Raw genomic sequence first — 57671 nt, 5'->3', positions numbered from 1 at the left:
TGGGCAACAGCGTCACCTGGGCAGTGCCAAAAGGCTCGCCCAGCGTGCGCAGAACGCCGCCCGCATTCTGTCCCTGGCTGGCGGCCGCGTTGCCTTGCAGGTTGGGCAGGCCGAACGTGGCGCGGCCATCGCCGCCAAAGTTCGTGCCCAACAGGGAGAACAGCGCGGTGTTCTGCTGGATGGGAAGAATCTGTCCGGTGCACATTGCCCAGCGGTAGGGCGCGAACTGGAAGCCGAACATCTGGATTTCGCCTAGAAACGGGTCAGTCATGGGTCAAATCCCTGTGGCAGTGCTGTGGTCCATGGTGGATAGGGCGAGTGTTCAACTCTGGCTCGGGTAGATGCCGTACATGCTGATGCAGTACCGCACTGTCAGGCTCGGCATGGTGTTGTCATGCGGCTGCGCACCGCCTGCAGGGCTGAGCATGCTTGCCGCCAGGGATCGGCTTTCAATCCCGGTGATGTCGGCGGTGTACATGGTGTCGCCACTGACCGCGCCCAGCACGGAGGCCGCCGTTGGATTCGGCGAGTTGGCCGCTGCAGTGGTGGCCAGCATGGCATGGCTGTGCGCGGGCAGTTGCGGCAGGGTCAAGGTGACGGTGTCGCTGCCGCCCAATTGGCCCAGAACCCGCGTGCTGCCGCCAGGCATCGTGCCTTGGTGGACCGGAACGCGTCCGCTCAGGTTGGGCAATGCGAAGGTGTTTACGCCGTCACCGCCGTAGGTGGTGCCGATCAGGGTGAACAGCGTGTCGTATTCGCTAATCGGTACCAGTGTGCCATCGCAGTCCAGCCAGCCAGCCGGGGCGAAGTTGTAAGGCAACAACCGGATCTCACCAATAAATGTTTCGCTCATTGCAGATCTCCGATCAGTTGCGCGAAGGGTAGATGCCCCGCAGCAGAATGCAGAAGTTAAGCACGCTGTAGGGCTGCATATTGTCGTGGGGCAGGGTCTGCCCGCTGCTGGAAAGTGTCGACGGATGCAGTGCCACCGTCTGTGCGTTGGACGGTCCGTACAGGTTGCGGCCCGCTTTTGCGTAAAGGTTGTTCACCGGCGTACGGGCAGTGCCGTCGTCGCTGGTGGCGATGGCGATGTGGGTGTGCTGCGGAATCTGGGTCGAGAGCAGCGTGACCTGTTCCGCACCTCCCGCGCTGCCGATCGGCAGATTCTGCGATTGCCCCACCGCTGCGCGCCCGCGCATGTCCGGCAGTTTGAAGGTGGTAACACCGTTGCCGCCATAGTAGGTTCCCAGCAGCGAAAACAGCGCCTGGTTCTGCGCGATCGGCAGCTCGCCTCCGTTGCATAAGGCGGTGTCTTTCCGCGCAAAACCGAATGAGCTGATGATTATCTGCCCCATAAATGCATCCGACACGGTGGCTATCCCCTTTCCCTGATTACCGCTCCCGCTCCTGACCCCAAGCGTGGCTGTACTGTTCATCAAACAGCACATACTTGACAAGTGCTCCCGCTACCCACCTACTACGCCCGCCGGGGGGCGTTTTCGTGGGGAAGTGCGGCCCTGGTTTCAGGGGATAAACTCATGGCACAGGGAACGTGGGTCCAGCGCGCAGCGCTGGCCGTGGTGAATCAGCTGTCGGCATTCAAACTGCGTCGCGTCATTATATTGACGCCACTGTGGATGGCGTTGCTGTGGTCGGCCAGCGTGCAGGCGGCCAATTGCCCGGATATGGTGGTCCCCGATGCGCGTACCACGCCGTCCACCTCGCCCATGGCCTCCGGCGGCACCATCGTCATCGATGCCAGCCACTGCGACTCCTTCGGCGGCATCGGTGGCAGCGGCCCGGGTGGCAATCCCAACAACTACAGCACCGCCCAAGGCCAGGTAAGCGTCAACCCGCTGACCAACCGGGTCACCTACACCAATAACGGCAGCGGCGTGTCGGTGGACACGTTCACCTTCAAGGATGACAACGGCGACAGCGTCAATGTCACCGTGAACATCGGCGCCGCATCATCCCCCATCACCGTGACGCCGGCCAGCGCGCCCAAGCCGATCATTGGTGGAAGCTACACGCTGCTCATGGGCAGCAGCGGCGGTACTGCTCCCTACACCTACACCCTGGGTGCGGCAACGCTGCCGCCGGGCATCACCTTCAGCAATGGCACCTTCTCGGGCTCCGCCAGTGGCGGCGGCACCTATTCGGCAACGGTGAATGTCACCGATGCTGCCAGCCTGACCACCAGCAAGGCCTACACGTTCGTGGTGGACACGCCGACCATCACCTTGCTGCCCCCGCCGACGATGACCGTGAACGTGCCTTACAGCCATCAACTGGTCGGGCAGGGCGGTACGGCGCCGTACACCAGCTTCGCCCGGGACACCGGCAACTTGCCGCCGGGCATCATCTTGAGTCCAACCGGCGTTCTGTCGGGCACCCCCACCGCAGTGGGCAGCTACGCGTCCTCCATCAGCGCCTTTGACAGCAGCACCGGCACCGGCCCTTACCGCGACGCAACGGCCTTCACGATGGTGGTCTCGGCGGCTCCCCCGATTATCATCGCGCCCACGACCTTGCCAAACGCTGGCGTGGCCACTGCCTACAACACCACGCTGACCGCCACCGGCGGTAACGGCGGGCCCTACAGCTATACGGTGGTCACCGGCGCACTGCCCGCAGGTATCACGCTGGCCACGAACGGCACCCTGAGCGGCACGCCGACGGCAGGCGGTACCTTCAACTTCACCCTGCGCGCTGCCGACACTGCCGGCAACACGGGGGCGAGCGGGTACACGCTGGTCGTGTCCGCACCGACAATTTCGATTGCGCCCACCACCTTGCCCACGCTCACCCGCAACGCGGCCTACAGTCAGACCATTATCGCTGCCGGTGGTACTGCGCCGTATAGCTATGCTGTGACCAGTGGCGCAGTGCCCGCTGGCGTCACACTCTCCCCGACCGGGGTACTGTCCGGCACGCCCACCACCGCCGGGGCCTACGCGTTCACCGTCACGGCCACGGACAGCAGTTCCGGCAGCGGCCCCTACACCGGTGCGCGTGGCTATAGCGGCACGGTGCAGCAGGACACCCCGGCGATCGGGCCGGCAACGCTGCCCGATGGCACCGCCGGGGCCGTCTACGCCCAATCGCTCACGGTCACGGGCGGAGCAGGGGCGCCGTACACATTTGCGATTGCCGGCGGCGCCTTGCCGGGCGGCCTGGCCTTGAATACCAGCACCGGGCAGATTTCCGGTACGCCCACTGCCGTAGGATCGTTCCCGGTGACTGTGCAGGTAACCGATGCCGGGGCCTTCACCGGGCAGCGGGTGTACACGATCACCATCGCCCCGCCCGTTCTTGCCATCACGCCGTCGGGCGCGACGCTGAACAGCCCTTACGGGTCCGTCTTCAGCCAGAGCTTCAGCGCCAGTGGCGGCACAGGGCCCTATGCCTATTCGCTGAGTGGTGCGTTGCCCAGTGGCCTTGCCTTCACTGCCGCTACCGGCGTGCTGTCGGGCACGCCCACCCAGACGGGTACGTTCCCCATCACGGTCAGCGTGACAGATGCGACCACGGGCGCAGGCGCGCCGTACGCGGCCAGCCGCAACTACACCCTTACGGTGTCCCCGCCCACCATCGCCATTGCACCGCTGACCCTGCCGTTCGGTGCTGCGGGCGCGCCGTATTCGCAGACCCTGACCGCCAGCGGTGGCGTGGCGCCGTACACCTTCCAGGTCGTTGCGGGCAGTCTTCCGGCCGGCGTGTCACTGTCGGCGTCCGGGGTGCTGTCGGGCACGCCAACGGCGGCCGGCACGTTCAGCGTGACCTTCCAGGCCAGCGATGCCAACCTGCAGACTGGCCAGCGTGCCTACTCCTCCAACATCGCTGCGCCCACGCTTGCGCTGTCGCCGGCAAGCGGCACCCTGTTGGCTGCATACGGAATGGCGTACAGCCAGAGCTTTACCGCCCTGGGGGGCAATGCGCCCTACACGTATTCCCTCAGTGGCACAGTGCCTTCCGGACTCAGCTTCAACAGCAGTACCGGCACGTTGTCCGGCACGCCGGTGCAGACCGGCAGTTTCCCGCTGACTGTCACTGCGACCGACAGCAGCACCGGCACGGGTGCGCCGTTCAGTGTCTCGGCCAATTACACGCTCAGCGTTGCGTCGCCTACCATCGTCATTGCGCCGGCGAGCCTGCCGGTGGGGGGCGTGGGCAGTGCGTACTCGCAGGCAGTGAGCGCCAGCGGCGGCATAGCGCCGTATACCTTCGCGGTCACCGCCGGTGCACTGCCGGCCGGTGTGACGTTGTCGTCCGCGGGCGTTCTCAGCGGCACGCCCACGGCGGGCGGCTCGTTCAACTGGACCGTCACGGCCACCGATGCCGGGAGCATGACGGGCGCGCGTCCCTACACCATGACGATCAGTGCGCCCACCATCGACCTCACGCCAACAACGCTCCCCGATCCCACCCAGGGCGCGGCCTACAGCGCGCCGCTGAGTGCCAGTGGCGGCACGGCGCCGTACACCTTCAGCATCGTCGGAGGTGTCTTGCCCGCCGGCATGACCCTCAACAGTGGCGGCACGTTGTCCGGCACGCCGACCAATGCAGGCCCGTATGCGTTCACTGTGCAGGCCAGTGACAGCAGCACCGGCGTCGGCCCCTTCAACGGCACCCGGTCTTACAGCGGCACGGTGCAGCCCGGCATTCCGGTGCTCAACCCGGCGACCCTGCCCAACGGGGCGATCGGTGCGGCGTACACGGCGGCCTTGTCGGTAACCCAGGGCGCGGGTGCACCGTACAGCTTCACTATCGTGTCGGGCGCGCTGCCCACGGGCCTCACCCTGAGCAGCGGTGGCGTGATTTCCGGTACACCCAACACGGCCGGTTCGTTCACCGCCGTGGTGCAGGTGACCGATGCGGCTGCGCAGAACGGGCAACGCAGCTACACCATCACCATCGGCGCGCCCACCCTGACCCTGTCGCCGGCGGCCGGTACGCTCAACGCCACCTACGCAGCGGCCTACAGCCAGGCGTTCAGCGCAGGCGGTGGCGTCGCGCCTTACACGTATGCCGTAACGGCCGGTACGTTGCCCACCGGGATGTCGCTGGCGGCGGCCACCGGGACGTTGTCGGGCACGCCCACCCAACCTGGTTCGTTTGCGATCACGGTGACCGCGACCGATTCCAGCGGTGGCGCAGGCGCACCCTTCAGCATCAGTCAGAACTACAACGTGGTCGTCGCGTTGCCCACCATCGCTGTTGCGCCGACGACTGTCCCCGGCGGCACCGTGGCCATTCCGTACTCGCAGACCTTGTCCGCCACTGGCGGCATCGCCCCGTATACGTTCGTGGTCAGTGCCGGCGCACTGCCGCCCGGCATGAGTCTGTCCGGCGCTGGCGTGCTGTCGGGCGCGCCGACGGCCAGTGGCACGTTCAACACCACCGTGACGGCCACCGATGCCAACGGCCAGACCGGCGCACGGGCGTATGCCGTGCAGGTTGCTGCGCCCACCATCGTCGTGACCCCGGCAACGCTGCCATCGCCGGCGCAGGGCCTGGCCTACAGCGCCACCTTCAGTGCGAGTGGCGGCGTGGCGCCGTACAGCTTCTCGGCCATCGGTACGCTGCCGCCAGGCCTGTCGCTGACCACCGGCGGCGTGCTGTCCGGAACGCCGAGCGCACCGGGCACCAGTACGTTCACCGTGCTGGCCACCGACAGTTCGGGCGGCGCAGGGCCGCACTCCGGCTCGCAGAGCTACACGCTGAGCACCTCGGCCGGTCCGTCCATCGACCAGACCAGCGTGCCTGCCGCCACCGTAGGTAGCGCGTACAGCACCACGCTCTCCGCTACGGGCGGCACCGCGCCGTACAGCTTCGCCCTGGTCTCCGGTGCGCTGCCTGCCGGCATCGTGTTCAGCGGCGGCGGTGCGTTCAGTGGTACGCCAACCGATGCGGGCAGCTTCGCCCTCACCGTGCGCGTCACCGACAGCAATGGCGTCACCAGCCAGCAGAGCTTTGTGCTCTCGGCAAGCGCGCCCACGCTGGTACTGACACCGGCCGCGGGCAGCCTGCAGGCCGACTACGCGGTGGCCTATTCGACCACCTTTGCCGGCAGTGGCGGCACCGCGCCGTACACCTACACCGCCACCGGTGCGTTGCCTGCCGGTATCAGCCTCAATGCAGCGACCGGCGTGTTGTCCGGCACGGCCACGCAGAGTGGCAACTTCCCGATTGCAGTGACCGTGACCGATTCCTCCACCGGTGCCGGCGCACCGTTCCAGCGGATGCAGAACTACACGCTGGAGGTGGCCGCGCCCAACCTGGTGGTGACCCCGGGCAGCCTGCCCAACGCGGTGGTGGGCGTGGCCTACACGCAGACGCTTACCGCCAGCGGTGCGGTGGCGCCTTACACCTACACGCTGCAGGGCGGCAGCTTGCCCGCCGGGTTGCAGCTGGATGCGGCCAGCGGCGTGATGTCCGGTACGCCGGTCATTGCCGGCAGCAGCACGCTGACGGTGCGCGCCACCGATGCCAACGGGCAATCGGTGGACCAGGCCTACACGTTGACCGTGGATCCGGCGCAGATCGTGGTCGATCCGGCGGTGCTGGCCGCGCCGCAGGTAGGCCAGGCCTACCGGCATGCCTTCAGCGCCACCCGTGGCAATGGCAGCTACACCTGGAGTGTGGCCAGCGGCAGCCTGCCGGCCGGGTTGGCGTTGGCGGCCGACGGTGTGCTCAGCGGTACGCCCACCAGCATCGGCACCAGCACCTTCGTGGTCAGCGCGAGTGATGGGCAGAACTACGCCGGCACCCGCAGCATCACCCTGACCGTCAGTCAGGCGCAGGCCGTGGCGGCAGCGCAGACGGTGACGGTGCTGGCCGGCCAGACCATCACCTTCGATGCCACCACCGGTGCCAGCGGCGGGCCGTTCGACACCGCCGCCATTGCGGCTGCACCGGCTACCGGTAGTGCCAGCGTCGCCGGCCTGCAGATCAGCTACACGGCGCCGTTGGAGGCCAGTGGCACGGTTGGGTTCACCTACACGCTGGCCAACAGCAGCGGTGTGTCGGCCCCGGCGCAGGTGACGGTCACCATCAACCCGCAGCCGATCGCTGCCGCGCTCACGGCCAGTGGCCTGGCGGGCACCACCATCAGCGTGGAGCTCACCGAAGGCGCGCGCGGTGGCCCGTTCACTGCGGCCAACGTGGTGTCGGTGATGCCGGCCAACGCGGGTACGGCCACGGTGAAGGCAAGCGACGCCGGCTACCGGCTGGAGTTTGCCGCGGCGGGTGGTTATGCGGGCGTGGCGCAGCTGGTGTACACGCTGAGCAACGCCTATGCGACCTCCGCACCGGCCACGCTGGCGGTGACCATCACCGCTCGCCCCGACCCGACCAAGGACGTTGAAGTGATGGGCATCCTGGATGCGCAGGCCGATGCAACCCGTCGTATGGCCACCGGCCAGATCAACAACTTCCAGCGTCGTCTGGAGAGCCTGCATCGCGGCGGTGGCGACGGTTTCAGCAACGGCATCAGCCTGTCGTCGGCTTCGTCGGGACGGGCAGGGCAGCGCGGTAACCTCTCGGCCGTGGACCAGAGCCTGGCCGATTCCCTGCGCATGAACCTGATCGAGCCTGCGGCAGATCCTGCCGATGCCACGGCAGGCGATGCGACCCGCGGCACCGGTGGCCTGCCGGGCGGCATTGCGGTGTGGACCGGCGGCGCGCTCAGCTTCGGCAATGGCAACAACCGCAACGGCCGCAGCTCGGCGGACTTCACCACGTCCGGCCTGAGCATGGGCGCCGACACGCGGATCAGTGACGGCGTGGCGCTCGGCGCGGGCGTGGGTTACGGCCACGACAGTTCCGATGTCGGCAACAAGGGCAGCCACAGCAGCGTGGACAGCTACAGCGTGGCGACGTATGCCAGCTGGCGGCCGAGCCGCAACACCTACCTCGATGGCCTGGTGGGGTACCAGTGGTTGTCGCTGGACGCGCGGCGCTTCGTCACCGGCAATGGCAACACCGTGAACGGCAGCCGCGATGGCCGCCAGCTGTTTGCCTCGCTGGCACTGGGCTACGAGCATCGCAGCGAGACCCTGCTGCTGTCGCCATATGCACGACTGGACGTGGCCGACGCCACGCTGGACGGCTACACCGAGCAGGGCCGGGTGGGCGACACGCTGACCTATGACGAGCAGAAGCTGCGCACCAGCACCGGCAACCTCGGCCTGCGCAGCGAATACCTGGTACGCACCGACAGCGGTACCTGGCTGCCTGGCGCACGCATCGAGTTCCAGCGTGACTTCCAGGGCAGCAATGCCGCCACCCTGCGCTACAGCGACCTGTTGTCCGGCCCGGCCTATTCGGCGTCGCTGCGCGACCAGTCGCGCAGCCGCACGCTGCTCGGCATCGGGGCGCCGTTCCAGTCCACCTCCGGCTGGTTGTTCCGGTTCGAGTACCAGTTCCTGTTCGACAGCCAGGCGGGTGACGTGCAGTCGATCCTGATTGGCGCAGAGAAGAAGTTCATGCCGTAACCCAACGCGCGCTGCCGTCCTGACGGCAGCGCGCAGCGGTGTGGTTCGTGATCGGTTGCGCTGTGTGTTCCCTATGTTTCTGACATAGTGATGGCGTGTTCATGCAACACGGCGGGTTGATGCTGCATCCTCAGGAATTGTCCACGTCCCAGATTGGCCTGGCGTTGTCGCAGGCATGGGGCGTGCAGGCCAACATGGTGGTACAACGGCCGACCGGTGCCGATGCGGGCGCCACTGTGTACCAGGTGATCGCACGCGATGGCGCGCGGTGGTGGCTGAAGTGCCGGCGCTACGCGGTCGATGAGACCGTGTGGAAGGTGCTGCAGTACCTGCGCAGCCAGCGCGGCCTGGACGAGATCGCCGCGCCACAGCCCACCCTGGAGGGCGCCCCGGCACTGCGCATGGACGGCCTGCAGTGGACGCTGTTTGCCTATGTCGAGGGTCAATCCGGGTTCGAGTCGGCGCTGTCGCAGGCGCAGTGGCGGCGGCTGGGAGCAGTGCTGCGGCAGGTGCACGACACGCCCTTGCCGGATGACCTCCGCGCCGGGCTGGCGCAGCCCCATTTCGATGACGACACCGCGGTGGAGCGGGTGGGTGCGTGGCTGCATCGCACCGACGCGCGCTGGCCTGTGCGTGATGATCTCGCCGCGCAGTTCCTGCGCGCGTGGCAGCAGCATCGGCCGCGTATTGGCGAGGTCTGGCAGCGCTGCGCGCAGCTGCGTGAACGGCTTCAGAGCCGGGCATGGGCGCGGGTGCTGTGTCATGGCGATCTGCACGCCGGCAACCTGCTGCTGCGTGCCGACCAGGGGCTGTGCCTGATCGACTGGGACGACATGCTGCTGGCCCCGCGCGAGCGCGACCTGATGTTCGTCGGTGCGGGTGTGGGCGGGCGTTGGGGGCGCGATGACCCGCCGGGCTTCGGTGAGGGCTACGGCGAGGTGAGCATCGACCTCGAGCGCCTGGCCTATTACCGGCACTGGCGCATCCTGCATGACGTACAGGAGTTCCATGACCTGCTGTTGGAGCCGGGTGCCGCATCGCGCCCGCCGGCGCAACGGCGCCAGGCGGTTCGCTACATGGAAGAGCAGTTCGCGCCGGGCAACGTGGTCGACAGCGCGGCGCGCAGCTGGATGGCGGCCACCGGGCAAACGGGGTAACGCCATCCCATGGGTGGCTGCCGTGCGACCGGCATCGGGGTGGCTCTACTCGCCTGGTTTGGCGCCGGCTGATGCGGCCTGCGAGGCCGCGCGCCGCACCAGTACCGCTTCACGATGGGCGATGTAGGCATTGGCGCCCAGAATGATGCCGGCACCGATCACGGTCCAGCGGTCCAGGGTTTCGCCGAACAGCAGCCAGCCCAGCACGGCAACCAGCGGCAACTGCATGAAGCTGATCGGGGTCAGTGCGGAGACCTCGCCCAGGCGCAGCGCCCGCGTCCACAGCAGCTGGCCCACCGTGCCAAACAGGCCGGTGGCGGCCAGCCACACCCAGGCCATGCCGGTCGGCCACACCCAGACGAACAGCGCGGGAACCAGCGACAGCGGCACCCAGAACACGTAGGTGTAGAGCACCACGGCATCGGCGCTGTCCACCCGGGTCAGCTGCTTGATCTGGATCGCCACCAGCGAACTGAGTACCGCGGCCAGCACCGCCACCAGGGTGCCGGGGGTAAAGCTGGTCGAGCCCGGCCGCACGATGATCAGCACGCCGATGAACCCGATGATCACGGCCGCCCAGCGTCGCGCGCGCACGGTCTCGCCGAGCCACAGCACCGCGGCGATGGTGACGAACAGCGGCGTGGAGTAGGACAGCGAGATGGCCTGCGACATCGGCAGGTGGCCGATCGCCCAGAACGCGCACAGCATCGACGCCAGGCCGATCGTGCTGCGCAGCAGGTAGCGCGGCAGCTGCTGGGTCTTCAGCGACGCGCGACCGGGGCGCAGCAGCATCGGCACCAGGGCCATCAGGCCGAAGGCGTTGCGGAAGAACGCCACTTCCTGGGTGGGCACCGAGCGGGTGGCATAGCGGATGGCCACCGCCATCAGCCCGAAGGCCAGCGTGCTGCCCAGCATCAGCAGTGCCGCACGCATTGGAGTAGGGGCGGGCAGGGCGAGTGGCGGGGTCACCACTGCGCGCCGATCAGGCGCGGCTCCGGTTCGATCGGTACGCCGAACTTCTCCAGTACCGAGGCCGAGATCTGCCGCGCCAGCGCCAGCAGCTGCTCGCCGGTGGCGGTGCCATGGTTGACCAGCACCAGCGCGTGGTGCGGCGACACGCCGGCGTCGCCGTCACGGTAGCCCTTCCAGCCACAGGCCTCGATCATCCAGGCCGCCGACAGCTTGCGCCGGGTGTCCTGGTCGGCCGGGTACACCGGCAGGTCGGGGAAATGCTGCAGCAACACCTCCACCTGTTCCAGCGGCAGCACCGGGTTCTTGAAGAAGCTGCCGGCATTGCCCAGTACGTCCGGGTCGGGCAGCTTGCGGCGGCGGATGTTGATCACCGCGTTGGCCACATCGGCGGCCACCGGCAATTCCACACCCATGGCCTGCATCTCTTCCGTGATGCCGGCATAGCCCAGGCGCAGCGCGTGCAGCAAGGGCAGGCGCAGTTCAATCGCGGTGATCAGGTAGCGCTCCGGCATCTGCTTGAACACGCTGTCGCGGTAGCCGAACTGGCAGGCCTCGGGATCCAGCCGGACCCACGCAGCGGTCTCGCGGTCCCAGGCTTCCACGGTCTGGATGAACTCGTCCACCTGCACGCCGTACGCGCCGATGTTCTGGATGGGGGACGCGCCGGCCGTACCGGGAATCAACGCCAGGTTCTCCAGCCCGGACAGCCCGTTCTGCAGCGACCACATCACCAGCCCATGCCAGCTGACCCCGGCGCCGGCACGGACCACGGTGTGGTCGGCGCGGTGTTCGAGGATCTCGATGCTGCGGTTGGCAAACACCAGGACCGTGCCCTCCACGTTGCCGGCCAGCAGCACGTTGCTGCCACTGCCCAGCACCAGCAGCGGCGCGTCGGCGACCTGCGGCAGCGCCAGTACATCCGGCAGCAGCGACGGGTCGTGCAGCTCCAGCAGCTGTGCCGCGCTTGCCTCCACGTGGAAGGTGTTGAGCGCCTTCAGCGACGCGTTCTCAGTCAGGGTCCAGGCAGGCATTGCGTTACTCATAGGGGGGCAACCGCACCGCGGCTGGGGGCCTCGCGGCGTCGGCGGATGGCTTCAACGCAGTCCTGCACCAGGGCCGGGCCGCGGAAGATCAGGCCGCTGTAGCACTGCACCAGGGCCGCGCCGGCGGACATCTTCGCCACCGCGTCGGCACCGGACTGGATGCCGCCGACGCCGATCAGCGGCATCGACTCGGGCAGGCGTGCGCGCAACCGGCGCAGGACCAGCGTGGACTGGCCCAGCAGCGGCGCTCCGGACAGGCCACCAGCCTCCTGCGCGCGCGGGTCACCGGCCACCGCACTGCGGTCGATCGTGGTGTTGGTGGCGATCACGCCGTCCACCTTCAATTCGCTGAGCACGCGGGCGGCCGCATCGATGTCGCGATCGCTCAGGTCCGGCGCCACCTTGACCAGCATCGGCACGCGCCGGCCATGCTTGGCGGCGAGGTTTTCCTGGCTGTCGCGCAGCTGCGAGATCAGCTGGCGCAGCGCCGTTTCTTCCTGCAGCTCGCGCAGCCCGGCCGTGTTCGGCGAGGAGATGTTGACGGTGATGTAGTCGGCCAGTGGATACACCTTCTGCAGGCAGTGCTGGTAGTCGTCGAACGCCTGCTCGTTCGGCGTGTCCTTGTTCTTGCCGATGTTGATGCCGAGCAGCCCGTGGCGGCGCTTGGCCCGTTCAACATTGCGCACCAGTGCATCCACGCCGAGGTTGTTGAAGCCCATGCGGTTGATGATGGCCTGGTGGGCCGGCAGCCGGAACAGCCGCGGTCTCGGATTGCCTTCCTGCGGACGCGGGGTGATGGTGCCGATTTCGACGAAGCCGAACCCCAGCGCCAGCAGGGCATCGATGTGCTCGCCGTTCTTGTCCAGCCCGGCGGCCAGGCCAACCGGATTGGGGAACTCCAGGCCGAAGGCCTTGGTGGGCAGCGGCGCGATACGACCGGCCAGCAGGGGCGTGGTGCCGGTGCGGTAGGCCAGCTCCAGGCCGTTCAGGCCAAGGCCGTGGGCGCGCTCTGCATCGAAGGCGAACAGGAAGGGGCGGGCAAGCGAGTACATGGCGTTCTATCAGTCCAGCGTGCCGACAAAGGCACGGGTTTGGTATTCAAAGGCAACCTGGCCGTCCACGGCGTGGGCATCGAACAACTGCTGCAGCGCCTCCAGCATCGGCGCATGGCGGGGATGGCCGGCCTGCGGCGCGTAGGACGAGGACAGCAGGCGCCCACGCAGGCCGTCGAGGTCCATGCGCTGCACGTTGGGGAAGCTGGCCAGGCCGCGCAGGCCCGCGCCGAACCAGGCGCGCATGGCGTCGTCATCCTGGTAGCGCTCGGCCACCTGGGTGTAATCGGTGCCGAACTCCAGCAGCAGTTGCTCGTAGCCGATCAGGAACGGCGAGGCGTCCAGCAGGCGGGAGTTCCAGAACACCAGCGCCATCCCACCGGGATGCAGGATGCGCGACCACTCGCGGCGCACCGCGGCGGTATCGAACCAGTGGAAGGCCTGGGCGGCGGCGACCAGACCAACGCTGTCGTCGGCCAGGGTGGTGGCCTCGGCGGTGCCGTCGACCAGTTTCAGGCGCAGGTAATCAGGGGTCAGCCACTGCTCGGCGGCGGCGCGCATGGCCGCATTGGGCTCCACCGCGATGACCGGGTGGCCGCTGGCCAGGAACAGACGGGTGGAAATGCCGGTACCGGCGCCGATATCGGCGACCAGGGTCTCGGTGGGCACGCCGATATCGTGATGCAGCCAGTCCAGCAGGGCCGGCGGGTAATCGGGGCGGTAGCGGACGTAGTCGGCGACGCGGCTGCTGAAGCGTTCGGTCGAATCCGATGCACTCATGGGGACCTCACGATTGGGATGCGGCAAACAGGGCCAATCCACCGAAGAAGAGCACGAAACCCACCACTACCAGGATGCTGCCGATCACCGCCAGCCAACCCAGCACCAGTCCGGCGACCGCCAGGCCGTCGCCTTCCAGCGCCTGCGGCTGGCGGCGGATTTCCGCGCGTGCCATGTGGCCGGTGACGATGGCAATGAGACTGCCGAGAAACGGAAAGACCGTCCAGCCGACGATGCCCATGATCAAGCTGACTACGGCCAGCGAGCTGGTCTGTCGATAGGGCTGGTTCATCCGTTTCCTCCATGGCAGAGCGCCCATGATAGTGCCTGCGCCGGGATTAGCCCATCGGCGCGGGCGGCGTGCAACCCGGCAGGCCTCAGCCCATCAGGACCTGGCCACCATCGACGTTCAAGGTGTGGCCGGTGATCCAGCGCGCCAGCGGCGAGCACAGGAACAGGGCGGCATCGGCGATTTCCTTCGGCTGGCCGAAGCGACCGAACGGAATTTTGGCCAGCGTGGCGTGGTACAGCGCCGGGTCGTGCTCGCGGCGACGGGCCCACAGGCCGTCCTCGAACTCGATCGAGCCCGGGGCAATGGCATTGACGCGGATCCGCTGCGGGGCCAGCGCCAGTGCCTGGGAGGTGGTGTAGTGCATCAGTGCGGCCTTGGCCGCGGCATACGGAGCGGCGCCCGGTCGCGGTTGCAGCGCGGCGATCGAGGCCAGGTTGAGGATGCAGGCGTCGCTGGACTGCTGCAGCCAGGGCAGGGCCAAACGCGAGGCGCGTACCGCCGACATCAGATCGATGCCCAGACTGGCTTCCCAGCCGGCTTCATCGTCGGCCATGCCGTAGCCGGTGGCGTTGTTGACCAGCACATCGATACCGCCCAGCGCGTGGGCGGCATCGGCCAGCCAGCGGCCGATGTCGTCCAGCACCCCGAGGTCGGCCGATGCGGTGTGGATGTCCAGGCCCAGGGCCTGGGCATCGGCGCGCAGCGCGGTGAGCCCGGGCTCACCGCGGGCGCAGACCGACACGCGGGCGCCCGCCGCAGCGAACGCCAGCGCCATGGCGCGCCCGATGCCCTTGCTGCCGCCAGCCACCAGTACCCGGCGGCCGGCGAAATCCAGCGAAGGGGCAGCGGGCGTGGGCATCACAGGTCGAACTTGATGCCCTGGGCCAGCGGCAGCGAATCGGAGTAGTTGATGGTGTTGGTCTGGCGACGCATGTAGACCTTCCACGCATCCGAGCCGGACTCACGGCCACCGCCGGTGTCCTTCTCGCCACCGAACGCACCGCCGATTTCCGCACCGGAGGTACCGATGTTGACGTTGGCGATGCCGCAGTCCGAGCCGGCCGCCGACAGGAAGCGCTCGGCCACCTTCAGGTTGGTGGTGAAGATCGACGAGGACAGGCCCTGCGGCACGCCGTTCTGCATGTCGATGGCTTCGTCCAGGGTGCTGTACTTCATCACGTACAGGATCGGGGCGAAGGTCTCGTGCTGGACCACTTCGTCGCTGTTCTTCAGGCCGGTGACGATGGCCGGCAGCACGAAGTTGCCGGCGCGGTCGATGCGGGTGCCGCCGGTTTCCACGGTGCCGCCGCTGGCCTTGGCCTTCTCGATCGAAGCCAGGAACTGCTGCACGGCGCCGTCGCTGTTGAGCGGGCCCATCAGGTTGGCCGGGTCGGTCGGGTCGCCGATCTTGCCTTCCACCTGCTTGTACGCCTTGACCAGCGTGGCCAGCACGTCGTCATGGATGGATTCGTGCACGATCAGGCGGCGGGTGGTGGTGCAGCGCTGGCCGGCCGTGCCGACCGCGCCGAACACGATGCCCGGGATGGCCAGCTTAAGGTCGGCGGTTTCGTCCAGGATGATGGCGTTGTTGCCGCCCAGCTCCAGCAGGCAGCGGCCCAGGCGGTGGGCGACCTTCTCGGCGACCTGGCGGCCCACCTGGGTGGAGCCGGTGAAGCTGATCAGCGGCACGCGCTTGTCGGCCACCATCTTCTGCGACAGCTCGGTACCGGCGTCGTTGATCAGGAAGAAGATGTCCGGGAAGCCGGCGCCGCGCAGCGCTTCATTGCAGATGCGCATGGAAGCGATGGCGGTCAGCGGGGTCTTGTTGGACGGCTTCCAGATGCACACGTCGCCGCAGATCGCGGCCAGGAAGGAGTTCCAGGCCCACACCGCGACCGGGAAGTTGAACGCGCTGATGATGCCGACCAGGCCGAGCGGCTGGTACTGCTCGTACATGCGGTGGCCGGGGCGCTCGGAATGCATGGTGTAGCCATAGAGCATGCGGCTCTGGCCCACGGCGAAGTCGGCGATGTCGATCATCTCCTGCACTTCGCCGTCGCCCTCGGGCTTGCTCTTGCCCATTTCCAGCGCGACCAGCGAGCCCAGTGCGTCCTTGTGGGCGCGCAGCGCTTCGCCGCACAGGCGCACGGCTTCGCCACGGCGTGGGGCCGGGGTGGTACGCCATACCTTGAAGGCTTCCTGGGCGCGGGCCACGATGGTTTCGTAGTCGGCGTCGGTGGTGGCGTGGACCTGGGCGATCGCCTCGCCGGTGGTCGGATTGACCGGGGTGATCAGACCGGCGCTGGTGGCGGTGGACCACTCGCCATTGCCGAGGTAGGTGCCAGCGTTGGTCGCGTCCAGGCCGAGGGCCTTGAGCAGATCAGAGGACATGCAAACTCCTGTTGCGTATCAAAAAGGGCGCAGCCGCTGGCAGGGTGGGGGTGCGGCATGCAGAACACGGATTTTAGCAGACCGGCGCCATATGCCCGTACCCGGGCCTGGCACGCAGCCGCTAGAATGGGCCATTGACCGCAAGCGGCTTCAGTCGTGGTCGGTCGTCTTGCCCCAGGAGTCTGAATGAACGTTACCGTTGCGGAAGGTGTGGTGGTCGGCAATCGTTTGCCGTTCGTGCTGTTTGGCGGCCTCAACGTGCTGGAAGACCTCGATTCGACCCTGCGTGCGGCCGAACACTTCACCACGGTTACCGCCAAGCTTGGCATCCCGTATGTCTTCAAAGCCTCGTTCGACAAGGCCAACCGCTCGTCGATCACGTCCTTCCGGGGCGTTGGCCTGGAGGAGGGGCTTCGCATCTTCGAGGAGGTCAAGCGTCGCTTCGGCGTTCCGGTGATCACCGACGTGCACGAGGTCGCCCAAGCGGCGCCCGTTGCCGAGGTCGTGGACGTACTGCAGATACCCGCGTTTCTCGCGCGTCAGACCGACCTGGTGGTCGCGATCGCCGAGACCGGTCGCGCGGTCAACATCAAGAAGCCGCAGTTCCTCAGTCCCACCCAGATGAAGCACATCGTGCCCAAGATCCGTGAGGCGGGCAACGAGAACATCATTCTTTGCGAGCGCGGGGCACAGTTCGGCTACGACAACCTGGTCGTGGACATGCTCGGTTTCCGCGAGATGATTGAATCGACAGGCGGGCTGCCGGCGATTTTCGACGTCACCCACAGTCTGCAGCGCCGCGATGCCGGCAGCGAGGCGTCCGGTGGTCGTCGCCGTCAGGTTGCAGAGCTGGCGCGTTCAGGCATGGCCCTCGGCATTGCGGGCCTGTTCCTCGAGGCGCATCCCGATCCGGATCATGCGCGCTGCGACGGCCCGAGTGCCTTGCCGTTGGCTGCGCTGGAAGCCTTCCTGGGTCAGATCAAGGCCGTGGATGAACTGGTCAAGGGCTTCCCGGAACTGGACATCGGCTGATCCAGTCCGGGTAAGGGCGGCCCTGGGATCAGGGCTGCCTTTCGGCATTGACTGCTGCCTGCTCCAGCGGCGGGCTGTCGGGAGACCAGTCAGGCGGGTCACGATGCCAGCGCCATGCGCTTTCGATGATCGGGGTCAGTTCCGTCCAGCGTGGTCGCCAGCCAAGCAGTTCGCGCGCCTTGGTACTGGATGCCACCAGTGAGGCCGGGTCGCCCGCACGGCGCGGGGCCATGGTGCATGGGATGGGGGCGCCCGCTACGGCTGCCGCCGCAGCGATGACCTGCTTTACCGAAAAGCCGCGGCCGTTGCCGAGATTGAAGGCATGGGCGCCCTCCTGGTGCTTCATGAATTCCAACGCCAATGCGTGGGCTTGGGCAAGGTCCTGGACATGCACATAGTCGCGCACGCAGGTGCCGTCGATGGTGTCGTAGTCGCTGCCGAACACCTTCAGTGGCGGCCCCTTGCCCAAGGCGGTACGCAGGACGTTGGGTATCAGGTGTGTTTCACACGCATGCGCTTCGCCGATCCCGTGTTCGGGCAGGGCACCCGCGGCGTTGAAGTAGCGCAGGGTCACTGAGCGAAGGCCGTAGGCTGTCGCGGCATCGGCCAGGAAGCGCTCGGCCATCAGCTTGCTGGCCCCATAGGGGTTGATCGGCGCCGTGGGGTGCTCCTCGTCGATCACGGCGGTGGCCGGGTGGCCAAACACTGCTGCGGTCGACGAGAAAACCAGCTTATCCACCCCGTGCTGACGCATCGCCTCGAGGAGGTTCAAGGTGCCGGTAACGTTGTTGCTGTAGTAGCCATAAGGATCGGCGACCGATTCGCCGACCAGTGACCGCGCACAGAAGTGCATGACCGCGTCGAAGCGTCGCCCGTGGAAGGCTCGCTCAAGCGCTGCGGGATCCATCAGATCCGCCGTAATGAGTTCGCCCCAGCGCACGGCTGCGCGGTGCCCGGTTGAAAGGTTGTCCAGCACCGTGACCCTGTGGCCATGTTCGACCAACCATTGGGCCATATGGCTGCCGATGTAGCCGGCGCCGCCGCAGATGAGTACGTCCTGCAAAAGAGCTCTTCCTTGAGTGCTGGAGGGCGCCGGGCAGTTGCCCGGGCGGATCGTGGGGATGGGATGTTAACAGACCGACTTGCCCGCCTTGCAGGGCCGGGCTCAAGGGTGGCATGCGTCGTGACGAGCCTCTTCATGAAGCGGCAGGCGCATGTGCTTGGGTCGGCCCCTGCACAAACCGTGCCTATTCAGGCAGTCGGCTTCGCAAACGGCGAGAAATTCCGTTAAGTTCCGTCACAATCTGGTTACAATACTTGATTGTGTGCGCGCAAGACGGCCGATACGGAGCCTTTGGCGTCGGCTCGTATCAGGATGCGGAATGAGTGCGGAGAAAAAGGAGCGGTACATGCTACAAGGATCTGTAGAAGGGCTGGCCGACACGGGTAGTCGGATTCGAGCGCGCCGCGGTGAGGCGAGAGCCGCACTTGAGTTGGGGCTGCGTCTGGGCGATTTCCTGGCGGTGCCGGTGGCTGCTGTTGCCACCCATTTCCTGCGTTATGGATGGGCGGCCCCCACCCATGAGCAGAAGGTCATCTTTGGCGCGGTGTTGCTGAGCGCCATCGTGTGCTTCTCCATTGCCCCAATGTATCGAAACTGGCGGGCCCGGGGATTGCTGGCCGATCTCTGGATCCTGCTTATGGCGTGGACCTCGGTGTTCGCGCTGTTCTCCATGTACGCCATGCTGATCGACGTGGCCGACGCCGTGCCGGCGCTTTGGCTGGTGGGCTGGTTCGTTGCCGGCCTGTTGGCCATGACCGGAGTGCGGGTGGTACTCAGGGTGCAGCTGCACCGGCTGCGTGCGCGCGGGCTGGACAGGGAGCGAGTGCTGTTGGTGGGGCTGCGCGCGCCCGCGTTGAAGCTGCATCGGCTGCTTCGCGGCAAGCCGGAGCTGGGCAAAGAGGTGATCGGTTACTTTGCCGGCGCCCACGACATCGCCGGTGGGCGGCGCAATGGCTGGCCGCATCGCTTGGGTGCGGTGGAGGATCTGCCGGCGTACATGGCGGCCCATGCGGGAGACTTTGATCAACTGTGGGTATCCATGCCGATGGGCAGCGCCGTCCAGATCAAGGCAATGCTGAAGAACATCGAGCGGTTCCCGGTTCCGGTCCGGTTGATTCCCGATACCACCGGCCTGGGGGCATTGAATCCGGGCGTGCACGAGGTGGGTGGCGTGCCGATGATTGGCGTTCGCCAAGGCCTGGTGGACCAGAAGTTCAAGCTGGGCAAGCGGATCGAGGATCTGTTCGTTGCCAGCATCGCCGTGGTGCTGCTTTCGCCGCTGCTGGCGTTGCTTGCTATCGGGGTCAAGCTGAGCTCGCCGGGGCCGATACTCTTCCGGCAGAAGCGCCACGGGTTGGGCGGGAAAGAGTTCTGGATGCTGAAGTTCCGTTCCATGCGGGTACATGCCGAACACGCCGAGAAGATCACCCAAGCCACCCGCAATGATCCGCGGGTGACGCGTTTCGGTGCGTTCCTGCGGCGCTCCAGCCTCGACGAACTGCCTCAGTTCTTCAATGTGCTCGGTGGCAGCATGTCGGTGGTGGGCCCCAGGCCGCACGCCATTCAGCACAACAATCACTATGAACGGCTGATCGAGCGCTACATGCACCGTCATTACGTCAAGCCGGGCATCACCGGATGGGCGCAGGTGCACGGCCTGCGCGGCGAAACCCCGGAGCTGCGGTCGATGAAAAAGCGGGTTCAGTACGACATCGACTACATCCGCCGCTGGAGCCCCACCCTGGATGCCCGGATCATCGTGATGACGGTCTTCAAGGTCTTTGGCCAGAAGTCAGCGTACTGAGGCGAAGGGCGATTTAGCGACCTAAGTCAATGATTTGATGAAAAAAACTGTGCCACTGCGTGCGTCGTGCGGTAACCTGTGCGACTGGCTGAGTGTTGTACGCACGTCGTGGCCTGCGCGAACTGTTATGGAATCCAGGTAGTGTTCAAAAACATTCTTTTTGTGTGTGTCGGCAACATCTGCCGTAGCCCATCGGCCGAAGTGATGCTACGCCAAGCCGTCGCCGGCAAAGACATCCAGGTGTCGTCCGCGGGACTCGGCGCGCTGGTCGACCACGGCATCGATGCCACCGCGCAGGAGCTGTTGCTGGAACGAGGGTTGGACGGTGTGGCGCATCGCGCCCGTCAGATCAACGGTGCGATCCTGGGCTCGGCCGATCTGGTGCTGACCATGGAGCGCAAGCACGTCCGGCGCATCGCGGAGATCGCCCCCGAGGCATCCGGCAAGACCTTCCTGCTGGGCAAGTGGCAGCAGGACCGGGAAATTCCCGATCCCTACCGCCAGCAGCGCCCCGCGTTCGAGCACGTGTACAAGCTCATGGCCGAGGGCGTGGAGAGTTGGTCGCGGCATCTTTGATGCGCGCCTCTTGCACGTTCCATTGCCCCTAAACCTTTTTTGCCTTGATGCCTATTCCCCATGACAACTGATTCACGCAATTCCGCACAAGACGACAACGACGAGATTGACCTGCGGCAGCTGCTGGGCACGCTGGTGGACTACAAGTGGTGGATCATCTCCATCACCCTCGTGTTCTTCCTGGTGTCTGCCGCGTACGCACTGCTGGCAACGCCGATCTATCGTGCCGATGCGATCGTGCAGGTCGAGTCGAAGGTGCCGTCTCTTCCGGGGTTGGCGGATGTAAGCCAGTCGCTGGGCATGAGCGGCGGCGCGGCGGAGGCCTCCACAGAAATTGCATTGATCACGTCCCGGTCGGTCGTCGGCAGTGCCGTTGATGCGCTGAAGCTGGATGTCAGCGTTGAGCCGAACCGTTTCCCGCTGATCGGCAATTATCTTGCCCGCAAGGCGGAGGCCAGGGATCCGGAGGCATTGGCCGACGTGCGCTTTGGCATGCGTCGTTTTGGCTGGGGCGGTGAAAAGCTCGATATCTTCCAGTTTGACGTCCCGCGCGCGCAGTTGGCGCGCGAGATGACGCTCGTTGTCGGGGAGAAGGGCACCTACGAGCTGCTTGATGACGATGGGGACCGTCTGTTGAAGGGGCAGGTCGGTGCGCTCGCGACCGGCGGTGGCGTGAAGATGCAGGTTGCTGTGCTGCGCGCGCATCCGGGCATGCGCTTTGACCTCATGCGCCAGCGCCACCTGACCGTTATCAACAATCTTCAGCGTGATATCGGCGTCAGCGAATCCGGCAAGGACTCGGGCATCCTCACCCTGGCGTATGAGAGCGCCGATCCCGTACTGGCACAGAGTTTCCTGCAGCAGGTAGCGCAGGCTTACGTGCGCCAGAACGTGGAACGGAACTCGGCCGAAGCGTCGGCCCAGCTGGCCTTCGTGAAAGAGCAGCTGCCGAACGTTCGCAGCCAGGTGGATGCAGCACAGAAGGCACTGAGCGCTTACCAGACCAAGGCCAATTCGGTCGACCTTACCCTGCAGACCAAGGGCCTGCTGGACCAGGAGGTTGCGGTCGAGACCAGCATCCAGCAACTGCGCCTGCAGCAGGCCGAGATGGATCGAAAGTTCACCCGCGATCACCCGGCCTACCAGGCACTGATGCGCCAGGTGGGCGAGCTGGAAGGGCGCAAGAGCAATTTCCAGGGCCAGGTGAAGCAGTTGCCCGAAGCCCAGCAGCAGTTGCTGCGACTCACCCGCGATCTGCAGGTGAGCAATGAGATGTACACGGGCATGCTCAATCAGGCGCAACAGCTGGATGTGGCGCGTGCAGGCACGGTCGGTAATGTGCGCATCATTGATGCCGCCGAAGTGGATGCAACCACGCCGGTGAAGCCTCGCAAGGCGATCGTGGTGCTGATCGGTACGGCGCTGGGCGCCTTCCTCTCGGTTGCCATGGTGCTGCTCAAGCAGTTGCTGAATCGCGGCGTGGAAGACCCGGCGCAGATCGAGGAGCTTGGGCTGCCCGTATACGCCTCCATCCCGGTCAGCGTGCAGCAGCAGGGTGACTCGGTGCGGGGCAAGTTCCGCGCGGATGGGAAGTTGCATCTGCTTGCGGTGAAGGATCCTGCCGACCTGGCCATCGAAGCCGTGCGCAGCCTGCGTACCAGCCTGCATTTCGCACGGCTGGAGGCCAAGAACAACATCGTCCTGATTTCCGGTGCCAGCCCGAATGCGGGCAAGACGTTCGTTTCCTCGAACCTCGCCGCCGTCATCGCGCAAGCCGGGCAGAAGGTCCTGGTGATCGACGCCGACATGCGCAAGGGCACCCTGCACAAGGCGCTCGGCACCACACAGACGCCGGGCCTGTCGGATCTGCTGGTTGGGAAGGCCGAGCGTTCCGAGGTCATCCGCACGCTGCCCGGCTTGGACAACCTGAGCTATATCGCCCGGGGCGACGTGCCGCCGAACCCGTCCGAGCTGTTGATGCATTCCAACTTCACGCGTCTGCTGGAAGAGCTGGCCCCGCAGTACGACATCGTCATTGTCGATACGCCGCCAATCCTGGCGGTGACCGATGCGGCAATCATTGCGCACCACGCTGGCACCTGCCTGATGGTGGCCCGTTTCGGGCTGAACCAGGCCAAGGAGCTTGCGCTGGCCAAACGCCGCTTCGAGCAGAACAACGTCCGTATCAAGGGCGCGATCTTCAACGCAGTGCAGCGCCGCGCAACCGGCTACTACAGCTACGGGTACTACGAGTACAAGTCCACCTCTTCCTGAGGCGGTGGCGCGGGAGGCCGGGGTGCGCGCCCGGCCTGACCCACGCTGTGTCCGGCCCCGTTGCCGCGCGAGCGCGTTGCATCGGCGGCGGCCGGTAGTGAACCAGGCAACTGCATGTCTGCGCGGCAGTCGCGGCATCCTCTCTGGCAGGGCCTTGCCCCGCACGCATACGCGGTTTGAAGTCATACACAATGAAACGTTCCATCCAGCACGTTTCCGTCATCGGTCTGTTCACCATCGTGGGCGCCGGGCTGACGTTCCTCACCCAGATACTCGCCGCGCGCGTACTGGGGCCGCGGGAGTACGGCATCTTCATGGCGGCGTTCACAACGATCAACATCGTGTCACCGCTGACCGCCTTTGGGCTTCAAGCGTTCTGGCTGAAGGTATTCGGGCGCGAGGGCTGGCATGCCATGCGCTGGATCCGTCCGACGTTCATGTTCTGCGCGTTGAGCACCGTGATCACGATTGCCGGCGTGGCGGCCTGGGCGATAGTCGGGCTGGGCGTTGAAGACCCGACGGCGTGGTGCCTGCTCATCCTGTCCACCAGCCTTCTCTCCGTGGCCAGCATCGAGGTGGTCACCACGCGGTTCCTGCTTGAGGAAAAGCCGGTTCCACTAATGGTCTGGCAGACGTTGCCGCAGGTGGTCAGGTTCCTCGTGGTGGTCGGCGTCCTGTTGGCAGGCCAAGGTCTGGATGCAGTTACCCTGGCGTGGTTGTACGCGCTGGTGGGCGGCCTGCTGGTGCTTGCCGGCATTCCAAACATGGTCGCGCTTGCGACCGGGCGCATGGGCGTGGTGGGGCACGAGCGACCCACCGACCCGGTGGTTCTGGAGCAGCCGGGCATTCTGGCCGTGGCATCGGAGACCTGGGCATTCGGTCTGGGCAACCTGTTCTTCCTGGTCTACTTCCAGAGCAGCATTCTCTTCATCAGCCACCACCTGGGGCCCGAGGCTACTGCGACCTTTGGCGTGGCGGTCACCATCCTGGCCGCGCTGTACCTGCTGCCCACCACGATCTACCAGAAGCTGATGATGCCGCGCCTTCACCGCTGGGCATTCCAGGATCGGGCCGCGTTCCGCGCGGCTTATCGTGCCGGCAACAAGTACATGCTCCTTCTAGGGCTTGCCGCGGCGGTCTGTACGGCCCTGCTTGCTCAGTATCTGGTGCCCCTGTTGTTCGGCAAAGAATATGTGAAAGCCGCGTGGGTGCTCATGTGGCTTGCACCGTGCATTCCGATGCGCTTCGTTGCCACCAGTGCCGGTGCGATTCTCAGCACGGGCAACCTGATGCGGGTGAAGATCCGGATCATGGGGCTGGTAGCGGTCTGCAATCTCGTACTGAACCATCTTCTGATCAGCCGGTTTGGCATGCAGGGCGCAATCCAGGCTGCCATTGCGACCGAAGCACTGTTGGTGGGCCTGTACTGCTACACCGCCCACCGTTCATTCAGCAAGAGCGACCCCGCATGAACCAGGCAGTTTCACTTGGGCAGATCGTCAAGGGCGGCTACTGCGTTGGCTGCGGCGGTTGCGCAATGGCGGCTAGCGGTGTGCAGATGTCCATCAACGACGTTGGCATGCCACAACCGTCCCATCCGGCCCTGGAATCATTGTCTGCAGAGACGTGTCCGTTCGGGACCGAGAGGAATGAGACGGTCCTGGCCGAGGAGCTGTTCGGGGGGCTGCAGGGCATCTCGCATCATCCTTCGACGGGCTTCTACTCGGATCTGCATGCCGGCCATGCGATCACCGGGCCGCATCGTCTTTCGGGCAGCTCCGGCGGTCTCACCTCGTGGGTGCTTGAAGAACTGCTCACTCGTGGTGAGGTCGATGCGGTCATCCACGTCGGGCGTGGCGCCAGCGACGGCATTTTCGAGTACCTGATTTCCAGTTCCGTGGATCAACTGCGGACGCGGGTCAAGTCGATCTACTACCCCACGGGGTTCCACGAGGTGCTGGAGCAGGTGCGCGCCGATACCACGCGGACGTTCGCCATTACCGGTGTTCCTTGCCATATCAAGGCGCTGCGCCTGGCTGCCGAGACCGATCCGCTGCTGCAGGGAAAACTCAAGTACTTCGTTGGTATTTTCTGCGGTCATCTCAAGTCGCGAGGCTTTGTGGAATCGTTCGGGTGGCAGTTGGGCATTCATCCCGACGCGGTGAGCGATGTGGACTTCCGCGTCAAGGACACGTCCCGCCCGGCCAATGATTACTCGATCGAAGTACGGTCCAATACGAAGGTTGCGCGCACGGAGAACTTCCGCCTGTACGGCTCGGACTGGGGGCTGGGCCTGTTCAAGCCGCTGGCCTGCGATTTCTGTGATGACGTTGCCTGCGAGACCGCCGATGTTGTCATGGGCGATGCATGGCTGCCGGAGTATGTGAAGGACAGCCTCGGAACGAACGTGGTGATCGTGCGCCATCCTGTCATCGCAGCGCTGCTCGCGGGCGCGAGCGCACGGGGCGAAATTTCGCTTGATCCGATCGACCCCGGCAAGATCCACCAGTCGCAGGCGGCAACCTTCCGTCATCGCAACGAAGGGCTCCAGGTTCGCCTTGCCCATATGGATTCGCGTGGCATCTGGCGTCCCCGCAAACGCGTCCAGGCCGGCGACGGTGGGTTGGAGCCCATGAGAAGGCGTCTTTACGTCACTCGCATGCGCCTTTCCCAGGTCTCCCACCGGGCCCTGAAAGAGGCCAAGCAAGGGGGCGGGCTTGGGTGGTTCTTCCTGCGACTGCTGCCCTACGACGTGCTTTACAACTATCAGAATGGTCAGCTTCTGCGCAGAACGTACCGTACATTGCGGGCCATGCTGCAGTCACTGGTCCTCCGACCCTTGAGGAAGAAATCATGACTCGCCGAATCGGCCTGCTCACCCTCCCGCTGCATTCCAACTACGGCGGTATCGTCCAGGTTGCGGCGCTGTATGCGTTCCTGAGCGAGCAGGGATACCAGCCTATTCTGCTGCGCAAGGAGCATCACAAGGCGGCGTGGAAGTTGGCCGTCATAGCCGCATTGAAGCGCATTCCGGGCCAGAACATAGCCAACTATCGCAGCCAATTCCTGAAGCTGCGCAAGCACGCCGGCTTCATGCAGGCGTTCTTGCCGATCCAGTCCGGTGTCAGTCGTACCCCATCCCAGCTCGCTGCGGAAAGCGCGCGACTTGGTCTGGATGCCGTCATTGTGGGAAGCGACCAGGTGTGGCGGTTGGATTACATCGACGACGGGGCTTACGACGCCTATTTTCTGTCGTTCCTGCAGAATTCGTCTGTGCGACGGATTTCGTATGCCGCTTCGTTTGGTACGGATCAATGGGCCGATGATGGAAAGGTGGCGCAGGTTACACGGCTGCTTGGGGAGTTTGATTCGGTATCGGTCCGTGAAGATTCGGGCGTCGCGCTTTGCGGGCAACGCTTCGCAAGGAAAGATGCGGTGCATGTGCTGGACCCGACGCTGCTGGTCGAGCGGGCGTTCCATGAACGTGTCATCCAGCAGTTGGCGCCCGGAAACAGCGCTGGAGGCTTGTATGCCTATGTGCTTGATCGATCCGCAACGAAGCAGTGCATCATCGACGCCGTCCAGCGGGCGCAGCAGCTGGACACGATCACCCTCGCCGAGCCGGAGACGGATCTGACTGGGTACGTGAATATCGGTCAATGGGCGCGCCGCTTCCGTGACGCGGATTTTGTCGTGACCGATTCCTACCATGGCATGATCTTCTCCATCATCTTCGAAAAGCAGTTTGTCGCCATCGGCAATGCCGGGCGTGGGCTTACGCGCTTCAAATCACTTCTGGCAATGCTCGGCCTTGAAGACAGGTTATGCGACGCCTCGGCCAGTCCAGCCTTCGGGGCGGTTGAGCTTGAGCCGATCGACTACCAACGTGTGAATCAGCGTGTCGCGGATCTTCGGGAGCACTCGAAGGCGTTTCTGCTTGGGGCGCTGGCAAAGGAGCCCGTATCGTGATTCCAAAGACCATCCACTACTGTTGGTTCGGGGGCAATGCGTTGCCGCCGCTGTACAGCCGATGCATCGATACATGGGCGGAGAAGCTGCCGGGCTATCGCATCGTGCGTTGGGATGAATCGTCCACGCAGTTCGACACCCCCTTCCTGCAGCACTGCCTGAAGAAGAAACAGTGGGCCTTTTTGTCGGACTATATCCGGCTGCGCGCCATCGCCGACGAGGGTGGCATCTACCTTGATGCAGATATTGAGGTTGTGAAGTCGTTCGATCCACTTCTGGGCCATGGCTGCTTCCTGGGTCTGGAGGCACCTGGCCGGCCCACCACCGGCGTCATCGGATCCGTCCCGGGGCACTGGTTGCCTCGTGAGTGCATGCGGCTGATCGATGAGCGCTTTGCTGCCCGAAAGCCGTACCTGATCGCCCCTGAAGTGGCGATGGCGTCGGTTGCTTCCGGTGATCCTTCGACAGTTTCGATCCTGTCAGAAGAGCACTTCTATCCCTACAACCCCTACGATGCCAGTCGCCCGGTCAAGGAATTGATGTTCTCGAGCATCACCGAGAACACGTACGCAATCCATCACTGGGGCAAGTCGTGGCGCCAGAGTTTTGCGTCCCGCGCCCTGAAGAAACTGGGATTCTGATGGTGGACACCTCTGAAGCGGTTGCAGCGCTGCAGCGACTGACTGCCCTGTTGGGGCGGCGGCACGATGACTGGCGTGCGTTCAAGGCCTCCGGCGATCGCGCATTGTTGATCAGCTTCGTCAATCCTCATGCGGTTCGCATGACGATCGATCGGCCCGGCTACGCCTCTGATCTGGCTGAAATGGATGTCCTGCTGCCCGATGGAAACCTGCTTGCATCAAGTGCAAGCCGGCAACTTGGCCGCGTCATCGTCCGTGAATCCTTCGATGGTAATTCCCTGGCCCCGGAAGTGTTCGCCTTCTGTCACACGCATGCGCTTAAGGTTGCGCTGGTGGGGGGTGTGGATGGCGTCGCTCAACGAGCGGCGGCAGTCTTCGCCGCAGAGTTTGACGTAGATGTCGCGTACGCGCGCTCGGGCTTCTTCAACGGCGAGGACGAGGTCCATGCGTGCTACGACAGGCTGCGGGCGTTGAACGTGGATGTCGTGATCTGTGGCATGGGCGCGCCCCATCAGGAGCGTTTTCTTCTTGGCCTGAGGAACTCCGGGTGGAAGGGGCTCGGATTTACGTGCGGAGGCTATCTGGATCAGGCCCTTGACGGCGGGGTAAAGTACTATCCGGAGTGGGTGAATCGGTTCAATCTGCGTGCCCCCTACCGGCTGTTCCGTGAGCCCGGCCGTCTCTGGCGCCGGTACCTTATCGAATACCTTCCCTTTGTTGTTGCGGATCTTCGCCTGCGCATGGCGCGCGGTCCGGCGTTGCCCGGGGCAGAACCGTGAGCCTGTTGTCCATTGTTGTCCCCGTTTATAACGGTGAGGCATATCTCGACACCTTCGTCGATTCGGTGGCGCCGTTGCTTGCCACCGGCCAGGTCCAGCTCCTGTTCGTGAATGACGGATCCACCGATCAGACCGGCCGCCTGCTGGATGAGATGGCGCTCCATCAGCCCTCCGTCGCGGTGCTGCATGTGCCCAATGGAGGCCAGGGCAGGGCCAAGAACATCGGTGCGCTGGCGGCTGTCGGGCAATATCTGTGGTTTGTCGACGTCGACGACCTTCTCATCGTTGCATCCGCCCCTGCGTTTCTCCTGCAGCTCGCGGGAGACGCCGACCTGGTACTGGTTGGCTACGAACGTGTGGATGTAGACACGGGGCGCTCCCTGGGCCAGTACCTGCCGGCCGCGCCCGGTATCGACGGCACGCCGGAGAAGATCTCGCGATTCGATGTCTATGGTCATAGCGCCTGGAACAAGATTGTCCGGCGCGAGCTGTATCTTCAATCCGGTCATGCGTTCCTTGAAGGTGTGATCCATGAGGATCTCGCGGTCGTGCCGCTTTGGCTCTCCCGCGCGAGGAAGATCACGTTTGACCGGCAGGTTCGCTACAGATACGGGGTGCGTGCATCGTCAAGCATCCACGGAAACTTCAGCCGCCACCCTGACCTGATCGTGGCACTGTCGCATCTGATGGACAATGGCGACCAGGATGATGCTCGCATCGGTCCCTCGGTCATCAAAGAGCTGTTCTTCTACTCCTTGCCACGCTATGCAGGTGGCTTGGGCAAGGGATGCTCCTGGGCGAGCTACATGCAGTGCTACAGGGATTCGATGACGATGTACCGTCGGATTCCGGCGGCGCGTCGCTCCCGGTTCACCGCCCAGTTTTCCCCGGCGTCCAGAATCTACATAGGTGCCACCGCGGCAGGCTGCTTCTTCCTGCCGCTGGTCGTTTCCCTGGCAAAGAGGGTGCGTGATGCGCGCAATGCCTGACTGCTCGAGAGCGAGCCTGTTTCAATGCTGTTACGCCAGCCGTGTTGCTGAGCTGCATCCAGAGGGATATGTATGCGTACGTTGAGGGCGCGCTTGTCGGCACGCGTATTCTTTTACTCTTTCCTGCTCATTGGGCTGGTCGGTCTGTTCAGCCCGCTGTCCTACAACGTCCTTCCCGCAAACGCGATGTTTGAATGCGTGCTGCTGGTGTGTGCCGCCCTGATCGTAAAGATACCAAAGCGTTCGGTGATCGCGTTCTTCATCGGCTCCGTCCTCTATGTCGGCATATCGTATGTACTGATGCTGCTTTTCCAGCCGGCGCACATCCTCGATTTTGCCCAAGCCTACAAAGCCTTCTTCTACATCGCGCCGCTTTGCCTGTTCTTCGGTGCCAATGTGTTTTCGCGCTCATCCGCGGTGAAACTGCTGAAGTGGCTGCTGGTGATGTTCCTGGCCAAGTACGCGTACTCGATTGCGTTGGATCTCACGCCGCGCATGGGGAGCAGACCGGGTTTGTACGTTGAGAACAACTTCGAACTGATCTTCCTGATGCTGATGTTCTACATCCTCCGGAATGATCTCGGCCGACGGATGGTTCTCTGGTTTGCGGTGCTTGTGGCGATCATCGGCCTGTCCGGCTCCCGTAGCTCGGTGCTGGCGCTGCTGGTGCTCTTCTATGGCGTGTTCCTGAATCGCTTGACGCTGCGAACCTTCTTCTACATGGCCGGCCTGCTTGCGCTGGGAGGCGTGGCAGTGGCAATTTTTGTGCTGCGGTCCGACGGTGGGGGCATCCAGTCCATCGACCGCTACAACTTCATGATGGTGTTCTTGGGCGAGGTGGCGCATTGGCCCGCGTGGAAGTTCCTGCTGGGCAGTATGCCGCTGACGCCCCTGTCGAGCTATTCCTGCCAGAGCCTGTCCTACTATGAGGACCTGTTCAGTTTCTCCGGGGACGGCCACTGTTATTCGGTGATCCTGCACTCTTACTTCCTGAGAGCGGTGTTCGATCACGGCATTCTCGGCCTGCTGTTCCTGCTGACATTCATGGTGATGGCGCTGAAGAAAAGCGGCTACAGCCGTATCGAGGTGGTGGTCGTCCTGGGTATCGTGTGCAGTTCGGCGTTGTCTGTTTCGGCGATGAACAGTGTGTTCGTCAGCCTGGCGCTCGCGCTCGCGATGGGCCTTCGCCGACCGATGGAGACGCAGCCCCACGATACTCAGCCACTGCAGACCCAATAAGCGGCTCACTGGAGGCTGCGGGACTCGCGCCTGCGGCCAGTGATGCGAGCACCGGTCACGCTATGCCGGCGCTCGCTGAGTCCGTGGTTCGTGCGAAGGGTTGTGCTGTTGTTGCATGGCGCTGGGGCAGGGTGGGATTGCCCGCCATGCGGCCGACTCAGTCGGCCGCAGACTTGATGTTGTCGTAGAAGAACCGCTCGTCCCGCTCGCCTGTCAGGTTGTACAGAGGGTACTTGCGATTGAGCATGGCGCCACCGTCGCGGATCAACGGAGCCCAGTTGATCGTGGCCTGGGAGCGCGTCGAACGGGGCAGGACCGTGTCGAGCGGAATGCTGAAGTAGATGCCCTTGTCGAAGCTGCCCTCGCCAAACTCGGCCGCCGACACGTTGGTCTTGGTCGCGTAGGCACCCATGGTCATACCATTGTCGAAGACACGGGCCAGGTTGATCGTGGCGCCGTAGTCACCGGCCAGATAGCGCCCGGCCGAGAGCGATCCGACCACGCGCTCCTTCGCGTCGAACGTGTAATACAGCGTGGCATGACCGGTGGTGATGCTGTAATCACGCAGTCCGAAATGCTGGTCATAGTCGCGCTGGCGCACGTAGTTCAGATTGCCACCCACCGCCCAGCTTTCGCCCATGGGGCGGTAGAGGAGCTCGCCACCGACGCCCGCGTACATCCACTCCAGGTAGCCTGCGTAGGCCATGCCATAGATGTCGCGTCCGAGCCTGCGTGCAACGTTGAACTGCAGGTTCGGCATCATCACGTCAGACGTCGTGGAGTACTGGCGCAGGTCGGTGCGTACGCGCGGCAGGTTGCTGGGCGCGTCGAAACGGAACTTGTCGTAGTTGTTGATGATGTCGGCGCTGACGGTACCGGTCAGCCAGACATTGGGCCGGAAGAACACGCTGCCGCTGAAATTCGCCGCGACCTGGTAGAGGATGAAGCCGTCGGGCCCGCCAAGGTTCTGGCGGTAGCCGATGCTGTAACCGCCGCCCCATGGCTTCTTCGCCTGGGTGTAGAGGACCTCGCGTTCAACGTCGGCAGGCACGGAAACTTCGGTGCTGCGGCGCAGATCATCTTCGGTTGCACGCCCGTCCAGGTAGGCTTCGAAGGTGTCTCGCTTCATCGACGTATCGATGATCGGCATGCCCAGTCGCGTAGTCCGGAAGGTGTACCAGTCGTATTCGCCGCTCACGTCGTTGCCCAGGATGCGTGCGGCGCGCCCCATGCCTTTCGCGGTGTGGTAATAGTTGGCTTGATAGCCGTCGATATACAGTTCACTGCCGCGGCGCGAGATCTGCTCGATGCGGAGACCGGCATTCTGGCGTAACTGGCGGGCGACGCTTTCCCAATCGACTTCGGTACCTTGCGCCTGCGCAGTTCCCACCGCGGACTGCTGTAGTGCATCCGCCTCCACCGGGGCGCGCTGTTTCAGCTTGACCGGCGCAGGGTCGAACGGCTTCGCCGACGAAGCCGCCCGCCCAGGATTGCCCCGGAACGTCAGGGAGAACATGGCCGCATCGCCGCGCTCCCAGGCTGCGGCCAGTTCGATGTTCCGGTTCGGAATATAGACCAGGCCGACGTTGATGGGCGTGGACTGATTCAGGTTGTTCCTGCGGGGCTCGCGCTTGTAGTCATTACCGTCGTACTCCACCTTGAGCAGGAGCGCGTCCCAGGGGGTCTGATAGGTAATGCCGCCGAAGATGCCCACCGGCCCCTTGAACATGTTGCTGGCACCAAACTTGCCGGCGTCGTTGATGTTGCTGCCTGCGATGGGGCGGCGATCCTTGAAGCGATCATCAATCGCGCCGAGGGGGTTTGAGAAGTCCCCGCGGTTGCCGATGTAGCCGGTGGCCAAGCCGATGGAGGCATCCACCGGGCCAAAGTTCTTGCTGGCGACAAGATACTCACTGGAGAAGAAGCCGGTGCCGCCAAGGTCACGCACACCGAAGGCAAGGTCGGGTGTCCAGCGCGTTTCCTGCCAGAGACGGACCTTGAAATCGATCGACTTGTCCTTGTAGTTCTGGTCGCCGCTTATATCGGTTGAGCCGTAGCGGATGTTGGAGACGTTGATGTAGCGGAACGCCCCCTCCAGCCAGGGAAAAGGCTGCATGGTCAGGTTGTAGCGGCTGTACGGTGAATTGTGCGAAGCAGTGAAGGCGATATCGCCATCTGCCGCCATCCGTGCCGTGGGCGTCTGCAACAGTCCTACGCCACCCCATTCGCTCGCGGTGGCGGGTGGTGCTTCCTGTGCGTGGAGGCTGGCCGACAGGGCCAGCGCAAGCATCGAAAATGCAAGCGTCGTCGGACGCGTCGTCTTACGGCAGCTCACGGTGTCAGGGCCTGTGTTGCGATGAACGCAGCAAAATCTGTGTTGAATGACGGGTCAACCCTGTTGATCTCGCGCTGGCGCAGGGGGACGTAGATGACCCCGCCCGGCGCAACCGCCTGCGGGTCGGCGCGGTTCCAGAGCGCGACGCCGAGCTGCTGGACGACCATGTCGGGCTGGATGACAAACAGATCGCTGGGGTCGGCGGCCTTCGTGATGGGACAATCCCGAAGATAATCGCGGGCATCGCGTTCGGGCTGGTGCGGCAACTCGCAGGCAGCGCCGACAGCACCCATAACGGTGATCGTCGTCGAACGGGTTGGAAAGTGCAGTCTGTCCCTGGGCGCCAGCACCGGGTCTGCCAACGGTTGGACCTGCATCAGGCGTACGTCCGTGGTTGCCAGCGGGACGCGCCCCGTGGCGTCCCGCGCGTCGATCCACTGCAGGAGTTGTTCGGCGACCTTCGCTATCTCCGGACGTTTGTGGTCCTGGAGGGCGACAAGGTCGTGCTCGATACCCGCACGCAGACGCACCTGTTCAAGGCGGTCGTGTTCGCGGAAAAGAGCGGCACCGGGCAGGTAGGCCTGGGTGCCAGGTCGCGCGGCTGCAAGCAGGCTCGAAAGCCGCGCGCCTGTAGCGAGCGTGTAGTCGCCCGGTGCATGGACCTGTCCGTCGACACGGGCTATCAGTGATGCGGATTGTGCCGTAGCCGTCCAGGTGGTGCACGACCACACAAGCCCTGTCGCCAGGGCAAGGAAACGCAACTGCATGTCTCAGTCCTTCGATGTCCGGTAGGGCTTGAGCTGAACCAGCTCAACCTCGTAGTCCGGGCTCAGTTGTTGGCGGCTTTTCCAGATGAAGCCCGTCGCAGGATCGGCCCAGTAGATATTGTGGGCCCGCATGCCACCGTCGAGGCGTTCATCGAATCGGATCAGGTCGCGCTTGCGGCCCAGGATCTCCACCGACTCCAGCGGACCTCGTTCGACGGTGCCATGCGCCTGGACACCCATGCGGTAGCCGGGGATCCAGTCGTACTCACGCTGCACGGGCGCACTGCCTTGAAGGTGTGCAAGGTTGCCGAAAGGCGAGGGGCCAACGATACGCGAGTGGAGCTGGCGCCCATTGCCCGTTGTCCCCGTCAGCAGCCCATTGGCATCGAGCTTGAACACGGCATGGTTGCCGGCATACCAGGTCTGCTGCCCTTCATCGACGAAGCCCAGCACCATGACGGCCGCCATGTCCGGCGCTTTCAGCTGTGCCTGTGGATAGGGCGTGGCTGCCACCTGCGCGGGTGTTACCTGTACCCGCCCCTGGAACAGCAAGCGGAACGAATCACTGGTGGCACGGCTGCCCGTGGTGCAGCTGGCCAGCAGCATCGTGCTGGCCAAGGCGATGCACGACATCAGCACCATGGGCGCCTTGCGGCGCCGTGCATGCACGTCAAAGGCTGCCATGTCAGTTGTTCCCGACTTCGCTCTCCGTGCGCGCAGCGGTATACAGGATGTTGCTGAATGGCAACAGCTGGTTCACGAAGCGGTTCCAGCGGGTCACGCCTGCGGCACCGACGAAGACCACATCGCCAGGCTGCAGCATGAACTGGCTGCCGACGGCGAAGGCGGTGGGGGAACGGGCCTCAAGCTGGAACACGCGCGAGGGTATCGTCTGCAGATCCTTGCTGCCGCGGATCACATAGACCGCATTGCCGTTCGAGGTTTCCTGGGTCAGCCCGCGGGCGCGACCCAGGGCCTGGTTCAGCGATACGTCGCCTGTGCGGAAGCTGTAAGCGCCCGGCAGATTCACTTCGCCGACAACGAAGACTTCTTTGCGGTCAAGGTACGGAATGAAGATCGAATCACCGTCCTTCAGGTAGAGCTGCCGGCCGCCATACTGCGTGGCGAGCGTCTCCAGGTTGACAGTGAAGGTGGCACCGCCGCGGCTCAGCTTGACGCCCGACAGGTCGGCCTGACTCGGGTTGAGGCCCGCCTGGCTGATCGCATCGGACAAGGTGAGGGGAGAGGTGCCCAGGGCAATGGGTGCGGAACGTTCCGCAGCGCCGGTCACCCACACGCGTTGGCTGCCGTAGTTGAGGATCGAGACGTCGACCTGGGGCGACTCGATGTACTGCGCCAGGCGGCGGCTGATCTCTTCGCGCAGCGCCATCGGCGTCTTGCCGCGGGCCTGCACTTTGCCGATGTAGGGGTAGAACAGGGCGCCGTCGCTCTGCACCAGGCGGCCGGCAAGGTTGCCCTGCTGCTGGGAGCCGGCGGGGACGGTCAGCTCCGGGTGGTCCCAGACCGTGATGTACAGGACATCGCCCGTGCCGACGGTGTAATCGGCAGGCTGGTAATCGAACAGTTCGGGCGGAAGGACCTGCTCATCCTGCGTCGCGCGATCCATCGCGATGAGTTTTGGAGTGATGGTGACCATCTCCAGGGTGCGATCATCGCTTTGCCGGCCAGCCGATACATCGCTGTGACGCAGGTGCTGTCCTGGCGCAAGCATGCAGCCGGACAGGGTGGCAGTCGCCAACAGGGCGACCGCAAGGCAGGTGAACTTCATGGTCATGTAGAGTCTGATTTTTCGGCGGGCATAAAAAACCCTCGCCAAGCATGGCCCGGCGAGGGCATGGATTCAGGCTTTGGCTAAATCAGCCGCCGGTGCCGCCGGTGCCGCCGGTACCACCAGTGCCACCGGTACCGCCGGTGCCACCCGTACCCGGGCCGCCCGGATCGGTGCCGCCGTTGTTGCCACCATCGTCGTTCGAGCCGCTGGAGCTGTCACCGGCGACGCTGTACAGAACGGCGCCCGCGGCGATCACGCCGACGGTGGTGCCGGCGATGGCAGCAGTCGAGTAACCAGCAGCTTCGGTGCCAGCGACTTCGGCAGAGGTCGTGGTTTCGGTAGCAGCACCCGTCTGCTCAACCTGAGCGTCCTGGGCGAAAGCCGGGGAGGACAGGCCTACCAGGGCGATTACGGCAAGCATCTTCTTCATAGAACGGGTTCTCCTACTCCGTTAGGGGGTAATTCATCCCTATGATCACGGTTGAGCGCTTTTGATGTCAAGTCGCGGTGTGACCAGGGGACGGGTGGTTCAGTGGGGCGGATGGCCGGTGGCGAGCAGTAATAAGGTGTGTGGACGCACATTCCACAGGATGGTCAGGCAGACGCTACCAACGGCCAGTGCGGCAGTGGTCCAGTACGGTCGGTGAAAATCGGCAGGAACAGCGCCGCGGACTGCCCAGGTCGCTGCCATCGCGCCCAACAGCCAGCCGGCGATGACTTCGGTCCAGGAGTGGGTATGCAGTGGCGGTCTCGATGCTGCTACTAGCGCGGCAAGTATCAGGCCTGATACGACCGCCGCGGCTGGTCGCCCACGGGTGGCGCTGGCCAGCAGAACGGGCCAAACAGCGGCGGAAAATGCGGCATGTCCGCTGAAACCGGTGAACTGCGGTGAAGTCAAGCCAATACCCAGTCCCAGAAAGGCCAGCTTGCTCGTCAATACAGCGGCGCCGACAGCGCCAAGCCCCCATGACCATCGTCGATAGGGTGTCCTGCCATCCAGGTAACCGAGCAGCATCAACGTGGCAGCTGCCGGAAGAAGCAATCGGCTGTCGCCAAGCAGGGAGAGGGCTCTCCAGAAGGAAGGATCCATGGACGGACAATGCTGCGGGCGAGTGTGGGCACGGAAGGATAGGGGAGAAGCAGTCCCTCTACGTGTACGGTGGCCAAGCGGGATGGCCGCGTAAGCGATCACGCTGTATCCTTCACACCTCTTCCAGGCCCCGTAGCTCAGCTGGATAGAGCGTCCCCCTCCTAAGGGGAAGGTCGCCCGTTCGAATCGGGCCGGGGTCACCATGATCAAGCGCTTGGGCCAGTGCGATAGGGCGTTGTTGCTTTACTTCGCCACTTTCCCTTGTGACGTGGGCAACGGCTCGGCGCTACGGCCGGGCTGCACGCATGTCATGTCAGACGCCATGGTTGCAATTCAGATGAAGGTGGCACTGCAATGCCGTCATCTGCACGGTTCAGATTGTGGGTTGATCCGTGCATCTGTCTGATATTCGCGTCCAATATCTCCCCCCCAAAGCAATGAGTGGTCACCTGAAAGGGGCCAGGCCCATGTCCCAGACGCGATTGAGGTACAGCCTTGGAATCTGTGGAATCGGGCAGAGAGTGATTGGGCGGTGCGAGCGGCGTATGACCGAACGGAAGGGCGGAGTGCAATTTCATGAGGCTGTGATTGCGCGTGTGGCAATCGTGATATAAGACCGGCCTTCAAATGGTGTGGGCAAGCTGTGAGGAATCTCTACTGGGACGTATGGAAGGGGCTCGCGATCGTCGCGGTGGTCGCCATACATGCGTGCGGCAGCGCACTGGCCTTCCCCGATGGGAGCGCCAACCATACGTTTGGCATTGTGCTGAGGCAGTTCATCAATTTTCCGGTGGTGCTTTTCGTCTTTTTGTCAGGGATGTTCGCCCTTCAGGGAACCGCGCCCAGGTCGTGGGTGGCCGGCATTCAAAGCAGGGTGAGACGCCTGTTGGTTCCGTATCTTGTGTGGGCGGCTGTCTACACCTGTGCGAAGGCCCTGACGGGCAAGTTGGTAGTTGCAGATTTACCAGAAATGCTTGCCACGGGCACCGTGATTTCCGTCGGCTACTACGTGATTGTGATGCTGCAGATAGCCGTCCTTTCCCCGGTTCTCGAACGCCTGTCGTCGAACGCGCTCAAGCTGGCAATCCCCGTTTCCATCGTAGTGTCCTTCACGTTCACCTACGGTATCCGCGCCAGTGAAATTGATGGGCTCTGGTCTCAATTCCCCTACAACGCGTTGCCATTTTTTCTGTGGTTGCCCTTCTATCTGGCTGGATTGGCCTTTGGCCGGAACGGCTCGGCCGTCTCCTTCGGCAGCTGGCAGCTTTGGCTCGCGCTGGCGCTTCTTTCTGCAGCGGCTTCCGTTGCTGAGGCATTCGTGTGGATTCCTGGCGCGGTAGACCTGGCTATATCGCAGTTGAAACTCTCGTCGATGATCACGTCCCTGTGCGTATGCGCTCTTGCGATTGCGCTGGCTCGCACGTGGACCCATTTGAGTGGTTGGCGATGGGCGCTGAGCTGGCTGGGGGCGCGCAGCTTCTACTTTTACCTTTCGCACATGCTCGTCCTTGGTGTCGTTCAAGCGGGACTGCGTCGAATCCCCGGTATTGAAGCCGTGCAGCCAGCATTCGTGAGTGCAGCTGTGATCATCACCATCGCGCTATGCGCAGCCGGGGCGGTTGCCTTTGAATTTCTGGTGAAGGGCCACAGGAATGCTCTGCGATGGGTGGGGATCGCCTGACGGCCATAGAGTGTTGACACTCGTCGCACGATTCCGCCTCACCCATCCTGCTCCAACGGTCCGGATTGGTTACGGCGCGACGTATTCACTGCCACGCCCCGACATGAACGTATGCGCCCGGGCAGCCCGCTTGCCTGCTGATCAGCTGCCATCTTGTAAACTCGCCGGCCGGACCAGACCTCAGGCGCGACACGCGACCTACAGAGCTGGATGGAACCACCGCGCCTCGCTGCACCTTTCCTCCGTAGACATGGACGACACCGTGGACTTGATTTCTTCCTACTCGCGCTTCTACGCGCTCCCACTTACCGAGCAGATCGTTGCGGCGATCACGGCCGATTTCGCTGCGCTGGATGTCCCCGATCTGGTCCACGCGCACCTGGGCAACAATCCGCGGTATTTCGGCGGTATCGACAAGACGCTTTCCGGCTTCGTCGTGCTCGACGACGAGGGCGACAACTACACCCTGCTGGATCTGCGGGGCGGCGGGCAGGTGTGGTGGCAGGACCACGAGACCCGGCTGGTGGAACCGCGTTTCGCCAGTCTGGCCGATTACCAGGCCTTCCGGGCGCGGATGTGGGAAAAGGAACTGGAGTTGGACGAGCTTGACGAGTGGGACGTCGGCGACGACAGGGAGGATGCAGAGGCCGCGCTGTTGCAAGAGTACGCATGGACGCCCTCTCCGCAGGACGGCGGCACCGCCGACCTGCTCACGCGCTACCAGTGGGTGATGCAGGCGCTTTCGCAGGCGGCCTGCGACAACCAGGGCCAACCGTTGCAGGGCCCCGATGAACTGGGTGCCGAGGCGTTCAACGATTATCTGAGCACGTTCCCCACCAAGGAATACGAACAGCGCGAGTTCGAGGCAGCACTGCCCTTACTGAGCGGGGACGTGCACCTCGCCGTTTACTGGCTGCTGCACACGCGTCTGCTCGGCCAGGATGCGCGCCTTGCGCAGGTGCTGGAGCAGGTCGCTGAGGTTGCTACGCCATTGCTGCGCGCATTCGTGGCCACCTTCGGGACAATGGCTGACGACGCAGACCTGCCGGTCGTCCCCGATTTCCGCCACCGCCGCGCACGCATGATGGTGTGGGCGCAGATCGACGCCAAGGCGCCGGTTGCGGAGCGTCTGCGGGCGCTTGCCGTATCGCCAAAGTCGGTAGGGGCCATGGTTCTGGATCACATCGACAGCGCGCTGGAGCGCGATGCCGACGCACTGGACCCGGCAGCCACCCTGCAGGCGCTGGATCGGATCACCGATACCGATGCCCCGGCGACATGGGCTCTGCGCGCGCGCATGCAACTGCGCCTGGGCGAGGATGCAGGCGCGGCTGCGGACGCCGCCACGCAGTTGCTCGCCGCCTCACCGACAGCGCACTGGCAGGCCCTCGCCATGCTGCACCCTGTTCACCACGTCATCGGCGATGGCCGCGCACTGCTAGCCGTGGTGCAGCCGTTGCTGGAATGGGACGACCTGATGCTGCGCGTACTGGACCTGGCCGAGCACGCACAGCGGTTGCTTGGCGACGCGGAACCAGCCCTCAATGCCCAAGCGCTGGCTGGCAACCGTGGCCTGGCCGAGGACCTGCTCACCATCTGGGATGCGCCTGACTTCGCCGAGGGCGTCGCCCAAGCCGCTCCGTCCACGCGCGATGCAATGGCCATACGCCTGGCACGGCGCCCGGACCTGGCGGACGACGATGATGCGCGGCGATGGGCAATCGGCCACCTGCTCGACAGCACGCTGCCGACGCGGATGGAACTGGTGCAGCGCGCCTTGCCGCAATTGAGCGGAGAACTGCAGGCGTCGCTGTTGCCGGAACTGTGCCGCAGCGTCAGCGATGCTGGCGACGCACTGGTCCCCCTGCTGGTTGCGATGATCGGGGAGCCGCCTGCCGATGGTTATATTGCGGAACTGGACGCCGATGACCGGGTTGACGCCATCCTGGTGGGTCTGCGCGCTTTCTGGAGCGACGCGCGCCTGTTCGAGCCGCTGATGGCGCTGTTGCACGCCTCGCCGCTCAACAGCGTGCTGACCGATCGGGTCGGCGAGGACATCAAACGCCTGCGGGACGTACTGGACACGACCCAGCGCCAGCGTCTGTTCCATTGGGCCTTGGCCCGCATGCAAGCCCGCGCGGCAGTGCTTGCGCCTGACAACAGCGACGACCACCCGGCAAGGCGCGTACTGGAGGCAATGACGTCTGTGGACATGACCGCCACCATCCGCATCGCGCTGGAAGACGCGTCGGTCGCCATGCAGCGGGGCGAGCATGCGCACAAGCAAGCACTCGATATGCTGTACGTCAGTCTGGGCAGAATGGACCCGCAAGCATCGGGCAACACCGCTTACCTGTTCTCGCGTCTGTGGGACGAGAGGGGCCTTCCGCGCGGCCTGTGTTTCGCATTGTCCGAGTGCTGGACGCCGGCATTGCATGAGCAGGTCCTGGAGCGCCTTGGCGCGCAGCCGTCCATCGCCGCCGCTGCCCTCTACTGCGCAAGTCATGGCTGGGAAAGCCGCCACAGCGAAACGCTGGACGTCGCCGAGCGGGTTCTGGCTTGGCCGCTACCGGACGACGCGACCGAGCGCGGATTGCTCAAATATGTGCTCCTGATGGGCTGTGTTGCGGCGCTTTCGCTGAAGAAGCACGCGCAGGTGCGTATGCTCTATCCCACCGCAAGCGCCATCGACGCTATCGCGTATAAGGTGGGCGCGCACACCACCACCGTGTTCGACCCGTTCGCGGACAGTGCTTTGCAGGCCAAGCTGCGCGGCACGCTGGGTGGCGAAAAAGGGCAGTAGCAGACTGCAGTGCTGCCCCGGCTTGAGGACGCAGGCGCTTGGGGCATGTCCGTCGCCGGACGTGCCCCAAAGCTGCTGGAAGAGGTTATTCCCGCCTGCGTAAGAAGTCGTCAAACACCACCCTGCTGATAGCCTGCCTCGCTTTGCAGCTTGGGCAGCGCATCGCAATGCCACCCGGCACAGCGAGAAGCGTTGATTCGTCCGCCGCAGTGAAGTGATGGTTGCACTTGAGGCAAGACGCGGTCACGGAAGTGACGCGCGCTACGCGATCGCTGGAGAGCTCACGATCGTCAGAAACTTCAATCAGATGGAAGACACCTGTGGAGGACATCGTTGGCTCATCCGTCGTCTTGCTGAAGAAGTAGACGCAAGTAGACCAGTGCCGGTGTACTGCGCCGGTGTAGTCATGGTCAACGTCGGGTGTAGAGTGCAGCTCGCCGCCACTGCTCTAGACTATCGGCCTTAATCTCCAGGACGGGGCACATGCAAGCGTTGAACATTAGCGCCACGATCCGCCTGGATTTCACCCCGGTCACACGCTGGGACGAATACCACGATGCCTTCGTTGCAGCTTTCGGCCTGCCGGCATTCTATGGCCGCAACGGTCATGCGCTGCTCGACTGCCTGTCCTCCCTGCGCGACGCCGACACAGGGATGTGCCGGGTGGTGGTAGCGCCCGGGGAGGTCGTTCTGGTGCAGGTGGATGGCCTGGCCGCCATGCCGCGCGAGCTACGCGAGTCCTTCATCATGACGCTGGAACTGCTCAGTGAACGCTGCGCGGCGCGCGAACAGTCGTCGCCCATTGTCCTCGTGATCATCTAGGCGCAGCTGCCGCTGCGGGGGCAGGGTGGCTGGCGGGCAACGCCGTTCCGAGGTGCTTTGCAAAGAACCTCGCCATCACCCGATACGCCTGCTGGCTCTCCGGCAGTTTGGCATCCAGATGGAACGCGTGCCCCAGCCCCTCCCACACATGCAGGTCCGACACGCGCTCCAGGTCCACCAGCCGGCTGTGCATGTAGGACACATTGCTCAGCTCCGCCGCGCGGGTGCCGGTGATGAACAGCGTGGGCGGAAACTGCGCCAGCAGCGGTTCGGAAAACACCGGCGACACCAGCGGGTCGCGGAAGTCGACGTCGCCGTAGTAGAGGTCTTCCATGATGGGCAATGTGCCGTCGGCATGGGGCAGCAGGGCGTCGTTGATCGCGGCCATGACGTAGCGCGAGTCGCCGCCGTAACGCGCATCGCCGCCCGCGCAGAACAGGCCGGCAGCGCCGGGCATGGGCAGCTTCTCCTTCGCGAACCAGGCCAGTGACTCCCCGGTGAGCACGCCACCGGCCGAGCAGCCGAAGATGCCGATATGCGCGGCGGGCAACCGCGCCAATGCCGCCCGGTACACCGCCGCGACATCCTCGCTGGCCGCCGGGAAGCGGTGCTCGGGGCCCTGGCGATACTCCACGGCAAGCACGGTCATGCCGGTCATCGCCGCCACCGGGATCGCCTCGAGCAGGCCCAGGCTGTCAGCGCGGCCGAATACAAAGGCGCCGCCATGCAGTTCGATCAGCAGGCGTTGATGTGCAGGGTCAGCCGGCGCACTGCGTGGCTGCACGCGCACCACCGGAATGCCGCCCCAGGTTTCGTGATGCAGCTCCACCGCGAAGCGTTTGCGCAGTTCGGCGATCTCGCCATAGGCCCATTGGTCGGTCCCCTTGCGGATGCTGTCCAGCTGCGCGAGGACGGCGGCATTGTCCAGCTTGGCCGTGGGATCGCCGTGGATCACTGCGCTGCGTACGCTGTCCTGCGCCTGCGGGCTGAGATAGGGCGACACCGGCAATGCGAAGCTGGGCACCTGACGCACGCCGTCAGTAGGCGCTGCGGCGTGCGCGCCGGGAGCCAGCAGCAGACACAGCGGAAGCGCCGACATCCATTTCGAAACAGCCATGTGCACGGTCCACGTTGCGGGAATGCGGCACAGGATAGCGCCCGGCGTGGCCCGGTACTAAGCATCACCCTGCCGATACGTGCACGGTGCCGTCGCCGGTTGTTGACGCGCTACCGGCGATGCTGTGCCATCCCCACCCGTTGGAGCTACCCGATGAACGCATCGTCGCATTCGCCGCCCGGCGTGCCCCCCACGCCCACGCCAGGGTCGCCTGTTGCGCCGCCCGTGGAAGTGCCGGTGAGCCCGGAACCGCCGGTGCAGGGGCCGCCTGCCGAAGCACCGCCCCAGGGGGATCCTCCCGCGCAGGTCCCGCCGCTGGAGGCGCCGCCTGAAGGCGATCCGACCCCTGCAGCGCCGCCGGTCGAAGCGCCGCCCGCCTCACCGCCTGGGCAGTAGTAGTACGACGGGTGGCCTGCCTCAGTCCTTCGACGGGGGCGTCTCGTAGTCGGCCGGGGTGACCTTGCCGTCGTCCTGTTCCGGCATGTCCTTGTCCTTCCAGCGGGCGTCGTCATTGCGGACCTTGTCCGGCGTGAACGCCTTCTGCTGATCGTCTTCAGGCGTGCCGCGTGGGTGGGTGTGCGTGTTCATTCGCTGACGCCTGTGCGTGTGGAGTTCGAGCATCCTGCCGCCCGGGTGAACGTACCGTCGCTCCCTCTCAACATGGCGCACACGGTTGAGTCACCCCCCCGGTACGCAGCCCGGCGTAGCAATGGTGCATCCCTCACTGGAGCAGCATATGCGCGCTTTGACCTACCACGGCAGCAAGGACGTCCGTGTCGATACCGTTCCCGATCCGGTGCTGGCGGCCCCCGACGACCTGATTCTGCGCGTGACCGCCACGGCGATCTGCGGCTCGGACCTGCATCTGTATCGCGGCAAGATTCCCGACCTGCACAGCGGCGACGTGCTGGGCCATGAGTTCATGGGCATTGTCGAAGAGGTCGGCAGCGGTGTGAGCGACCTTCGGCCGGGCGATCGGGTCGTGATTCCGTTCGTGATTGCGTGTGGCAGCTGCTTCCATTGCCGTCTTGCCGAGTTTGCCGCGTGCGAAACCACCAACAGCGGCAAGGGGGCGGCGATCAATCAGAAGGGAATCCGGCCGCCGGCGGCGCTGTTCGGCTACAGCCACCTGTATGGCGGGGTGTCGGGCGGGCAGGCCGAGTTCGTGCGCGTGCCCAAGGCAAACGTGGGTCCGCTGCGCATTCCGGACGGGCTGTCCGACGAGCAGGTGCTGTTCCTGTCCGACATCCTGCCCACCGGCTACCAGGCGGCGATCAACGCCGGGGTAAAGCCGGGGTCCAGTGTAGCGATCTTCGGCGCAGGGCCGGTTGGCCTGATGAGCGCGGCGTGCTGCCGCCTGCTGGGGGCGGAGACCATCTTCATGGTCGACCACCTGGCGTACCGCCTCGACTTCGCGCAACGCACCTATGGGGTGACGCCGATCGACTTCACGCGTGTCGACGATCCGGCCGAGTACATCGTCACCCAGACCAACGGACGCGGCGTGGATGCCACCATCGAGGCGGTGGGCTTTGAAGCCGAGGGCAGCGCGCTCGAGTCGGCGTTGACCACGCTGAAGGTGGAAGGCAGCAGCGGCGTGGCGATCCGCCAGTGCATCGCGGCCACGCGCCGCGGTGGCACGGTGAGCATCCCCGGCGTGTATGCCGGCTTCGTGCACGGCTTCCTGCTCGGCGATGCGTTCGACAAGGGCCTGACCTTCAAGATGGGCCAGACCCACGTACAGAAACTGATGCCGGAACTGCTCGACCATATCGCGGAGGGGAACCTGGACCCGGGGGTGATCGTCACCCACCGCATGCCGCTGGAAGAGGCGGCCAAGGGCTACGAGATCTTCGACCGCAAGCAGGAGGATTGCCGCAAGGTGATCCTGACGCCCTGACATGGGCACGGTGAGCAACATCGCCACGCCACGTACGGAAACGCCTGCCTTGGTGCAGCACGCGCAGGCATGGCTGGCCCGCCATCCCGCGCTGCCGCTGCCGGGGGCGGGCGACACCCTGGGGCGCTGGCGGCTGTTGGCGCAGATCGGGGCGCAGGATCTGTGCCTGGCCAAACTGCTGGAGGCACACTATGACGCCGCGGCGATTCTGCATGAACTTGACGCCCCGCCGCTGGCTACCGGGGAACTGGCGGCGGTATGGGCCGCCGAGGGGCCGGCGGCGACGCTGGCCTTCGATGCCGGCAGCAGCACGCTGAGCGGCGCCAAGCCGTGGTGTTCGGGTGCCGATTGGGTGGGCGCGGCGCTGGTGACGGTGCGCGTGGACGGGCATTGCCGGCTGTTCCGTGCGGACCTGCGACAGGCGCGCCTGAAGTGCGACACCCAAGCCTGGCAGGCCACCGGCATGGAGCGCATTCCCAGCGCTACCGCGCATTTCGACCGGGTGCCGGCCGTGGAGATCGGCGTGCCCGACGCCTACCTGCAACGCCCCGGCTTCTGGCACGGCGGCGCGGGTATCGCCGCGTGCTGGTTCGGTGCGGCAACGGCATTGGCCGCACCGCTGCGGTGCTCGCCCAAAGCGGGTGAGCCGGGCGTGGCGGCCGCACTGCTGGGCCAGGTCGACATGAGCCTGTCCGCGTGCGCGGCGCTGCTGCGTGAGCTGGCGGACTTGATCGACGCCGCCCCCACACACGCCCACATGACCGAAGTGGTGAGGGTGCGCAGCGTAGTGGAGCGCGCGTGCGTGCAGACGCTGGATCTGGTTGCACGGGCGCTTGGGCCGGGCCCCATGTGCATCGACCCGGACCACGCGCGGCGCTGGAGCGACCTGACCGTGTTCATCCGCCAGAGCCACGCCGACCGCGACTGGCAGCAGCTGGGCATGGACTGCCATCGCGAAGGGCGGGCATGGACGTTGTAACGCGCCACATCGCTGGCGACGGCGTCAGCGAGGCCCAGTGGCAGGCGTGCGCGTGGCTGGATGCGGTGCCGGTGTGCGATGCCGCAACGTTGCTTGCGGGCTATGCACGGCTGGTGGTGGTGTCGCCGCACCCGGACGACGAAGTGCTCGCCTGCGGCGGTCTGATGGCCACTACTCAAGCGTTTGGGCTGCCGGTGATGGTCATCTCGGTCACCGATGGTGAGGCCTGCTATCCGGGCCAGGCGGCGTGGTCACCGCAGCGGCTGCGTCGCACGCGCCAGCAGGAACTCGCGCGTGCGTTGGACTGCCTCGGCTTGGCCGATGGTGACCACCACGCGTTCCACATCGATGACGGTGCCGTAGCTGGCAGCGAAGCAGCGCTGGCGACGCGCCTGCTGTCGTTGCTGCGCGCCGATGACCTGGTGCTGGGGCCGTGGCGTCTGGACGCGCATCCCGACCACGAAGCCGTCGGTCGCGCCTGTGCGCTCGCGGCCGCATCGCGTGGCTGCACGCTGCGCGAATTCCCGGTGTGGGGCTGGCATTGGCTGGATCCGCAGGACGCGCCGCGTGCCTGGGCGTCGGCGACGCGCTTCCCGCTGAGTGCCGAGATGATGCAGCGCAAGCGCGCGGCCATCACGCAGTTTTCGACCCAGCTTGGCGCGGTGGACGGGCTGGACTGCGACCCCATCCTGCCACCCACGGTGGTGCAGCGTTTCGAGCGTGACTACGAGGTGTTGATTGGATGAATACGACCGCCTACTTCGACGCGCTCTACCAGCAGGACGATCCGTTCGAGTACCGCACCCGCTGGTACGAGGCGCGCAAGCGTGCGCTGACCTTGGCCAGCCTGCCACGGGACCACTACCTGCGCGGCTGGGAACTGGGGTGCTCCAACGGTGTGCTCACCGCCGCACTCGCGCCGCGCTGCGCGCAGTTGCTGGCCACCGACCTGAGCGAACAGGCGGTGAGCGCGGCGCGCCTGGCCCTGGCCGCACACGCGCATGTGCGGGTTGAGCGAGCCGAGCATCCGCGTCAGTGGCCCGATGGCACGTTCGACCTGATCGTGTTCAGCGAGCTGGGCTATTACCTGGATCCGCCGACGATGCAGGCGATGGCCGCACGGCTGGCAGCGTCGCTGGACGCCCAGGGCGTGCTGGTCGCCTGCCACTGGCGGCCCGCATTCGCGGAGGCCAGGTGTACGGCCGAATTCGTGCACGCACAGCTGGACGCGCTGCTGCCGCGTGCGTTCTCCTGGGGCGATGCGGACATGCTGCTGCAGGGCTGGTCGCGTGACACCCGCTCGGTTGCCGAGCACGAGGGACTGCGATGATCGCGGCGATCGTACCGGCGCACAACGAGGAGCGGCTGATCGGGCCCTGCCTGCAGGCGTTGCAGGCGGCCGCGCAGCATCGCGCCCTGGCCGGCGAAGACGTGCGGATCATCGTGGCCCTGGACCGGTGCAGTGACGCCACGGCGGCGATATGTCGGCGCTTCGGCGTGCAGGTGGTGCGGGTCGAGGCCGGCTGTGTGGGGGTGGCGCGCGCCGTGGCCAGTGACCACGCCCTGGCACAGGGCGCGCGATGGATCGGCTGCACCGACGCCGACAGCCGCGTGCCGGCCGACTGGCTGGTGAAGCAGGTGCAGTGCGGTGCCGGCGCCTTCTGCGGGGTGGTGACCGTGGACGATTGGCAGGACTATGCGCCGACCGTGCAGCGGGCCTTCGGGGCTGCCGAGCAGGCGCGGGACGGCCACCTGCACGTGCACGGCGCGAACATGGGTTTCAGCGCCCGCGCCTACCGTGACAGCGGCGGGTTCCTTCCCCTGATGACTGGCGAGGACGTCGCCCTCATTGCGGCCATCCAGGCCAGCGGCACACATGTGGCCCGCCTTGCCACGCCGCAGGTGGTGACCAGCGCCCGCCGTCATGCGCGCGCGGTGCACGGCTTCAGTGACTTCCTGCGGCGCCTGGAAGCACAGCTGCGCGGCAACGTTGATCCGCCTGATGCGGTACTTGATGACCCCGCGACCAAACCAGCCGGCGCGTGCTGATGGCAGCCGTGGATCTGCTCGGCTGGGCAGCGACCGCCATCCTGGTGGCCACGCTGTGGCGGCAGATCTGGAAGCAGTGGCACGCGCCCGACAGCGAGGCGGTATCCACCTGGTTGTTCGTCGGGCAGATCAGTGCGTCGGTGCTGTTCATCCTGTACAGCGTTGCGCTGCATTCCTGGGTGTTCGTGGTCACCAACAGCCTGGTGCTTGGCACCGCGGTGGCGGGGCAGGTGATGGCGCGCGTGAAGCGGAATCGCGATGCGTCGTGAAGACGCAATCGCATGGCGCACACGCGGCGGAAACAATCGCAACGCACTGCCGATACGTCACTGAACCGCTTGTTTTCAGTGTCACGCCGACTTCATTGCCGATGCGGAAAAGTGGATCCACCCAAGCACGGGCAAGCCCGAAACTTCAGGAGCAGATCGCAGTGACTACCGAAACCAAGACCACGCACACCTTGAATGACCTGATCGAAATCGCCCGCGACGGCAAGGATTTCTACACCGAGGCGGCCGGCAAGGTGAAGGACGCAGAACTGTCTGCGCTGTTCACCCGCATCGCCGGTGTAAAGGACGAACTCGTCCGCTCGCTCAGCGCCACGGTGGTGGCCGCCGGTGGCAAGCCGGCCGACCACGGCACGGTGGTGGGGTCGATGCAGCAGTTCTACGGCAAGGTCCGCGCCACCCTCGGCGACACGCAGTACGGTTATGTGGCTGAACTGGAGGAATCCGAGGATCGCCTGCTGAAGGCGTTCAAGGACACCCTCACCGACAGTGACACCACCCCGGCCGCGCGCCAGGAAGTGCAGCGCCTGCTGCCGCAGGTGCAGGAATGTCATGCGGTCATGCGCGACCGCAAGCATGCAATGAAGCACTGACCGCCGGGCATCGCAGCGCCTTGATCGGCGCCGCATGAACACGCGCAGTGCACCGCGTAGACAGCCCCGGCACGCCCGGGGCTGTCTGCGTCTGGCGGCCGAACGCCGCCGTACGGGGGGTGGGGAATTGGTGCATACTCGATCGAAAGGGCTGACTGGATCTGTTATGGAACACATGCGTTGGCTGACGCTTCGGCTTGGCAATAATCAATCCATCGGACCGAAGGTGCTGTCGGACCTGTGGTCCAATGCCTGCGAAACGAACCAGTCGTCGGTGACCCGCGACACGATGCCGGGCAAGTCCACGTCCTATGCGCTGCATGCGCCGCTGTCGCTGGCGTATCCCAAGCGCGCCGAGCTGCGCATGCGCAAGCTGTTGGAAGAGGCCGGTTACACGTTCACGCTGGGGTCGCTGGCCGATCGCCCGGCCCCGCAGCCGCTTCGCGTGCGCTGATCAGGGCGGGGCAAGCTGCCGGACCATGATGCGCACCGGGAACCCGCCGGCATGCAGGATCGATTCCAGCGGCGCCCACCCGAGCCGGCGGTACAGGCCGCCATCATCGGCTTCGGTCTGCAGGTAGACCTCGCGCACGCCCTCGCTGGCGGCGCGCGTCATCAGGTCGTTGATCAGGGCCTCTGCCACGCCCTTGCCGCGTTGCGCGGCCTCCACGTAAACGCCCCCCAGCCAGTGAAGACGTTCCGGGCGTTCCGCGCGTTCATGGAACTTCAGCTGCGCGGCCGCGACAGGGCGATCATCCTGCAGAGCGATCAACAGCATCGGCAGGGCGTCGGGCTGCAGGAACACCTCCAGCCGTTCGCACTCGTCGGCCAACGTCCGGCCGGGCACGTGGTGCCCCCACTGCTGGAAGTACCAGGCCGCGACCTGCGGCAGCAGCTGGGGCCGGTCACTCAACGTGACCCGTAGCAGGGTGGTCACGACGCAGCCGGGTACACGGCGAGGATCTCGCAGCGGGCCTGGGTACGGTTGATGGGCGGTTCGGGCAGATAGCCGCGTTCGGCGATGGCGTCCAGGATGGGGTCCACCGTCGGAATCACTTCCAGCATGTCGCCTGGGTGGCCGCAGATCACGCCGGTCTTGAACCCGGAATGGAACCGCAGCTGCGGCGAGTGCACCAACCCGCGGCAGGACGGCGCCACTTCGATGACGTAGTGGCGGTACCCACCGGAGTAGCGCGGGTTGGTTTCCACGGTGACGCCCTGCGCGCTGTCGCTCCAGCCGCGCACATGGCGGGTGCTGAAGCAGTACGACGGCGAGCCGCGGAAGGTGCGCCGATGCTCGGTCACATTCACCGCGTCCAGCGTGACCGGGCGCCCCACGTCGTTCTGTTTTGCCTGCTGTGCGAACTCGCGGCGGCTGATGCGCTCCACCGCGGTGATGGTGCAGGTTGTGTCGCCGGCGACGACCCGCTCATCGCCGGTGCCGCAGACCCAACTGTCGACAGCGGCAATGCGCGGGTCTTCGGCGGCGAGCAGTCCCGGGCAGGCAGCGTTGAAGCGCAGCCGCCACGGTGACTGGTGGCGGTCGAGCAAGGAGATGCTGTCCGGGCTGCTCTGGTTCATCTCCAGCAGGCCCTTGGCGTCCATGCACTGCGGGCCCGGCGCAGTGCGCGCGGCGGACACCGGGGCAGGGGATTCGGCGTGGGCAGTGGTCAAGGGAAGACCCACGGCCAGGATCGCAAGCAGGGCCGGAAACCGGCGGCGCTGCCGCACAGGCAGAATGGAACGGGTCGTCACGGCATGCACTCCTTGCTGACTGGACGGTTCCGACTATAGCACCGGCCTGCGCGGCCCTTGTTGCACCGGGCACAGGGGGCGCGCAGACTCCTCCTTCCCCCGGTTCCGCACTGTCTTCGGCCATGTCCACCGCTGCCTTCAACCTGCGTCGCTACGGCCGCACGTCCAGCGTGGACCGGCATGACTTCGCGCAATGGGTGGTGCCGCTGCAGGGCGAACTGGCGTTCGAGCTGGAGGGGCGTGGCGCACGCCTGGACGTCTGGCAGGGCGCCTTCGTGGCGCCGTCGGCGGGGCACGCGCAATGTGCGCTGCAGGACGATCGCTTCCTGATCGTGGATTGCCCGGCTGCGCTGCTGGATGACGACACCTTGCAACGCCTGGAGCGGCACCCGGTGCTGGCATTGCCGGCGCCCGTACGTGCGATGGCACGGCGCGTCAGCGCGACGGGCACCGGCCAGATCGACCCTGCGGTAGTGGCGCGTGAAATGCCGGTGCTGCTGGAGGCCTTTTCGCTGGCTGGCAGTGCCACCCGCCTGCAGGCGGTCTGCGCGCGCATTGAACGCCAGCCCGGTCAGGCCTGGCCGGTGGAGCGCATCGCGGCCGAGGTTGGCGTCAGCGGCAGCCGGGTGCACGCGCTGTTCCGGCACGCGTTCGGCCTCAGCCCACAGGCTTGGTTGAGCAGTTGCCGTCTGCGCTGGGCGCGCGGCCAGTTGGCTGGCACCGACCTGGCTATCGCACAGATTGCCCAGCACGCGGGCTACTCCGAACAGAGTGCGTTGACCCGGGCGCTGCGCCGCGAATGGGGCATGAGTCCGGCCGAATACCGGCGCCGGCAGCGGCAGTAGCCTGGGTCAAGACCGCCGCTGTGCCGATGCCTACACTGGCGCCTTGTTTCCGGTAGCGGTGCACGCGCGCAGATGAATCGATCGATGGGAGTGGGCATCGCCAACGGCATTGCCGCGGGCGCACTGTGGGGCGTGGTGTTCCTGGCGCCGGCGATGCTGAGCCAGTTCGGTGCGGTGCAGCTGTCGGCCGGTCGCTATATGGTCTACGGGCTGATCGCCGTGGTGCTGCTGGCCCCGCGTTGGCGCGACCTGCGCACGCGCATCGGCATGGCCGAATGGCGCGGCCTGCTGTGGCTGAGCCTGGCCGGCAACCTGGTGTATTTCGTGTTGCTGGCCAATGCCGTGCAGTGGGCCGGTGGCGCGGCGGCGTCGCTGATCGTCGGCCTGATTCCGGTGGTGGTGACGCTGGCGGGTGTGCGCGAGAAGGGGGCCGTGCCGCTGCGCAAGCTGGCCCCCGCGCTGCTGCTGTGCCTGGCCGGGGTAGCGCTGGTGGGCTATGAGGCGCTGCAGGCCGAGCACGCGCAGGGGTCCACCGGGCGTCGTCTGCTGGGCCTGTTGTGTGCCGTGGGCGCGCTGTTTTCGTGGGCGGTGTATTCGATTGGCAACAGTCGCTGGCTGGCACGCCGGCCGGACCTGTCCGGCCACGACTGGTCGCTGTTGACCGGCGTTGCGACCGGCGCGCTGTCGCTGTTGCTGGTGCCCAGTGCCTTCCTGCTACCGAGCGCATCCCACGCCGCGGTGGACTGGGGCTGGTTCTGGCTGATCAGCGCCGGGGTGGCGGTGGTGGCCTCGGTGCTGGGCAACGCGTGCTGGAACCGGGCCAGCCGCAATCTGCCGCTCACCCTGACCGGCCAGATGATCGTGTTCGAGACGCTGTTCGCGCTGCTGTATGGGTTCGCTTGGCAACAGCGCTGGCCGACCCCGATGGAAACAGTCGCGATCGCGTGCCTGGTGTCCGGGGTGCTCATGTGCGCACACGCGCATCGGCCGCCGCGTGCGATTGCCGAACATGTGGGCTGATCGCCTTGCTGCGGTTGCATGGTGTCATTGGCAACCTTTTTTGCCGACGATGCAGGCCGATCGCGCCCCGCGTGATCTTGCACTGCAACACTTGACAAGCCCCCCGTCGGCGTAGTTTTCTTGGCCCATGGTCTCTATCCCCGCCACCGCCCAGCTCTGCACCGCCGCCCTCGCGGCCGGTCGAGGCGTGCCTGCGCAGACCACCGGTACCACCACCATTACCACCGTCACCACTCGCCTGGTGCGGCCCGTCGTCTTCGCGTAATTTCCGAAAACAACGGCCCCGCACCCGGAACAGGTTGCGGGGGAGCGCCTTCAACCTGACCCGATGCGGGGCCTCGAATCGAGGTCTTCATGTCATCCGTCGCCGTCCTGCCTGTTGCCGCTGAACCCGCCGCCCCCGAACTGCGGGCTGCCACCTCCACCATCGTGCATAAATTCGGCGGTACCTCGGTGGCCGATGCCGAGCGCTATCGCCATGTCGCCCAACTGCTGCTGGCGCGCGAGGAAGCCGTGCAGGTCACCGTGGTGTCGGCCATGAAGGGCGTTACCGACGCGCTGATCGCGGTGGCCGGTCTGGCCGCCGACAATGCGCCGCACTGGCGCGACGCGTGGCATGCGCTGCGTGCACGTCATCGCGGCGCCGCGGTGGCGCTGCTGGGCGAACACGCCGGCCAGACGGTGGAGTGGCTCGATGCCCGCTTCGACCACCTTGCCGAGGTGCTCGGCGCGCTGGCGGTGATCGGCGAGTTGCCGGTGGAAGTGCTGGACCGGGTGCAGGGGCTGGGCGAGGTGTACTCGGCGCAGCTGCTTGGCCAGTACCTGCAGAGCCTGGGCGAAGCGTGCGCCGTGCTGGACGCACGGGATGTGCTGGTGGTGGACCGCGGCGAGCTGGGCGTGGATGTGGACTGGGTGCAGAGCGCACAGCGGCTGGCGCGCTGGCGCGAGGCGCACCCGTCGCCGCGCGTGGTCGCCACCGGTTTCGTGGCCCGCGACCGCCGCGACCGCATCACCACCCTGGGCCGCAACGGCAGCGACTATTCCGGTGCGATCTTCGCGGCGCTGTTCAATGCCGATGAACTGCACATCTGGACCGATGTCGACGGCGTGCTGTCGGCCGATCCGCGCGTGGTGCCGGAAGCCGTGCAGCTGGACGCACTCAGCTACGACGAGGCCTGCGAGCTGGCGTACTTCGGGGCGAAGGTGGTGCACCCGCAGACGATGTCGCCGGCGATCGAGCGCGGGCTGCCGATCATCATCCGCAACACCTTCAATCCCCTCCACCCGGGCACGCGCATCACCGCCGAACGGACCGTTGCCGGGCCGATCAAGGGCCTGACGCTGAGCCCGGACCTGGCCGTGCTGAACCTGGAGGGCACCGGCCTGATCGGCGTGCCGGGCACGGCCGAGCGGGTGTTCGCCTCGCTGCGTAACGCGCATGTGTCGGTGGTGATGATCTCGCAGGGGTCGTCGGAGCATTCGATCTGCTGCGTGGTCAAGCAGGCCGAGGCCGTGCGCGCGCGTGATGCCCTGCTGCAGGCCTTCGCCCATGAACTCAACCTGGGCCAGGTGCAGCGGGTGCAGCTCACCGACAACGTCAGCGTGCTGGCGGCGGTGGGGGACGGCATGGCCGGGCAGCCGGGCGTGGCCGCACGCCTGTTCGAATCGCTGGGGCGGGCGCAGGTCAACATCCTGGCGATCGCGCAGGGTTCGTCCGAACGCAACATCTCGGTCGCCGTCGACAGCCGGCACGCCACCAAGGCGCTGCGCGCCGCCCATGCCGGGTTCTGGCTGTCGCCGCAGACCTTCTCGGTGGGCGTGATCGGGCCGGGCAATGTAGGCGCGGCGCTGCTGGACCAGCTGCAGGCGGCGCAGTCGCAGCTGCTCGGGCGTGCCAACGTCGACCTGCGGCTGCGCGCGGTGGCCTCGCGCAGCCGCATGGTGCTCGATCAGCGTGGCGTGCACGGTGACTGGCGCAGTGCGCTGGCCACGTCGTCCGAAGCCACCGACCTGGACGCCTTTACCGAACACCTGCTGTCGGCCCACCTGCCGCATGCGCTGGTGATCGATTGCAGCGGCAGCGCCGAGGTGGCCGACCGCTACGCCGGGTGGCTGGCGGCCGGTATCCACGTGGTGACCCCGAACAAACAGGCCGGCGCCGGCCCGCTGCCGCGCTACCAGGCCATCCGCGAGGCGGCCGCCGCCAGCGGTGCGCGTTTCCGCTACGAAGCCACGGTGGGGGCCGGCCTGCCGGTGATCACCACGTTGCGCGACCTGGTCGATACCGGCGATGAGGTGCTGGCCATCGACGGCATCTTCTCCGGCACGCTGGCGTGGCTGTTCAACAAGTACGACGGCCAGGTGCCGTTCTCGCAGCTGGTGGCGCAGGCCCGCGGCATGGGCTACACCGAGCCGGACCCGCGCGATGACCTCTCGGGCGTGGATGTGGCGCGCAAACTGGTGATCCTGGCGCGCGAGGCCGGGCGCGAACTGAGCCTGGAGCAGGTGCAGGTGGAGAGCCTGGTGCCCGAGGCGCTGCGCCAGGCCGGGGTGGAGGAGTTCATGGCCGGGCTGGATGCGGTGGATGCGGTCTTCGCCGAGCGCCTGGCCGCGGCCAAGGCGCGGGGCGGGGTGTTGCGTTACGTGGCGCGGCTGTCGCCCGATGGTGCGCAGGTAGGGCTGGTGGAGCTGCCGGCCGGGCACGCGTTCGCGAACCTGCGCCTGACCGACAACGTGGTGCAGTTCACCACGCGCCGTTACTGCGACAACCCACTGGTGGTGCAGGGCCCGGGTGCGGGCCCCGAAGTGACCGCCGCTGGCGTGTTCGCCGATGTGCTGCGGGTGGCGGTGGGCGAAGGAGCGCGCCTGTGAGTCGTGGTGATGACAACGTGGCACGCGCGTTCTCGCCGGCCTCGGTAGGCAACGCCGCGGTGGGCTTCGACATCCTGGGACATGCCATCGCCGGTGTTGGCGACACGGTGACCGTGCGCCGCATCGAGGCGCCGGAGGTGCGTATTGCGGCCATCCGCGGCACCCCGTTCGCGCTGCCGCTGCACGCGCCGGACAATACCGCCGGTGCAGCGTTGATCGCGCTGCGCGAGGCGCTGGCCTTGCCGTTCGGATTCGAGGTGGAGATCGACAAGGGCATCGCGCTGGGGTCGGGCATGGGTGGCTCGGCGGCGTCCTGCGTGGCCGCGCTGGTGGCGGCCAATGCACTGCTGGACGCGCCGCTGTCGCGCGAGGCGCTGTATCCCTTCGCGCTGGACGGCGAGGCGGTGGCCAGCGGCGGGCGGCACGGCGACAACCTGGGCCCGATGCTGCTGGGCGGGCTGGTGTTGAGCACGGCCGAGCGGCTGGTGCCGATTCCCGTGCCGGATGCCTGGCACAGCCTGCTGGTGCATCCGGAGGCCGTGCTGGAAACCCGCCGTGCCCGCGCGGCGCTGCAGGGCAGCTATGCGCTGGGCGAGTTCGTTGAACAGAGTGCCAACCTCGCGCTGGTGCTGAGCGGCTGCTTCACCGCCGATGCGTCGCTGGTGCGTGCCGGGCTGCGCGACGTGCTGGTGGAGCCGCGCCGCGCGGGATTGATTGGGGGCTTCCATGCTGCACGTGATGCGGCGCTGGCGGCCGGTGCGATGGGTGCCAGCATTTCCGGCGCCGGGCCGAGCGTGTTCGCCTGGTTCGAGCGGCGCGACGCCGCGCTGGCGGCGCAGGCGGCGGTGCAGCAGGCCTTCGCCGACGCCGGGTTCGACAGCCAGGGCTGGGTCTCGCCCTTGAACGCGCCGGGCGCGCAGCTGCTGTGAGTGTGGTGCTTCTTACTTTCTTCCAGGATGACCGATGAATTTCGTTTCCACCCGTCACACCGCACCGCCCGCCACGCTCAGCCAGGCCATTGCCGCCGGGCTGGCCCCCGACGGCGGCCTGTATGTTCCCGCGCAGCGCCCGCAGGCGTCAGCGTGGCAGCCGCAGGGCTCGCTGGCCCTGGATGCCGCCGCGGTGCTGGCACCGTACTTCGAAGGCGATGCGCTGGCATCGCACCTGTCCAAGCTGTGCGCCGATGCCTTTGATTTCCCCGCGCCGCTGCGCGCCCTGAGCACCCCCGGTGACCATGTGCTGGAGCTGTTCCATGGCCCCACCGCAGCGTTCAAGGATTTCGGCGCACGCTTCCTGGCGGCCAGCCTGGCCCGGTTGCAGCGCGACCGCGAGCAACCGCTGACCATCGTGGTCGCCACCTCTGGTGATACCGGCGCGGCGGTAGCGGCGGCCTTCCACGGCCAACCGGGCATCCGCGTGGTGGTGCTGTATCCGGATGGGCGCGTGTCACCGCGCCAGGCACACCAGCTGGGGTGCTTTGGCGACAACATCCACACGCTACGCGTGGCCGGTTCGTTCGATGACTGCCAGGCGATGGTGAAGCAGGCCTTGGGCGACCGCGAACTGCAGGCCCGTGTGCCACTGAGCTCGGCCAACAGCATCAGCCTGGGGCGCTGGTTGCCGCAGATGAGTTACTACGCCCATGCCGCGCTGGAACACCACGCCCGCACTGGCAACGTGCTCAACCTGGTGGTCCCCACCGGCAACCTGGGCAATGCGATGGCCGCGCTGCTGGCCCGGGCGATGGGTCTGCCACTGGGGCAGATCGCACTGGCCACCAACGCCAACGACGTGCTGCCGCGCTTCTTCCATGGTGGTGCGTACCAGCCGGCCACCAGCGTGGCCACGTTGGCCAATGCGATGGACGTCGGCGCGCCGAGCAACTTCGAACGGCTGCGCTGGCTGTATGCCGATGACGATGCGGCGCTGCGCGCGGACCTGCACGTGGAGGCGGTGGATGATGCGGCGATCCGTGCGTTGATCACACGGCGCTGGACGCAGGCCGGCGAAGTGTTCTGCCCGCATACCGCCACCGCGGTGGCGGTGCTGGAGGCGTTGCGTGCCGATGGCATGCAGGGGGATTGGGCGGTCGCGGCGACGGCGCACCCGGCCAAGTTCGAATCGGTGGTGGAACCGTTGATCGGCCAGGCGCTGGACGTGCCGCCCTCGCTGTCGGCGCTGCTGCAGCGGCCGGCGCACGCGCAGCCGTGCGCGCCGGAATACGCGGCGCTGCGCGAGGTCCTGCTCACGTAGCGCCGGGCTCTCCCCGGCTGCCGTTCGTTCCGGGGTCATGATGTCTGATGCAAGCCGGGCAGAGCCCGGCTCTACGCGCCAATCGCCGGAGTGGCTGCTCACGTAGCGCCGGGCTCTGCCCGGCTGCTGTTCGTTCGGGGGTCATGACGTCTGGTGCAAGC

General features: G+C 65.7%; 50 protein-coding genes and 1 tRNA gene (1 of these 51 running past the window's edge). 30 read left to right on the top strand and 21 right to left on the bottom strand.

The window, feature by feature from the left end:
* The 3 genes in view from AC1DCJ_RS00255 to AC1DCJ_RS00245 are tightly spaced (at most 51 nt apart) and all read right to left on the bottom strand, a layout consistent with a single transcriptional unit that may run on beyond the window.
* Window positions 1-271, bottom strand: the 5' portion of a protein-coding gene (locus AC1DCJ_RS00255) for a phage tail protein (protein ID WP_137189310.1). The gene continues 263 nt to the left of window position 1, outside the view; the window shows 271 of its 534 coding nt (coding positions 1-271); the start codon lies at window positions 269-271; its stop codon lies beyond the left edge, outside the window.
* A gap of 51 nt (window positions 272-322) precedes the next feature.
* Window positions 323-853, bottom strand: coding sequence for a phage tail protein (locus tag AC1DCJ_RS00250; RefSeq protein WP_137189311.1), 531 nt, complete (start codon window positions 851-853; stop codon window positions 323-325).
* Between the two features lie 13 nt (window positions 854-866).
* Entirely contained in the window at window positions 867-1355 is a 489-nt protein-coding gene (locus tag AC1DCJ_RS00245) for a phage tail protein (protein ID WP_478069809.1), read from the bottom strand.
* A 183-nt stretch (window positions 1356-1538) separates the two neighbouring features.
* Between AC1DCJ_RS00245 and AC1DCJ_RS00240 the strand changes: the two genes are divergently transcribed.
* Both AC1DCJ_RS00240 and AC1DCJ_RS00235 read left to right on the top strand, forming a co-directional pair.
* Window positions 1539-8498, top strand: coding sequence for a putative Ig domain-containing protein (locus tag AC1DCJ_RS00240; protein ID WP_478069808.1), 6960 nt, complete (start codon window positions 1539-1541; stop codon window positions 8496-8498).
* Window positions 8499-8635: 137 nt separating this feature from the next.
* A complete protein-coding gene (locus AC1DCJ_RS00235) occupies window positions 8636-9655 on the top strand; it encodes a phosphotransferase (RefSeq protein ID WP_478069807.1) in 1020 nt (339 codons plus the stop codon).
* A 45-nt stretch (window positions 9656-9700) separates the two neighbouring features.
* On the opposite strand, the gene AC1DCJ_RS00230 is transcribed toward AC1DCJ_RS00235, so the two are convergent.
* The 7 genes from AC1DCJ_RS00230 to amaB all read right to left on the bottom strand — a co-directional run bounded on the left by AC1DCJ_RS00230 (window position 9701) and on the right by amaB (window position 16185).
* A complete protein-coding gene (locus tag AC1DCJ_RS00230) occupies window positions 9701-10588 on the bottom strand; it encodes a DMT family transporter (RefSeq protein WP_478069806.1) in 888 nt (295 codons plus the stop codon).
* Between the two features lie 32 nt (window positions 10589-10620).
* Window positions 10621-11670 carry a UDP-N-acetylmuramate dehydrogenase gene (murB, locus tag AC1DCJ_RS00225; RefSeq protein ID WP_137189314.1) on the bottom strand — a complete coding sequence of 350 codons (1050 nt, stop codon included), beginning with the start codon at window positions 11668-11670 and terminating at the stop codon, window positions 10621-10623.
* Window positions 11667-12722, bottom strand: a complete 1056-nt coding sequence (locus AC1DCJ_RS00220; RefSeq protein WP_137189315.1) for a quinone-dependent dihydroorotate dehydrogenase — start codon at window positions 12720-12722, stop codon at window positions 11667-11669. Before AC1DCJ_RS00220 ends, murB begins: the two co-directional genes overlap by 4 nt.
* Window positions 12723-12731: 9 nt before the next feature.
* Window positions 12732-13502: a class I SAM-dependent methyltransferase gene (locus AC1DCJ_RS00215; protein WP_137189316.1), complete on the bottom strand. Its 771-nt coding sequence runs from the start codon at window positions 13500-13502 to the stop codon at window positions 12732-12734.
* A 7-nt stretch (window positions 13503-13509) separates the two neighbouring features.
* A complete protein-coding gene (locus AC1DCJ_RS00210) occupies window positions 13510-13794 on the bottom strand; it encodes a DUF4190 domain-containing protein (protein WP_038688720.1) in 285 nt (94 codons plus the stop codon).
* Window positions 13795-13879: 85 nt separating this feature from the next.
* Window positions 13880-14653: an SDR family NAD(P)-dependent oxidoreductase gene (locus AC1DCJ_RS00205; protein WP_478069805.1), complete on the bottom strand. Its 774-nt coding sequence runs from the start codon at window positions 14651-14653 to the stop codon at window positions 13880-13882.
* Entirely contained in the window at window positions 14653-16185 is a 1533-nt protein-coding gene (amaB, locus tag AC1DCJ_RS00200) for an L-piperidine-6-carboxylate dehydrogenase (RefSeq protein ID WP_128095711.1), read from the bottom strand. The genes AC1DCJ_RS00205 and amaB overlap by 1 nt, the downstream gene beginning before the upstream one ends.
* 186 nt (window positions 16186-16371) lie before the next feature.
* Here amaB and kdsA point away from each other — a divergent pair, with 186 nt between their 5' ends.
* Window positions 16372-17217, top strand: coding sequence for a 3-deoxy-8-phosphooctulonate synthase (kdsA, locus tag AC1DCJ_RS00195; protein WP_478069804.1), 846 nt, complete (start codon window positions 16372-16374; stop codon window positions 17215-17217).
* 28 nt (window positions 17218-17245) lie between these two features.
* Here the strand turns inward: kdsA and galE are convergent, their stop codons facing one another.
* The gene (galE, locus tag AC1DCJ_RS00190) at window positions 17246-18280 is read right to left on the bottom strand and encodes a UDP-glucose 4-epimerase GalE (RefSeq protein WP_478069803.1); all 1035 of its coding nucleotides are present in this window, start codon (window positions 18278-18280) and stop codon (window positions 17246-17248) included.
* A gap of 319 nt (window positions 18281-18599) precedes the next feature.
* Here galE and AC1DCJ_RS00185 point away from each other — a divergent pair, with 319 nt between their 5' ends.
* From AC1DCJ_RS00185 to AC1DCJ_RS00140, 10 genes are all read left to right on the top strand, one after another.
* Entirely contained in the window at window positions 18600-20084 is a 1485-nt protein-coding gene (locus AC1DCJ_RS00185) for an undecaprenyl-phosphate glucose phosphotransferase (RefSeq protein WP_478069802.1), read from the top strand.
* A 141-nt stretch (window positions 20085-20225) separates the two neighbouring features.
* Window positions 20226-20660, top strand: coding sequence for a low molecular weight protein-tyrosine-phosphatase (locus AC1DCJ_RS00180; RefSeq protein WP_137189321.1), 435 nt, complete (start codon window positions 20226-20228; stop codon window positions 20658-20660).
* Window positions 20661-20720: 60 nt separating this feature from the next.
* On the top strand, window positions 20721-22934 hold the full coding sequence (locus AC1DCJ_RS00175; RefSeq protein WP_478069801.1) for a polysaccharide biosynthesis tyrosine autokinase: 2214 nt from the start codon (window positions 20721-20723) through the stop codon (window positions 22932-22934).
* A gap of 191 nt (window positions 22935-23125) precedes the next feature.
* Window positions 23126-24406, top strand: coding sequence for an oligosaccharide flippase family protein (locus AC1DCJ_RS00170; protein WP_137189323.1), 1281 nt, complete (start codon window positions 23126-23128; stop codon window positions 24404-24406).
* Entirely contained in the window at window positions 24403-25791 is a 1389-nt protein-coding gene (locus AC1DCJ_RS00165; protein WP_320487878.1) for a Coenzyme F420 hydrogenase/dehydrogenase, beta subunit C-terminal domain, read from the top strand. The genes AC1DCJ_RS00170 and AC1DCJ_RS00165 overlap by 4 nt, the downstream gene beginning before the upstream one ends.
* The gene (locus AC1DCJ_RS00160) at window positions 25788-26903 is read left to right on the top strand and encodes a polysaccharide pyruvyl transferase family protein (protein ID WP_478069800.1); all 1116 of its coding nucleotides are present in this window, start codon (window positions 25788-25790) and stop codon (window positions 26901-26903) included. The genes AC1DCJ_RS00165 and AC1DCJ_RS00160 overlap by 4 nt, the downstream gene beginning before the upstream one ends.
* The gene (locus AC1DCJ_RS00155) at window positions 26900-27544 is read left to right on the top strand and encodes a glycosyltransferase family 32 protein (RefSeq protein ID WP_137189326.1); all 645 of its coding nucleotides are present in this window, start codon (window positions 26900-26902) and stop codon (window positions 27542-27544) included. Before AC1DCJ_RS00160 ends, AC1DCJ_RS00155 begins: the two co-directional genes overlap by 4 nt.
* Before the next feature lie 2 nt (window positions 27545-27546).
* Window positions 27547-28323, top strand: coding sequence for a WecB/TagA/CpsF family glycosyltransferase (locus tag AC1DCJ_RS00150; protein WP_161578700.1), 777 nt, complete (start codon window positions 27547-27549; stop codon window positions 28321-28323).
* Window positions 28320-29312, top strand: coding sequence for a glycosyltransferase (locus AC1DCJ_RS00145; protein WP_478069799.1), 993 nt, complete (start codon window positions 28320-28322; stop codon window positions 29310-29312). Before AC1DCJ_RS00150 ends, AC1DCJ_RS00145 begins: the two co-directional genes overlap by 4 nt.
* 93 nt (window positions 29313-29405) lie before the next feature.
* Window positions 29406-30551, top strand: coding sequence for a hypothetical protein (locus AC1DCJ_RS00140; RefSeq protein WP_137189329.1), 1146 nt, complete (start codon window positions 29406-29408; stop codon window positions 30549-30551).
* Between the two features lie 157 nt (window positions 30552-30708).
* Here AC1DCJ_RS00140 and AC1DCJ_RS00135 read toward each other — a convergent pair whose 3' ends face one another.
* The 6 genes from AC1DCJ_RS00135 to AC1DCJ_RS00110 all read right to left on the bottom strand — a co-directional run bounded on the left by AC1DCJ_RS00135 (window position 30709) and on the right by AC1DCJ_RS00110 (window position 36535).
* The gene (locus AC1DCJ_RS00135) at window positions 30709-32841 is read right to left on the bottom strand and encodes a YjbH domain-containing protein (RefSeq protein ID WP_137189330.1); all 2133 of its coding nucleotides are present in this window, start codon (window positions 32839-32841) and stop codon (window positions 30709-30711) included.
* A gap of 41 nt (window positions 32842-32882) precedes the next feature.
* Window positions 32883-33653 (bottom strand): capsule biosynthesis GfcC family protein, encoded by a 771-nt coding sequence (locus tag AC1DCJ_RS00130; RefSeq protein WP_137189331.1) that lies wholly within the window; start codon window positions 33651-33653, stop codon window positions 32883-32885.
* Between the two features lie 3 nt (window positions 33654-33656).
* Window positions 33657-34337: a YjbF family lipoprotein gene (locus tag AC1DCJ_RS00125; protein ID WP_137189332.1), complete on the bottom strand. Its 681-nt coding sequence runs from the start codon at window positions 34335-34337 to the stop codon at window positions 33657-33659.
* 1 nt (window position 34338) lies between these two features.
* A complete protein-coding gene (locus AC1DCJ_RS00120; protein WP_137189333.1) occupies window positions 34339-35448 on the bottom strand; it encodes a polysaccharide biosynthesis/export family protein in 1110 nt (369 codons plus the stop codon).
* 82 nt (window positions 35449-35530) lie between these two features.
* A complete protein-coding gene (locus tag AC1DCJ_RS00115; RefSeq protein WP_137189334.1) occupies window positions 35531-35875 on the bottom strand; it encodes a hypothetical protein in 345 nt (114 codons plus the stop codon).
* Window positions 35876-35974: 99 nt separating this feature from the next.
* Window positions 35975-36535 (bottom strand): phosphatase PAP2 family protein, encoded by a 561-nt coding sequence (locus tag AC1DCJ_RS00110; protein ID WP_137189335.1) that lies wholly within the window; start codon window positions 36533-36535, stop codon window positions 35975-35977.
* Between the two features lie 126 nt (window positions 36536-36661).
* Here AC1DCJ_RS00110 and AC1DCJ_RS00105 point away from each other — a divergent pair.
* The 4 genes from AC1DCJ_RS00105 (at window position 36662) to AC1DCJ_RS00090 (ending at window position 41841) form a co-directional block, all read left to right on the top strand.
* Window positions 36662-36738, top strand: a tRNA-Arg gene (locus AC1DCJ_RS00105).
* 440 nt (window positions 36739-37178) lie between these two features.
* Window positions 37179-38216: an acyltransferase gene (locus AC1DCJ_RS00100; protein WP_314402578.1), complete on the top strand. Its 1038-nt coding sequence runs from the start codon at window positions 37179-37181 to the stop codon at window positions 38214-38216.
* 250 nt (window positions 38217-38466) lie between these two features.
* Window positions 38467-41019 carry a hypothetical protein gene (locus AC1DCJ_RS00095; RefSeq protein WP_478069798.1) on the top strand — a complete coding sequence of 851 codons (2553 nt, stop codon included), beginning with the start codon at window positions 38467-38469 and terminating at the stop codon, window positions 41017-41019.
* Between the two features lie 483 nt (window positions 41020-41502).
* A complete protein-coding gene (locus AC1DCJ_RS00090) occupies window positions 41503-41841 on the top strand; it encodes a barstar family protein (protein WP_320487872.1) in 339 nt (112 codons plus the stop codon).
* Here the strand turns inward: AC1DCJ_RS00090 and AC1DCJ_RS00085 are convergent.
* The gene (locus AC1DCJ_RS00085; protein WP_414715909.1) at window positions 41834-42958 is read right to left on the bottom strand and encodes an alpha/beta hydrolase fold domain-containing protein; all 1125 of its coding nucleotides are present in this window, start codon (window positions 42956-42958) and stop codon (window positions 41834-41836) included. The two genes, AC1DCJ_RS00090 and AC1DCJ_RS00085, sit on opposite strands and share 8 nt — an antisense overlap.
* A gap of 417 nt (window positions 42959-43375) precedes the next feature.
* Window positions 43376-43546 carry a hypothetical protein gene (locus AC1DCJ_RS00080; protein ID WP_193557414.1) on the bottom strand — a complete coding sequence of 57 codons (171 nt, stop codon included), beginning with the start codon at window positions 43544-43546 and terminating at the stop codon, window positions 43376-43378.
* A gap of 148 nt (window positions 43547-43694) precedes the next feature.
* Between AC1DCJ_RS00080 and AC1DCJ_RS00075 the strand changes: the two genes are divergently transcribed.
* The 8 genes from AC1DCJ_RS00075 (at window position 43695) to AC1DCJ_RS00040 (ending at window position 49220) form a co-directional block, all read left to right on the top strand.
* Window positions 43695-44858, top strand: coding sequence for a zinc-dependent alcohol dehydrogenase (locus AC1DCJ_RS00075; RefSeq protein WP_137189339.1), 1164 nt, complete (start codon window positions 43695-43697; stop codon window positions 44856-44858).
* A 1-nt stretch (window position 44859) separates the two neighbouring features.
* The gene (locus AC1DCJ_RS00070) at window positions 44860-45837 is read left to right on the top strand and encodes an acyl-CoA dehydrogenase (RefSeq protein ID WP_478069797.1); all 978 of its coding nucleotides are present in this window, start codon (window positions 44860-44862) and stop codon (window positions 45835-45837) included.
* Window positions 45825-46583 carry a PIG-L deacetylase family protein gene (locus AC1DCJ_RS00065; RefSeq protein WP_478069796.1) on the top strand — a complete coding sequence of 253 codons (759 nt, stop codon included), beginning with the start codon at window positions 45825-45827 and terminating at the stop codon, window positions 46581-46583. Before AC1DCJ_RS00070 ends, AC1DCJ_RS00065 begins: the two co-directional genes overlap by 13 nt.
* Window positions 46580-47167, top strand: a complete 588-nt coding sequence (locus tag AC1DCJ_RS00060; protein ID WP_478069795.1) for a methyltransferase domain-containing protein — start codon at window positions 46580-46582, stop codon at window positions 47165-47167. The genes AC1DCJ_RS00065 and AC1DCJ_RS00060 overlap by 4 nt, the downstream gene beginning before the upstream one ends.
* The gene (locus AC1DCJ_RS00055) at window positions 47164-47886 is read left to right on the top strand and encodes a glycosyltransferase family 2 protein (protein WP_137189343.1); all 723 of its coding nucleotides are present in this window, start codon (window positions 47164-47166) and stop codon (window positions 47884-47886) included. Before AC1DCJ_RS00060 ends, AC1DCJ_RS00055 begins: the two co-directional genes overlap by 4 nt.
* Window positions 47886-48155 (top strand): hypothetical protein, encoded by a 270-nt coding sequence (locus AC1DCJ_RS00050; RefSeq protein WP_320487868.1) that lies wholly within the window; start codon window positions 47886-47888, stop codon window positions 48153-48155. Before AC1DCJ_RS00055 ends, AC1DCJ_RS00050 begins: the two co-directional genes overlap by 1 nt.
* A 161-nt stretch (window positions 48156-48316) precedes the next feature.
* The gene (locus tag AC1DCJ_RS00045; protein ID WP_137189345.1) at window positions 48317-48766 is read left to right on the top strand and encodes a PA2169 family four-helix-bundle protein; all 450 of its coding nucleotides are present in this window, start codon (window positions 48317-48319) and stop codon (window positions 48764-48766) included.
* A 166-nt stretch (window positions 48767-48932) separates the two neighbouring features.
* A complete protein-coding gene (locus AC1DCJ_RS00040; protein WP_038688668.1) occupies window positions 48933-49220 on the top strand; it encodes a hypothetical protein in 288 nt (95 codons plus the stop codon).
* Here the strand turns inward: AC1DCJ_RS00040 and AC1DCJ_RS00035 are convergent, their stop codons facing one another.
* Both AC1DCJ_RS00035 and AC1DCJ_RS00030 read right to left on the bottom strand, forming a co-directional pair.
* Window positions 49221-49703: a GNAT family N-acetyltransferase gene (locus AC1DCJ_RS00035; protein WP_478069794.1), complete on the bottom strand. Its 483-nt coding sequence runs from the start codon at window positions 49701-49703 to the stop codon at window positions 49221-49223.
* Window positions 49700-50521: a DUF6491 family protein gene (locus tag AC1DCJ_RS00030; protein WP_478069793.1), complete on the bottom strand. Its 822-nt coding sequence runs from the start codon at window positions 50519-50521 to the stop codon at window positions 49700-49702. The genes AC1DCJ_RS00035 and AC1DCJ_RS00030 overlap by 4 nt, the downstream gene beginning before the upstream one ends.
* 122 nt (window positions 50522-50643) lie before the next feature.
* On the opposite strand from AC1DCJ_RS00030, the gene AC1DCJ_RS00025 reads away from it, so the two are divergent.
* From AC1DCJ_RS00025 to thrC, 5 genes are all read left to right on the top strand, one after another.
* Window positions 50644-51366 carry a helix-turn-helix transcriptional regulator gene (locus tag AC1DCJ_RS00025; RefSeq protein ID WP_448135742.1) on the top strand — a complete coding sequence of 241 codons (723 nt, stop codon included), beginning with the start codon at window positions 50644-50646 and terminating at the stop codon, window positions 51364-51366.
* Between the two features lie 72 nt (window positions 51367-51438).
* The gene (locus AC1DCJ_RS00020) at window positions 51439-52386 is read left to right on the top strand and encodes a DMT family transporter (RefSeq protein ID WP_478069792.1); all 948 of its coding nucleotides are present in this window, start codon (window positions 51439-51441) and stop codon (window positions 52384-52386) included.
* A 354-nt stretch (window positions 52387-52740) separates the two neighbouring features.
* A complete protein-coding gene (gene thrA / locus AC1DCJ_RS00015) occupies window positions 52741-55257 on the top strand; it encodes a bifunctional aspartate kinase/homoserine dehydrogenase I (RefSeq protein WP_478069791.1) in 2517 nt (838 codons plus the stop codon).
* Window positions 55254-56186 carry a homoserine kinase gene (locus AC1DCJ_RS00010; protein ID WP_478069790.1) on the top strand — a complete coding sequence of 311 codons (933 nt, stop codon included), beginning with the start codon at window positions 55254-55256 and terminating at the stop codon, window positions 56184-56186. The genes thrA and AC1DCJ_RS00010 overlap by 4 nt, the downstream gene beginning before the upstream one ends.
* Window positions 56187-56220: 34 nt before the next feature.
* Entirely contained in the window at window positions 56221-57510 is a 1290-nt protein-coding gene (thrC, locus tag AC1DCJ_RS00005) for a threonine synthase (RefSeq protein ID WP_478069789.1), read from the top strand.
* Window positions 57511-57671 lie beyond the last annotated feature (161 nt).

The organism is Stenotrophomonas sp. 10N36, from assembly GCF_056395005.1.
This window is presented reverse-complemented; position numbering and strand designations above follow the sequence as displayed.

Coding starts and splice junctions, on each gene's coding strand:
- AC1DCJ_RS00040 (WP_038688668.1), top strand. CDS start 48,933: ATGGAACACATGCGTTGGCTGACGCTTCGGCTTGGCAATAATCAATCC.
- AC1DCJ_RS00085 (WP_414715909.1), bottom strand. CDS start 42,958: ATGGCTGTTTCGAAATGGATGTCGGCGCTTCCGCTGTGTCTGCTGCTG.
- AC1DCJ_RS00075 (WP_137189339.1), top strand. CDS start 43,695: ATGCGCGCTTTGACCTACCACGGCAGCAAGGACGTCCGTGTCGATACC.
- AC1DCJ_RS00220 (WP_137189315.1), bottom strand. CDS start 12,722: ATGTACTCGCTTGCCCGCCCCTTCCTGTTCGCCTTCGATGCAGAGCGC.
- AC1DCJ_RS00130 (WP_137189331.1), bottom strand. CDS start 33,653: ATGCAGTTGCGTTTCCTTGCCCTGGCGACAGGGCTTGTGTGGTCGTGC.
- thrC (WP_478069789.1), top strand. CDS start 56,221: ATGAATTTCGTTTCCACCCGTCACACCGCACCGCCCGCCACGCTCAGC.
- AC1DCJ_RS00110 (WP_137189335.1), bottom strand. CDS start 36,535: ATGGATCCTTCCTTCTGGAGAGCCCTCTCCCTGCTTGGCGACAGCCGA.
- AC1DCJ_RS00175 (WP_478069801.1), top strand. CDS start 20,721: ATGACAACTGATTCACGCAATTCCGCACAAGACGACAACGACGAGATT.
- AC1DCJ_RS00215 (WP_137189316.1), bottom strand. CDS start 13,502: ATGAGTGCATCGGATTCGACCGAACGCTTCAGCAGCCGCGTCGCCGAC.
- amaB (WP_128095711.1), bottom strand. CDS start 16,185: ATGTCCTCTGATCTGCTCAAGGCCCTCGGCCTGGACGCGACCAACGCT.
- AC1DCJ_RS00065 (WP_478069796.1), top strand. CDS start 45,825: ATGGACGTTGTAACGCGCCACATCGCTGGCGACGGCGTCAGCGAGGCC.
- AC1DCJ_RS00025 (WP_448135742.1), top strand. CDS start 50,644: ATGTCCACCGCTGCCTTCAACCTGCGTCGCTACGGCCGCACGTCCAGC.
- AC1DCJ_RS00160 (WP_478069800.1), top strand. CDS start 25,788: ATGACTCGCCGAATCGGCCTGCTCACCCTCCCGCTGCATTCCAACTAC.
- AC1DCJ_RS00230 (WP_478069806.1), bottom strand. CDS start 10,588: ATGCGTGCGGCACTGCTGATGCTGGGCAGCACGCTGGCCTTCGGGCTG.
- murB (WP_137189314.1), bottom strand. CDS start 11,670: ATGAGTAACGCAATGCCTGCCTGGACCCTGACTGAGAACGCGTCGCTG.
- AC1DCJ_RS00170 (WP_137189323.1), top strand. CDS start 23,126: ATGAAACGTTCCATCCAGCACGTTTCCGTCATCGGTCTGTTCACCATC.
- AC1DCJ_RS00095 (WP_478069798.1), top strand. CDS start 38,467: ATGGACGACACCGTGGACTTGATTTCTTCCTACTCGCGCTTCTACGCG.
- AC1DCJ_RS00205 (WP_478069805.1), bottom strand. CDS start 14,653: ATGCCCACGCCCGCTGCCCCTTCGCTGGATTTCGCCGGCCGCCGGGTA.
- AC1DCJ_RS00135 (WP_137189330.1), bottom strand. CDS start 32,841: ATGCTTGCGCTGGCCCTGTCGGCCAGCCTCCACGCACAGGAAGCACCA.
- AC1DCJ_RS00020 (WP_478069792.1), top strand. CDS start 51,439: ATGAATCGATCGATGGGAGTGGGCATCGCCAACGGCATTGCCGCGGGC.
- AC1DCJ_RS00050 (WP_320487868.1), top strand. CDS start 47,886: ATGGCAGCCGTGGATCTGCTCGGCTGGGCAGCGACCGCCATCCTGGTG.
- AC1DCJ_RS00080 (WP_193557414.1), bottom strand. CDS start 43,546: ATGAACACGCACACCCACCCACGCGGCACGCCTGAAGACGATCAGCAG.
- AC1DCJ_RS00055 (WP_137189343.1), top strand. CDS start 47,164: ATGATCGCGGCGATCGTACCGGCGCACAACGAGGAGCGGCTGATCGGG.
- AC1DCJ_RS00185 (WP_478069802.1), top strand. CDS start 18,600: ATGAGTGCGGAGAAAAAGGAGCGGTACATGCTACAAGGATCTGTAGAA.
- AC1DCJ_RS00245 (WP_478069809.1), bottom strand. CDS start 1,355: ATGGGGCAGATAATCATCAGCTCATTCGGTTTTGCGCGGAAAGACACC.
- AC1DCJ_RS00240 (WP_478069808.1), top strand. CDS start 1,539: ATGGCACAGGGAACGTGGGTCCAGCGCGCAGCGCTGGCCGTGGTGAAT.
- AC1DCJ_RS00120 (WP_137189333.1), bottom strand. CDS start 35,448: ATGACCATGAAGTTCACCTGCCTTGCGGTCGCCCTGTTGGCGACTGCC.
- AC1DCJ_RS00060 (WP_478069795.1), top strand. CDS start 46,580: ATGAATACGACCGCCTACTTCGACGCGCTCTACCAGCAGGACGATCCG.
- AC1DCJ_RS00210 (WP_038688720.1), bottom strand. CDS start 13,794: ATGAACCAGCCCTATCGACAGACCAGCTCGCTGGCCGTAGTCAGCTTG.
- AC1DCJ_RS00125 (WP_137189332.1), bottom strand. CDS start 34,337: ATGGCAGCCTTTGACGTGCATGCACGGCGCCGCAAGGCGCCCATGGTG.
- AC1DCJ_RS00115 (WP_137189334.1), bottom strand. CDS start 35,875: ATGAAGAAGATGCTTGCCGTAATCGCCCTGGTAGGCCTGTCCTCCCCG.
- AC1DCJ_RS00090 (WP_320487872.1), top strand. CDS start 41,503: ATGCAAGCGTTGAACATTAGCGCCACGATCCGCCTGGATTTCACCCCG.
- kdsA (WP_478069804.1), top strand. CDS start 16,372: ATGAACGTTACCGTTGCGGAAGGTGTGGTGGTCGGCAATCGTTTGCCG.
- thrA (WP_478069791.1), top strand. CDS start 52,741: ATGTCATCCGTCGCCGTCCTGCCTGTTGCCGCTGAACCCGCCGCCCCC.
- AC1DCJ_RS00165 (WP_320487878.1), top strand. CDS start 24,403: ATGAACCAGGCAGTTTCACTTGGGCAGATCGTCAAGGGCGGCTACTGC.
- AC1DCJ_RS00070 (WP_478069797.1), top strand. CDS start 44,860: ATGGGCACGGTGAGCAACATCGCCACGCCACGTACGGAAACGCCTGCC.
- AC1DCJ_RS00250 (WP_137189311.1), bottom strand. CDS start 853: ATGAGCGAAACATTTATTGGTGAGATCCGGTTGTTGCCTTACAACTTC.